We start from the raw sequence: 57,671 nt of genomic DNA, 5'->3' as shown, positions 1-57,671 counted from the left end.
GAATTGGGGGTGAGTTTCCCAAAAGTTTGCTGGTCTATCATTATCACTGGAGAAAGAGAGCAACAGCCCAGACATGCAACTTCCATAACGGTAAATTTACCATCTGCTGTAGTTTGTTCTCCTTCTTCCAATTTTAAATAATCCACTACAGCTTCTTTTATACTATCCGCATCTGCCACATGACAAGCAGTGCCTTTACAAATTTTTATTATATGTTCACCTTGGGGTTCCAGACGAAACATCGCATAGAAAGTTACCACTCCATAGATTTCAGCAATGGGAATATGCATCTTTTCTGAGATATAGCGTATATCCGATTTGGATAAATATCCTTTTTGACGCTGAACAGCCTGTAATATTGGAATTAAATTACCTTTTTTGCCCTCATATTCCTGCAATATTTCATCCACAGAAATGAAGTCTTGCTCCATTGCAACTCCTTTAACTATATTCCTGAGTCCTTTCAGATAACAATTCTGAACCCCATTTTTGAGACCAATCTCTGGATTTTAACTCTTTGTCAAATAAAAAGCATAGAACCAAGGTATAAAGCTATTCTCATCCTTTCAAGCTCTTCAAGCACTTTATAGGCAATTTAATATAATTTTTTCATCATAAGATTAGAATTAGATGATAAATAAGGAATTAAAAAATATATTTGTTGTATTCAATGATTTACAACTTTATAATAATTATATATAATTTTTATGGCGCTGGATAAATTTATAGTTTATGACAGCCACTTTGGAGCTGGATATTATAAGGTTATTTTTCATCCGTAGTACCGGAAGATATCTGCATCTTTTTGTCCAGCTTATGTCTAGCTTATGTCCAGCTCATGTCCAGCTCATGTCCGAAATTGGACATAAGCTCAAGAAAAGCAGGCAATCAAGTATTCATCAAAAGATAAAAAATATTCAGAAGGTAGATTTGACCTCATAAAGAACTTGCCAATATAGAGCTATGCTCTAAAAGGTAAAAAAAATAAGAATTATATATTAAGGAAATAGATTAAATGCCAGAGCTTCCAGAAGTGCAAACCATTTTAAATGAATTAGAAAATGAACTAAAGGATAAACAGATAGAGGGATTGGATTGTTATCATTCTCACACTTTATTGTGGGACAAAGAGTTAACCTCAACTCCCTTTCCTGCAAAGATTATAGGTCTTGAAAGACGCGGAAAATTTATCCTTATCCATCTAACAAATGAGAATACGATTATCATTCATCTCGGAATGACTGGAAAATTGGTGCGGGACAATACCATAGCTAATCATCCTGAACACGAACGAGCCTGTTTTCGCTTATCAGAAAAAGAAAAAATACACTTTATAGATATCCGCACCTTCGGAAAAATTGTCCTTTGTCCAACTAAAAATATCCCTGCCTACTTGCCTGAACTTGGTGTTGAACCACTATCTGAGGATTTTAATCTTTCTTATTTGCAAAAAGCTCTTAAGGGTCGGAAAGCACCTATAAAAAATATCTTAATGGACCAAAAAATCATTGCTGGACTGGGAAATATCTATGCTAATGAGATTCTTTATCGGGCTAAAATCAATCCTGAAACTCCTGCTTCTTCTCTTTCTTCCCAAAGGCTTTCCAAACTTATAAAAACAACTAAGACTGTCCTTAACGAAGCCATAGAGAAAAATGGAACCTCCATATCGGATTATCGGAGGATTGATGATAAAAAAGGTGAGTTCCAGAATTTTTTACAAATCTATCAAAAAACCTCTTGTCCCCAGGGACATCCTGTCCAGAAAATAAAACAAGGTGGACGAAGCACTTATTTTTGTCCTGTTTGCCAGAAATGAAGTTTATTTTTGCAAACCTGTGTTAAAAAGTATATACTATAATAGTAGGTATTTATATCGTATAAAAGATTCCAAAAAAGGAGATTCAAAATGAAAGCCTATAAATTGAAAGATAATATCTATTGGGTTGGAGCAATAGATTGGAATTTACGCAATTTTCACGGTTATATCACCCCCAGAGGTTCCACTTATAATGCTTATCTTTTAATAGATGAGAAGGTTACGCTGATAGATAATGTTAAGTACTACCTTTTTGATGAGATGCTCGCTCGGATAAGTGATATTATTGATCCGCATAAAATTGATATTATCGTCCAGAATCATATTGAAATGGACCATTCCAGTGGTCTTCCTCAACTTATGAAAATTATTCCTGAAGCAAAGATTTACACCAATGCCAGCGCTATCAAAGGTCTGAAATTGCATTATCATCAGGATTGGAATTTTCAGGAAATAAAAAGTGGTGATAGTATAAATATAGGGAAAAATGACCTTACTTTTCTAACTACACCTATGGTTCATTGGCCTGATAATCAGGTAACCTATTGTCCGCAAGAAAAACTACTTTTTTCTAATGATGCATTTGGACAGCATATAGCTTCTAATGAAAGAGTTGAAAGTGATTTTCCTCTGGATATAGTGCTGGAAGAAGCTAAAAAATATTATGCCAATATTGTCCTTCCTTATTCCAAACAAGTGCAAAAAGTGATGGAAGCTGTTTCCTCTCTTGAAATAAATATGATAGCTCCCAGTCACGGTTTAATCTGGACAGAACATCTTCCTGAAATATTAAATGCTTATAACCTCTGGTCAAATAACATCACAGATAACCAAAAAGCCCTGGTAATTTACGACACTATGTGGAAATCCACAGAAATCATTGCTTATGCTATAGCTCAAGCTTTTGAAAATAAAGGCATTAAAGCTAAGTTACAAAACCTACAATTAACTCATATCTCGGATATTATGACAGAGGTTATGGATGCCAAATATATCTGCGTCGGCTCTCCTACTATCAATAGCTCTATTCTTCCAACCGTCGCTGCTTTTATGAGCTATCTGCAATGTCTGGCTCCAAAAGATAGAATTGGTCTCGCTTTCGGTTCTTATGGTTGGAGTGGACAAAGCGTTCCTATGCTCCATAAAATGCTGGGAGATGATAGTGGATGTGGTTTTAAAATGTTAGAACCGGTAAAAGTTCAATTTATTCCAGATGAAGAAATTCTTAATCAAATCCGAGAGAATTTAGAGCGACAACTGGATAATATGTGAGGTAATCCACTATCTCTATATATATTATGAATACTTAAATCCAGGTTTATTATTAACTTGTACTGGGTGGTTAAAAAAATATTGACGCAAGGGCTAAGAATATTATTTTAGATTATAGGATAATTCAAGGGTAAGTGGATAATGAAGAAAGAAAGCAAGAAAAAAATAATCGGTCTTTTTGATGGGATTGATGACATTATTGTTAATGATATTAAACAGCAATTAAGGACCGTCAAATTTAAAAAAGGCGATAAGATACTGCGAGAAAAGGAAGAAGGCTCCTGTCTATATGTAATTCTCAAAGGTAAAATAGAAATTGAAAAGGAGGTTGAACATTCTGAACCTCCTATCGCTCCTTTAACCGTTATGGAAGAAGGAGAATTCTTTGGCGAAATGAGTCTTCTAAATGAAGAACCTCGCAGTGCAAATGCCATTGCTCTGGAAGACACTGAATTACTTGAAATTCCTGAAGAAGAATTCCAGAGGCTTTGCTTCTCCCATCCTAATATTATGTTAAATCTGGTACGAGCTCTTTCTGAAAGACTCAGATTAACGAATGAAAGATTTGCTGGTGCTCTTAGTGAAATGATACAGAAAAACCGTTTAACAGCTATAGGAAAAGCAACCAGCAAGATAATACACGATATCAAATCTCCTCTCACCATTATTAGTTTAAATGCTCAGTTAATAGAGACCCTTTTCCCTGAAGCAGAAGAATTGACTCAAGGCATAATTAAACAAGCTAAATTGATAGATGAGCTTTTACAGGAAACGCTGGATTATATTAAAGGCAATCCCAATCATCTTATAATTCAGAAAGTAGATATGGTTAAATTTTTAAAAGATATAGAAGATACCTATGGTCCTTCACTAAAAAGCAGAAATATTGAATTGGTCATAGAAAATAAGTGTAACGAGCCGGTTTATTTTGATGAGGAACGCATCCGACGCACTATTATCAACCTCATTCGTAATAGTTCAGAAGCCATCAGTACTAAGGGCACTATAAAAATAATGGCTAATTTATCCTCAAACTGGTTACAGATAAGTGTGATAGATGATGGACCGGGTGTCCCTCCTGCTATTGTAGATGACTTATTTAAACCCTTTATAAGCTATAATAAACCTACTGGCACAGGTCTGGGGCTTTCTATCTGTCAAAAACTTGTTCAAGAACATAAAGGTAGAATAGAATACACACCAGTGCAACCTCACGGTGCTCGTTTTGATATTCGCCTTCCACAACAACATAATTTATAGAGACAAAAACTTTTCGGAGAAACCTAATTTTTAACATACTATAAAGGTAATTCATAGAATTTAAATAAAATCTTGTCAAAAAAAGCATTAATAAAAAGATGGAAAAAAGAAATCAATTTGGATGGTGAAAGATGTCAAAAGTATGTGATATATGTGGAAAAAAGGCTCAGGTTGGTAATCTTCGCAGTCATGCCTTGAATGCAACTAAGCGCCGTTTTTATCCTAATTTACATCTTGTCCGGGCTGTCGTTGATGGCGAGGTCAAGAAAATAAGAGTTTGTTCTTCCTGTCTTAAGACAAATAAAGTCCATAAGGTTGTTTAATAAGATTAACCATACTGCACTACAGTTAAATAAACAATGCCAATTGTGCTACATCGGGAATAGGACTATCCTGTTCCCGATATTTATCTAAGAGAAAATCAGGAGAATAGATGGATATTCAAGAGTTAAACTTTAGAGTGGCAACGAGTTCAGCGCTACTTGATAATTTAAGAACTGAGATTGCCAAAGTAATCGTAGGACAGGATGCTATAATCAATCGTTTATTAATTGGACTTTTAGCTAATGGTCATATTCTATTAGAGGGAGTTCCCGGTCTGGCAAAGACACTAATAATAAGCACTTTAGCTCAGGCTTTTGATTGCGTTTTTAAACGAATTCAATTCACACCTGACCTGCTTCCTGCTGATATAACTGGCACTTTAATATACAATCAAAAAACGGGTGAATTCACTACTAAAAAAGGACCCATCTTTGCTAATTTCATTCTTGCAGATGAGATAAATCGTGCTCCTGCCAAAGTTCAATCTGCTTTACTGGAAGCTATGCAAGAACGACAGGTGACTATTGGAGATACCACCTACCCTCTACCTCGTCCTTTTTTCGTTATGGCAACACAAAATCCCATAGAACAGGAAGGGACTTATCCTTTGCCTGAAGCTCAGGTTGACCGCTTTTTAATGAAGCTCAAGATTAAATATCCCAATCTGGAAGAAGAAAAGGTAATCCTTGAAAGGATGGTAGTAGAACGAGAACTTAGAGTTCATCCGGTGCTTAAACCTTCAGATTTAGATTATATGCGAGAGATATTAGCTGATTTGTATATGGAAGAAAGGTTAAAGCATTATATCCTCAATCTGGTACAGGCAACACGTTATCCCCAACGCTATCCTCGTATATCATCATTAACTGGCTTGATACAATATGGAGCTTCCCCGAGAGCTACAATCTTTCTTGCTCGTGCTGCTAAAGCTAATGCTTATCTGGAACATCGAGCTTATGTTATCCCCGATGATATAAAAGCCATAGGCAAAGATGTCTTAAGACATCGTATTATCCTTTCCTATGAAGCTGAAGCAGAACAGGTTAGTACAGAAGATATAATCACCCGCATATTTGAAGAGATAGAGGTCCCTTAAAGGATTCAATCTATGTCTTCCCCCACACCTGCAGAGATTCTTGCTCGGATTGGGAAACTGGAAATCCGAACCAAGAATCTGGTTAATGAAATCTTTAGTGGAGAATATCGTTCCAGCTTTAAAGGGCAGGGTCTGGAATTTGCTGAAGTCCGTGAATATCAAGCTGGAGATAATTATCGGGATATTGATTGGAATGTTTCAGCTCGTTTAGGTGCACCCTATGTTAAAAAATATACCGAAACCAGGGAGCTAAATGTCTTCTTTATCGTTGATGTATCAGCTTCTATGCAATTTGGCACGGTGCAACCAAAAAAACAAGAACGGGTAGCAGAAATCATTGCTCTACTTTCCTTTTCCGCTCTTTCCAATAATGATAAAGTAGGGCTGATAATGTTTTCCGACCAGCTGGAAAAGTATCTGCCTGCTCGCAAAGGTAGCAATAAAGCCTTGGAGATTTTAAGAGATGTGCTCTATCTTGAACCAGAACATAAAAATACTTCCATACTGGAAGCCCTAACCTTTGCCAATCATATTCTCAAAAAACGGTCTGTGGTTTTTATCCTTTCAGATTTTATGGATAGTGGCTATAATAAACCTCTGGAAATCCTGGCACAAAAGCATGATGTAATCGCTATCCAGATTCTGGATGAGGCAGAATTAAAATTACCTGATGCGGGAGTCCTAAATCTTTACGACCCGGAAACAGGAGACACTCTTTATTGTAATACTTCTGTCACATCTATCCAAAAAGCATATGAGGCAAGAGTTTCTAAACAACAGGAAGACCTCACTAAAGACTTGGCTAAAATGAAGGTTGATTACATAATGCTAAGAAGTATGGATTCGCATATCAAGGCTCTTAGAACTTTCTTTGAACAAAGGAGAAGAAGATTAAGAGAAGGCAGATGAAAAAAATCCTACCTTTAGCTCTAATATTGCTTTTTATAAGCTATCTTTCTGCTGTTACTATCCAACAAAAATTGGTTAATGATGATAACCTGAATGTAGGAGACCGTTTTCAACTACAAATCTACGCTGATGTTCCTTTAAAAAGTGTAGTTGTTCCAGACACATTAACTTCCTTTAAAATCATTGAAGTAGAAAAAAAGAAGGAGCCTTCCGGAAAAACCTGGTTACAGCTCACTATTGTTCCTATACTAACTGGTTCACTGAGTTTCCCTAAATTGCAAGTAATCCCGGAAATTTCAGATGGGCAAACTTATTTCACAGATGCCTTCCGGGTTATAGTGATTCCCGTTAGAGCTGAAAATGATACCACCCTGGTTGATATCAAACCTTTAGCTAAATACCCACTGCAATTACCTATCTGGGTATACTATCTATTAATTGCATTCATCATTGTGGGAATTATCTACTTGATTCTAAATAGAAGAAACAGAGGCGGAAAAGATTCCACAGTAAAGGAAACCATTCCATCTTCTACTTCTCTGGACCCTCCCTGGAAAATAGCTTTAAAACAATTGGATGAACTTTTGTCCCAGAATTTAATCCAGAAAGGTGAATATATCCGTCATCATTATGAGCTTTCCTTAATTCTACGACAATTTTTAGAACGGAAATATCGTTTCCCAGCTGTGGAAATGACCACTTCAGAAATACAACAAGTTGCCGAACGCTTATATATTGCCAGCAGTCAGGAAGTCCTGAATTTCCTGAAATACTGTGATAAAGTTAAATTTGCCAAATATATTCCCTCCCAAGAAGAAATAGAGGAATATGAGAACTGGTTGAGGTCCTGGGTGCAATCTTTTGAATTAGTAGAAGCACAACAAAAGCTTGCTCATGGAGGAATTGAGCATGCTTAGTTTTGCTCGTCCCTGGTGGTTAATAGCTCTAATTATAGTACCTTTGTTCCTCTGGTATCAATTTAAAATCCAGAAACCACATAAACTGCGATTACCATTTACGCGTTTGCCTCTTCTTAAACAGATAAAAGGAGAAAACAAGTTCTGGAAATACCTTTTCCCCATTTTAAGAAGTTTAATCTTTGTATGTTTAATTCTGGCTATAGCTCAACCCCGCTGGGGTTATGGAACACGAGATATCAGTCAAAAAGGTGTAGATATTGTTCTTGCTATAGATATCAGTGGCTCTATGCTGGCTATGGATTTTGCTCCTCAAAATAGATTAGGTGCAGCAGTTAATGTAGCAAAAGACTTCATTAAAAAAAGACCTAATGACCGTTTTGGTTTAGTAGCATTTTCAGAATATGCTCTAACCCAGAGTCCTTTAACTTTTGACCATGAAGCTATTTTAGAACAACTTGACCGCCTTCAGGTCAATAAAGAAGCATCTTTTACCGCTATTGGAGTCGGTCTTGCCAAAGCAGTAGCCAGACTTAAAGACAGCACTGCAAAAAGTAAAGTTATCATTCTAATAACCGATGGCGTTAGTAACACAGGAGAAATAGACCCCCTAACGGCAGCTAAAATGGCAAAAGCTTATGGAATAAAGGTCTATCCTATAGGAGTAGGAACAAATGGCTTGGTAGATTACCCTATTGAAGACCCCTTACTTGGTACTTACTATAGAAAAATGCAAGTAGAACTGGATATGAATACTCTTAATGCAGTTGCTGAGATTACAGGAACGGGAAAAGCTGCCCAAGCAGGAAATAAAGCACAATTACAACAAATTATGGATAAGATAGATAAGCTGGAAAAGACCACTTACCAGATTCAAATTCATTATATATGGTCAGAAAAGTTTATGCCTCTACTTTGGATTGCCTTTATCTTGCTGACCATAGAACTACTTCTGCATTTGATAGTTATGCCTATTCTTCCGGAGTAAAAAATGAATCTATATTATCCTGGAAATATCTGGTTACTACTTATTATCATTCCTTTGATAGTATCTCTATTTTTCTGGAATAGGCGTGAAAAAAAGCGCTTCTCTCGCTTTGCTAATCCTTCTTTCTATCCTGAATATCTTTCTAGTCGCTCCCAGTTTTTGCACTTTTTCAAATATATATTAATTATCTTGGCTTTAGCCTTTATTATTTTTGCTTTGCTTCGTCCCCAATGGGATTATGAAGAGCGAGAATACAGTTTCAATGGACTTGATATTATGGTCTGTCTGGATGTTTCCAAAAGTATGGATGCACAGGATATTACTCCCAGTAGACTGCTTAGAGCCAAGATGCAAATAGATTCTTTGATAGATAAGCTTAAAGGAGATCGTATTGGCATTATTGCCTTTGCGGGAGTGCCTACTCTGGAATGTCCACTTACTGATGATTATTCGTGTGTTCGCCTGGTGCTAAATAGTATTAATACTGACAATGTAGTTTCCTATGGGACGGATATTGGTGCAGCATTAGCGCTGGCAAGCAGGTCCTTTCAATCAGCTGGTGGAAGTAATATTCTTCTTTTAATAACCGATGGAGAAGACCTCGCAGGAAGCGCTATTCTTCAAGCTAAAAGATTAAGCTCACAAGGAGTTAAAATCTATGTTTTGGGTGTGGGAAGCGAAGAAGGCACTTTTGTTAGAGATGAAAAGACTGGTCAGCAAGCATTTACCAAGCTTGATACTAAGACATTACAGGCAATTGCATCCATAGGTAAGGGGAAATATTTTTCCGTTAGACCGGGGCAAGGAGAATTAGACCCCATCCTTCAGAACATTTATGCCAGCGAATCTGGTAGGGAAAGAAGTAGAAACTTCTCCATTTTAAAAGACCAGTATGCCATACCTGCCATTATTGCTATAATTATTTTATTGGTGGAAAGTCTTCTTCTACCTCTTTCTCGTAAAAGGGAAAATGTATGAAAGATAAAAAACTGCTCTTCTACAAGCTTATCCTTATTCTGGTTATACTTATTCTGTTATTCTTAATATATACTTTATTATTTAATCAGAAATCACTTAAACACAGTAGAGCAAGTGAATTATATAAAAAAGGACAGTTTGAAAAGGCAGCTAAAATCTGGGAAAAGGAATTGGATAGCAAAGATAAGGATTACCTTCCGGAAAGCAGTTTGGGTAAAGCTTTATACCAGCAAGGTAAATATGAAGAAAGCATAAAAAAACTACAGGATGCTTTGAAAGAGAATGATAAAGTCCCTGGTTTACATTATGATTTGGGTAATGCTTATTTACGGAATAACCAAATTGATAATGCACTACAAGCTTATCTAAATGCTATGCTTCTTGACCCAGATGATGAAAATGCTAAAGCAAATTATGAACTGGCACTTAAAAAGAAAAATGCTATTACCCTACAAGCTGGTATAGGAGAAAACAATAAAGACCAAAATCAGCAAAATCCTCCTGACCAATCTCTGCGTGAAGAAATGGAAAATAGATTAAATGCACTTGACCAAAAAGAAGCCAGAGATAGAATGGCAAAGAATCCTCCACCTTATAAGGGGAAAGGAGAAAAGTGGTGGTAAAAAAGTTTGCCTGTGCTCTATTGATAGTGCTCTCTCTAATGGGCATACTAAAAGCTGAATCAGTAACGGTAAATGCTTATTTAAAAGAAGATGTTATTACCTTATCTGATCAGCTACAACTGATACTGGAAATAACCTGTGATAAACAAGTAAAAGTTATTGCTCCACCAGCTCCCCAAATACCAGGATTCTCTTTTCGTAATGTAGTAGGTTCAACTTACATTGATTACTCCCTCGTTAATAAAAATTTATTCACTAAATACATACAAACTTTTACCTATATTTATATCCCTCAAAAAACTGGTACCTTCACTATTCCTTCCTTTAAAGTTAAAGTTGAGAAGAAGGAATATTATACACCCTCTTTAACTGTTCAGGTTAAAGAATCTTCACCTCCACCTCAGAAACAGTATAATCTTTCACCTTTCTTAAATCCTTTTGGAGATGAACTATTCAATCCCAATCTCATAGAAGGTGAAGTATTTTTACTCTGTATCCCAGAAACTGATCTTGCTTATGTTGGCGAACCCGTGATAATTTCCTATTATCTTTACACGGAACAAGCGGTTGAAGCTTTCTATGCTGAATCCGAAAAAGATTTTGAGGGTTACGGTAAAGCAGTCTTCCTTCAGCCTTCCTCACTTCAATATGAATCTTCTGTCTATAATAGCAAATCCTATAAACGTGCTCTTATAAAGCAGGATGTTATTTTCCCTCATAAAGCTGGAAGACTACAGATGCCAATTCTCACAGGACAGGCACAATTTCTGGGATTTTTAAATAAAACTATCAGTTCCAAACCTTGCTGGATAAATGTAAAACCTTTACCCTCTGGAGCTCCTGCTGGTTTTACAGGCGCAGTAGGAAATTTCACCGTTTCCCAGAGTGTCTCTTCTACTAAATTAAACCTTGGCGATGCTTTAACCTTCACTATTAATATCTCAGGAAGAGGAAATTTTAGCCAGTTTACCGCAGCTCCTTTCCCTAATGTAGATAAATTTCAGGTTTCTGCACCCTATATTCAGGACAAGCTGGCTAATGTGATTGAAGGAACACGTTTTATCCATTATACTTTGCTTCCACGAGAAACAGGGGAATTGACTATACCTGGATACACCTTTAGTTGGTTTGATACAACTTCTGGAGTTTATAAAACTTTCCAAGGTGCACCCCAGGAAATAAAAGTTCATCAAGCTAATGTCCTATCATATTTCTCCGGACTATTGGAAAAAGATAAACCACAGGCACTCTATCCATTGCTCAATCTTGAGTATTATCCAGATTTTAAAAATTATAGCACAGAACCCTGGTTCTGGCTTATATTGGCACTCTGTGCAATATCTCTAATCATTTCAAGTCTTGTAGCAAGAGAAAATAGATTGAAAGAATTGGAACCTGTTGCTTATGCTCAAAAAACCGCTCATCGCATCCTGAATAAGTATTTAAAAAAGGCAACAGAAGCAGCGGAAAAACTTTCCCCTGATTTCTATCCCTTGGCAGAAATTGGATTGATGGATTATCTGGCAAGAAAATATGGTGTTTCTAAAAGTCTGCCCACACCAGAACTAATTGATGCTTTAAGAACAAAAGGTATGCCTCTTGAATTACTTGAACAGTTAGAGCAATTTTTGTTGCTATGCCAGAAAGCTCGTTTTATGCCCGGAGGAGCAGAAGCTGAAAAATTGGATGAGGCTCTGCACCAATTGCGTTCCCTGGTTCAAGCCTTAAGCCGTTTTAAACCTGAAAAAGAATCCTCTAAAAAGAACAGAGTTACACTGCCTCAAAAGGATATCAACTCTAAAAATGAGGAACAATAATGAAGCACTGGATATTTATCTTCGGCTTACTCATCTTAACTTTTTCCTTATCTGCTCAAGTCTTGAATCCTGATTCTTTAAATGCAGAACAAGCATTCTATCAACAAACTCTGCAAAAATTGGAAGCTAAAGCTGCACACGGAGTTAAAAATGCAGATTTATTCTATGATATGGGGGTTTGCCATTATCAATTGGGAAACACTGGTAAAGCTGTGCTATACTTCCTTCGGGCTCTGAATCTGAATTCTGCACATAAGCAAGCTAAACAAAATCTCTTGTATATTCATAATCTGCATCCAGAGCTTTCTCCTGAGCCTAACAGACCGTTTCTCGTGCAGTTATTTTTAAATATTTATGATTTCTTTTCTTTAAACCGATTGGCTATAACTCTCTTAATATTAGCTATACTTTTAACCTTGAGTTTACATTGGCTAATGCACACTCCTTCAGAAAAGGAACGCGGTTTACCTATTCTGGCTGTAGTAATAACAGCTATTCTCTTTATCGCTTTCGGTAGTATGCTGCTGGTCAAAAATCACCGCTATCGTAATGATTCTCGTGCAGTCGTAATCGCTAATGTAGCACCCATTTATCATACTCCAGAAAGCAACAATGTTCTCCAGACTATACCTGAAGGAAGTGTAGTTGTGGTTATCAAAACCCAGGGCAAGAAAGCTCAAATTATCCTACCTGATGGAACTCAAGGTTGGGTTGATAGTAATTCTATAGAAAGAGTTGTGCCAGTAAGTAACACTAAGGAATAAACTATGCAGAAACCAAAACTATTTATCACTCGCTATATCCCCGAACCAGCTATTAAAAGATTGGAAGAAGTATTTGAAGTGGAAATTTTCCCGGAAAACCGAGCTATCACTCACGAAGAACTGAAAGAAAAAGTGAGAGATATTGATGCTTTAATCTGTCTTTTAACTGATAATATAGACCACGAAATTATAGAAGCTGCTCCTAACCTTAAGTGTATATCCGTCTATGCAGTAGGTTATAACAATATAGATGTGGAAACCGCTACTAAACATAGCATTGTTATATGTAATACCCCTGGAGTGCTAACTGAAACTACTGCCGACTTAGCCTGGGCTTTGATTATGAGTTGCGCCAGAAGAATTGTGGAAGCAGATCGTTTCGTACGGGAAGGAAAATTTCAAGGTTGGGAACCTATGCTGATGATGGGTAATGATATCTTCGGCAAAACCTTAGGTATTATTGGTATGGGCAGAATCGGAAGAGCAGTAGCTCACCGTGCACTCGGTTTTGATATGAAAGTTATATATTATGACCCTCAGGTTAATCCTGAGTCTCTTTCTTCAGATTATGTTTCTGTGGATTTGACTACTCTCTGTCAAAATTCTGATTTTATCAGTATTCACACTCCTTTAACTCCCGAAACCAGACATCTAATTGGAGAAAAGGAGTTTAATTTAATGAAATCCACTGCTATTCTGATTAATACCGCAAGAGGACCTATAATTGATGAACAGGCTTTAATATCAGCGTTAAAGGAAAATAAAATCGCTGGTGCAGGATTGGATGTGTATGAAAATGAACCCGTTATCCCTGAAGAATTAATAAAGCTTTCTAATGTTATATTATTGCCCCATATTGGTTCTGCTAGTTATGAAACCAGGACAAAAATGGCATTGCTTGCTGCAGAAAATGCCATTGCCGTAATTGAAGGGAAGAATCCACCTGCTCGTGTTAATTGAACTCTGGACAAGATAGCTTTCAAATGCGCCTAAGGTTTCATTTACCGGCTTGTTAATGAGCTTTATATTGCCTATTTTTCTGCTCTATTAACCAGAATAAAGAACCAGTAGTGAGTGATTATAAATAATCCCTGAATGAAAGAAATTAACTGCTATATTTAATAACTTGTGGATAGACTAATTCTTTTGTTCCGTTTTTAATTATGGCTCTGCAAAACAATGCGAGAGTTCATCTATCTTATTATAACAAAAAGTTATTGACGGATATAATGATTTTAAAGAAAAAGATAAAACTATTAAAATATAAAGGTATGTCAAGATGCTCGTGGCAAAGATATTTGTCTGTCTAAAACCTAATGTGCTTGACCCTCAGGGAAAAGCAGTTTGTAATTCTCTTCAGCAATTGGGCTATACCAATGTGATAGAAGCGCGAGTTAGTAAATATATAGAATTGACCTTTGATTCTGATAATGAGGAATCTACCTGGAAAGAAACGGATAAAATCTGCCAGGAGCTACTGGCAAATCCCAATACAGAACATTATTGGTTTACTTTGGAAAATAAAGAGGAAAGTCAAAGTTGAGAGTAAGTGTTATTACCTTTCCTGGTTCTAATTGCGACCATGATGCTCAAGAAGCTTTTGCCTATTATGGACATAAGAGTCGTTTAATCTGGCATAAAGATAGAGACCTGCAAAATCCAGATTTAGTAGTTTTACCAGGTGGTTTTTCCTATGGAGATTACCTTCGCTGTGGTGCTTTAGCTCGTTTTTCACCTATAGTGGAAGAGGTTATGGCTTTTGCTAAAAAGGGAGGGTTAATCCTTGGTATCTGTAATGGCTTTCAAATCCTGACTGAGTGTGGACTTCTTCCTGGCACTCTTTTACGTAATATAGGACTTGATTTCATCTGTCAGCACCAATATATTCGGGTGGAAGATAATAACACTGCCTTCACTCATCAGATTCCAGAAGGAACAGTTATGGACATTCCCATTGCCCATAAAGAAGGCAATTACTTCTGTTCTGACGAAATTTTAAAAGAACTACAAGATAACCATCAAATTGTCTTTCGCTATTGCGATAAACAGGGCAATATAAATGCCGAATATAATCCGAATGGATCGCGGGAAAATATTGCAGGCATATGTAATAGAACTCGTAATATTCTTGGGATGATGCCTCATCCAGAAAGAGCTGCAACTCCTTATGTAACCAGTAATGATGGAGGAAAAATCTTTGCTGCATTGGAAGAATACTTTAATCTCAATTGATAAACTTTTCTTTCCACCTGTCTGTCTTGCTTGTAATCAGAGGATAGAAAGTGTTAAAGAGGTTTTATGCTCCGAATGCAAAGAATTACTTTCTCCTATTACGATTAATTACTGTGATAAATGTGGTGCGCCTATGATTGATTATAGCTGTGCTTATTGTTCAGAAAATGATTTTGTCTTTGATATTGCTCGTGCTGCTTTTATTTATCAGTCGCCTGTTCGGGAGTTAATTCATAATTTTAAATACAATGCTTTTCTTGCTCCTGCCAGTTTCTTCAGTCAAGCAATAATGGAACTTCCTGAGGCTGATAAATTTGCTAATAATTTTGATTTGATTACGGCAGTTCCTTTGCATAGAGTTCGCAAAAGAGAAAGAGGATATAATCAATCCGAACTTATTGCCAAAAAGTTAGCTATTAAATGGAATATACCCTATGCTGAACCTGTTAAAAGATATCTTCCTACTCCCTCTCAGACAACTTTAAATGCAGAAGAAAGAGTCAATAATTTAAAAAATGCCTTTCGCTTAAAGAAAAATGCTGATGTAAAAGGAAAGAAAATCATTCTGGTAGATGATGTTTTTACTACTGGAACCACAGTTAATGAAGTATCCCGAGTTTTAAAAGAAGCTGGAGCAAGCAAAGTTGCCGTCTTAACTGCTGCTCGTGCGATTTGATTATGAATAAAGAATATAAAGAAATTAAAACTACTATCACTGAAGAAGAAGCCAATGAAATGATTGAAAAAGTTGCTCACTTCTTCGTTGACAGAAGTTTAGGCTCTGCTGGTATTATGCTTTTTGAATCCCTTCATCCTTTGCATGGAATTGCAAGTCAGGCTCTCTATTTTATTCTTCCTTTTGCAGAAATGATTTTTGACTCTAATCAATATCAGCGTTTTGCTCTTATGATACAAAGTGATGATTACTTTAAACGCTTGATTAAAAGGATAGATGAACTGGACGAAGAAACCAATGAAGAAAGAAGAAATAAAGCAAGACTTAAAAGACAGCGTAGAAAGAATCAACGAAAAGCCTTTTTTAAAAAAATCTTTAATAAAACAAATAAGTCAACTGAATCAACGGAGGTATAATGCAATACGATGAGAAACGCCTTACCCGAATTGTTGCCACTGATTGTGGCAGCACCACTACTAAGGCAATTTTAATTGAATGGATTGATGGAGAATACCGCCAGACCGTTCGGGGAGAAGCACCCACAACTGTGGAAGCTCCTTTGAATGATGTTACCAAAGGTGTGATTAATGCTACCCAGGAACTGGAAGAACTTGCTCGCCTTAAATACCATAATCCTAATATCAAGTTTATGGAAAATGGGGAATTTGTCATCCCCAGGCGTGGTGATGTTGGAGTAGATGCTTATGTTTCTACTTCTTCTGCTGGTGGCGGTTTGCAAATGATGGTTACAGGTGTGGTCGCTTCAATGACAGGAGAAAGTGCAGAGCGAGCTGCTTTGGGTGCTGGTGCTATAGTTATGGACCTCATAGCCAGTAATGATAAGAGAATGAATCACGAAAAGATAGAAAGAATTAGAGAATTGAGACCAGATATGATATTGATGGCTGGAGGTGAAGATGGGGGCACAATTAAGCATGTAGTAGAAATGGCTGAATTAGTTAGTGCTGCTGACCCTAAACCTCGTCTGGGATCAGGATTTAAACTCCCTGTGATTTATGCTGGAAATAAAGATGCTCGTGATTATGTGCGGGAATGTTTACAAGATAAAGTGGATTTGATTATCACGGATAATATTCGTCCCAAACTGGAAATAGAAAACCTCAAACCCGCAAGAGATAAAATCCATGAACTGTTTTTAGACCATGTGATGAAACAAGCTCCAGGCTATGATAAATTGATGAAATGGTGTCAGGGACCAGACCATGAACCTGTTCCTATTATGCCTACCCCTGCAGCTGTGGGAAATATTATGCAAGCTATTGCCCGTGAAGAAAATATTGAAGTTGTAGGAGTAGATATTGGTGGAGCAACTACAGATATCTTTTCCGTTTTTACCGAAGAATTCATTTTCAATCGTACCGTTAGTGCCAATCTGGGAATGAGCTATAGCATCTCCAATGTTCTGGCTTCCAGTGGCTTAGAGAATATTATGCGCTGGGTACCCTTAGATATTGATGAAGGGTATCTACGTAATATGATTAAAAACAAAATGATTCGACCTACTACTATCCCTTATCTTTTAGAGGAACTGGTTTTGGAACAAGCTATAGCTATTGAAGCTTTACGTCTTGCTTTTGAACAACATAAAGAGTTTGCCAGCACTTTAAAAGGAACTCAACGGCAGCGCGATATATCTGAAGCCTTCAGTCAATCCACTTCTGGTGAGACGCTGGTCAATTTGATGACCTTAGATTTGTTAGTAGGAAGTGGTGGAGTACTTTCTCATGCACCTCGTCGTAGTCAGACTATGATGTTATTAATTAATGCTTTTCTTCCTGAAGGTATCACTCGTTTGGCTGTGGATAGTATATTTATGATGCCTCATCTGGGAGTGCTTTCTGAAATAAGCACTAAAGCAGCAACTGAAGTCTTCCATAAGGATTGTATGATTTATTTAGGAACTTGCGTAGCACCGGTAGGTAAAGGGAAAGTAGGGAAACCTGCTCTTACCGCAAAATTGGAATTGCCTGATGGAAGCACTTGGGAAGAACAGATTCCTTTTGGAGAAGTTCGCTTAATTCCTTGTGGTGTGGGAGAAGTAGCAAAAGCAAACTTGAAAACCCATGGTGGTCTAATTCTGGATGAAAATAAAAATAAAGAATTAGAAGTGGAACTGAAAGGTGGAGTGGTAGGTATTGTCCTTGATACCAGAGGTAGACAACCTTTTGTGCTTCCCACAGAAAAAGCTGAACGCATTGCCACTTTAAAAAAATGGATACAGGCATTTAATGCTTATCCCGAACAGATATTAAAATAGGAGGAAGAAAATGGCACAAGCATATTCTGCTGGTTTAATGGTAACTGAAAATATAGTCCTGAAAAAAGAAAGAGTTCTACCACTTAAAGGTCAGGTCCTGGTTAAAAAAGGTGACTTCGTCCAAGCTGAAACTGTTGTCGCTGAAACCCTCTTACCTGGTAAAGTGGTTCCTTTTAATTTAGCTAATAAACTTGGTGTAGCTCCAGCACAGCTTCCCAATTTTATAAAAGTAAAACCAGGTGATAAAATCACTACTAATACAGTTTTAGCGGAAACAAAAGGCTTATTTGGTCTGGGTATAATGAAAAATGAAGTGCGTTCTCCTATTAATGGTGAAGTGGAAAGTATCTCTACCATTACAGGTCAAATCCTATTACGTGAACCCAAGATACCCGTTCAAGTGAAAGCTTTTATTGATGGAATGGTTACAGAAATCATACCTGAAGAAGGTGTGATAATTCAAAATAAAAGTGCCTATGCACAGGGAATTTTTGGCGTAGGAGGCGAAACCGTAGGTGAACTTATGGTCATTGCAGAAAGTCCTGAATCTGAAATAACTCCAGCGCAAATTACTGATGCCTGCAAAGATAAAATAATCGTGACAGGACAATTCGTTTCTTATGATGTTATTGATGCTGCCAAAAAACATGGCGTTAAAGCTATTATAACTGGTGGCATTGATGACCAAGACCTAAAAAAACTTCTCGGATACGATCTGGGAGTGGCTATTACAGGACACGAAAACATTGGCATCACTATCGTATGCACTGAAGGTTTTGGTAAGATTGCAATGGCAAAAAAGACCTTTGGTTTATTGAAGAAATTTAATGGACATAAAACTTCTATTCATGGCAGAACTCAAATCAGAGCTGGAGTTATTCGTCCCGAAATAATCATTCCTCTTCAATTTTCTGAAGAAGAATTAGTTCCTCAAGAACCAAAACCTCCTGTGCTGGAAATTGGGACTATTATAAGAATCATTCGTCAACCTAATTTTGGCAAAATTGCTAAAGTGGTGGCATTACCTGAAGAACTTACTAAAGTAGAATCAGAAACTCTGGTCAGAGTCTTGGAAGCTGAGTTTGAAGATGGCACAAGAATGATTATCCCTCGTGCTAATGTTGAAGTCATAGAAGCATAATATTGACCCTCCTCTATCAAAGGAAAGTTTATTAGATTAGCCTAATAAAAAATTGGGTTCAAGATGTCTTCATAGCGCAAAGCGGATAGCCTTGTTTACTTTTTTCTATAAGAGTTAAAAGTAATAAGAAGCATCATAAACGAGTTCTTTCAATGCTTAAAATTAGCCAAAATAAGAAAGCTTCGTTGGAGCTTCATAGACGAGGACGGATAAAATTCACCTTTTAAAAAAACTCTATGAGAGATTGTAACAAGGAGGATCTTGTTCCACCCATAAAGAAACGATACTTTTATTTAAGAAATGTTTAAGAGCTTTTTTAAGTCTATATGTGTGACTAATATTTTATAGATAAAACAGTAAACAAATCACTTTATAATTTTAGCGATAAGAATTTATATTGTTATATGACTTTCTTATTGTTACTCAATCGGTTACAAATTATTTAGGACAATTTATATTCTCTCACTTTTTATGTCTGATTTTCTCTTTCTTCTATCCTACCTCTCCCTTAGCTCTTGAGCTTATAAAGTGTTAAGAGAGAGGCAATTAGGAGTTTAGGGACAGCTAATAGAGGTAAATCGCTATAAATAAAGAGAATACAGGGTTTATGCTACAAATTTATCGTTCAAAAAATAGTTATAAATAAATATAAATAATGATAAGGATTATGCTGAAATAGGAAATGAAACTGAGAGATTAATTAGATTTAATAATACGAGCATAGAGTTCTCCGCCGCTGGCAGAACCAAAATAACCCAGGGCATTATGAACACCACCATGTAGATAACCATCCATCATATAATGAAATCTATAGTAATTATCATCAATTACCCACACTCTTACGCGATACTTTCCATAGAAGATAAAAGCAGTAGAGTAATTTTTTAAAACCACATAATAACCTGGAAGACCTTCCAACGGAGCAGATTGGAAACGATTAGCCAGTTCTAAGCGCCTGATACCCAAACTTCCTTGATTATAAAGCTCTTCAATATTGGCGGAGGGATGCATTTCTTGTAAAAGCTGATTAGTATATTCCAGATTAGTACTAAATTCCTCCATACAATAGGTTTCAATCCATAGATTAAATATTCCCAGTGTATTTCCGGTGCTTATTACCAGAGGATAGTTGGTATCAATTTGATTAAAGGGAATGAAATTGGTGGTTTCAGGATCAAATGAATAACCTGTACCGGGAGGATTTGTTCCATAAGGATCAGGTTTTAATTCTACTCTTTGAGGGACAGTGGTTTCAGCCCAGATTAAAGAATCCATTCCCGGAATTTGCACTTCCAACCGATAATGATGTTCAGGTTGAATAATATGTTCTGCCAAATCTATATATTTTATCTTAAATTCGTGCAAAGAAGGGGTTAAAGAAAAAGTTTCTCCCGTATCCAAATCTTTTATAAGAACTTCTGCATCCCAGACAAAAAGTTCCAGTGGGTCAAATTCTTCAATGGAGCTACTTCTGGTTATATAGATAGGATAGGAAAGAGAGATTGGTTTATCTGCCATTAATACTCCTGCTACAGTGAAGACTTCCCCCTTAAATCTTGGTCCAGATGTATTATCACAGGAAACAATAAAAAGGCAACTCAGTAGTATAACTGAGAGCATCACTATCTTTATCACTTGTTTTACCATCTTACATTAACTCCAATAAAGGGCAAAAAGGGAAATTGGGTTCCATCTCTTGTGACCAACTTCAAAGTGCCATCTTCATTCATCTGTACATCATAGAAACGAAAACTTACATTTTTATGGTTGAATACATTGATGATTTCCAGATAAGGTTCAATAGAACCCCAGAAAGTGTTCCATTGTAAATGCACACTCAAATCTAACCTTAAATACTCGGGAAGCCGAACTCTATCCTGATAACTGTATATAAGCTGGAAATTTTCACCATCAAAAAAGATGCGTTCTGGAATTTCAGAAGGCTGTCCTGAATTGTAGGAAAAATTCATACCTACTATCATATCAGCGTTACCTATTTGCCAACCTGTGTTTTGACTGATATTATAGTTTTCTACTAAAGAAACGGTGTGAGTTCTATCATATCGAGGATAAAAATATTGTGGTTCACCTGTATAAGGGTCTATATTAACATTATCAATCTTACGTTTAGTCTCACTATAAGAATAACCTAAATAACCTTTTAAGCCTTTCCAGTCATTTCGCAGCATCAATTCTGCACCGTAAGAATAGCCCTTACCTGTATTAACCGCATCTGAAAGGGTGCCTGTTTCACTATTCCAATTGAAAAATGTATTGGTATTAAACTCCTTGAGATGATTATAGGTCTTATAATAGAGTTCCACATCCCACTGGAAATGTCTGCTTAACGCTCTATTATACCCTAAAATATAATGATGAGAAACTCCGGGTTTAACACTTCCATCTATCGGTAACCAAACATCATAAGGAGAATTGATATACAAACCGAGAAGCGATAAATATTGATGATACACGCCAAAATTAAGATATATACTTTCACCTACATCCAGATTGCGCTTAAGAGAAATTCTTGGTTCAAGATTAAAATAGGAAGCAGCAGGAACAGGAGCTGGTTCTTCTTTCAAGGTTTTATACCAGTTTACTCTCAAACCTGGCTGCAAGGTCCACAATTCATTTATTACCCAAGTATCTTGAGTAAAAGCAGAACTGGTTAATGAAGTTATAGCTGCTTGCGGTAATGCATTTTGGGCAATTTGATAAGTAGTCCCCATCTTTAAATCGGTATCATTAAATTTTAGCTCTATGCCGGTCTCAATATCGTGATGATTACTGGGTTTCCAGTTCAGAGTTCCTTTTGCCGTTAAATCACGAATATAATTTTTACTCTGGAAGATGTTCATTCCTTCCGCTGAGACTTCATCAATAGAATTATTATACTGACTTCCCGAAATGATAAATTGGGAGAAAAGCTGTGGTGAAAATAGATGCATCCATTGAGCTGATAAAATGCTATTCCCCCAGTCTAAGTCCATAATAGGAGTAATATCATAGGATAACATATCTTTGCCGTAGTAGCCACTAACACTTAGTTTATTGTTAGTATCAATATCCCAGTTAATTTTAATATGACCATCGTAAAAATAGTAATCAGGTAAGTCAGAGATAATCATTTTTAACATTTCCAGATAGGTACGACGAAATGATGCCATAAAAGAAACACTTTGCGAATCTATTATCCAGGGTCCTTCAGCGGTAGCTGAAGCAGAAATGAGACTAAGTCTCCCCACTCCTTCATAAAATTTTCTATTACCATCTCTTTCAGTCACATCCAGGACTGAGGACATCCTTCCCCCATACTTTGCTGGATAACCTCCTTTAATCAATTCAATGCTTTCAACTGCATCGGTGTTGAAAGTGCTAAATATTCCTCCAAAATGATTAGGATTATATACTTCAGTATTATCTAAAAGAATAAGATTCTGATCTGGAGAACCGCCACGAACATAAAGTCCAGCAAAAAAATCTGAGATAGGGACCACTCCAGGAACAGCCAGAACTGCTCTAAAGACATCTGCTTCCATAGGAGCTACAACCATCTGGATATCCTGTCGCGTTTGATGAAGAGTGCTGGGTTGAATAATGGGTCCATCACTTTCATCCTTTGTTCCCTTTACTATTACTGGACTCAATTCCACCGAACTCTTAACTAACTGCATATTTATTATGAGGTGATCATTTAGATTTTTTATAGTGATGGGCACAGTTTCTTTTTTATATGAAACTAAAGAGAAAGTAAGGATAAAATCTCCGGTCTGCTGTAAATTTAAGACATAATATCCTTTTTTATTGGTCTGACATCCTATCTTCGTATCGGCAATATACACATTAACATATTGAATGGGTTCACCACTATCGGCTCTGCTCACAAATCCACTAATTGTGGCACAATACAATATACCACAAAGAAAAATAATTAGCACCATTAAGAGGATTTTTTTCTGCATTTCTTCCCATTTATTCATTCATTAAATTTACTTATTTCTGGCTTGATAAAGATGTCAATAATCTTATTATGAAATGGGCAGTCTATAAAACAGAAAAGGAGTGACACACAAGTCACTCCTTTTCTTTCAGAGGTTAGATAATCTTAAGAGTATTATTTGGCAAGTAACATCTTACCAGTAAGTTTTTTACCATTATTTTCTAAACGATAGAGATAGATACCACTGGAAACAGTTCTACCTCCGTCATCAGTTCCATTCCAGACAACATTGTATTTACCAGCTTCACGAACATCGTTAACCAGGGTGCGCACTACTTCACCTTTCAGGTTATAGATTTTAAGAGTGGTATAACCTGAGGTTGGCACACTAAAACTGATAGTAGTTTCCGGATTGAAGGGGTTCGGATAATTGGTTGCAGACAGTGTGTATACAGGAATCACATTGTCATCATTAGGTGTATCATACCACACGATAGCTCTAATCATTAGTTCCCCTTCTGTGATTGGTTCCCAATTTGTAGTTGTCCCCATTTTCTTAAAACTATTACCAGAAGTGGATGTATCCAGTCCTATAGCTGAACCATTAGCAACATCCAGGATACCAATGTAGAATTGACCATCTGTTATCTCTATATTGGGCGGTAACTCAATATAATTCCAACCTTGGACTAATGAAGCTACAGGATATTGATATTGAGCAAGCTGTGATCCGGGCATACCATCAGGTCCGTCATTATCAAAAACACGGACAATTAGACCAGCATTGCCGACATTCTGGATATAAATCTTAGCATATTTGACCGTCAGGCTACGATTAAAGCTAAATTTTACTGCCATTTGTTTATTAGCACCAACATTGAAGCCCTGCTCTGCTGTGCCATCATCATGGGATAATTCTACCATAGATTCAGGCATAACAAACACGGTAACTACATTTGATGCTCCGGATTCGTAGGTGCCATACATAGAAGTTACATAATAGCTATGAATTCCGCCAGGAACATTGCTATCAGTGTAGGTAAGAACATCAGCACCTACCTGATCAATTTGGACATTATCACGATAAATTCTGTAGCCATCTACATTACGTTTTGCCTTAATACCTTTGGCTTTAAATTGAGCATTAGATACAGGTTGAACTTCCTGTTTAAGGGGGGCATAAGAAAGCTCATATTCCTCGCCTTTGGCATTGGCAACATAAATCCTAATGTTCCAGTTATAAGTAAGGCTGGAATTTACATTGGTTAAGGTAGTCCAGCTATTTTGCCAGTACATCATATTACCATATCCCTCCACTTGAGGACCTGCATCACAACCCGCAGGATATCCCGCTTGAGTATTGCAGCGGTATCCTACCATAATCACAGTTTGAGCAGGAATAGTGAAAGGAGTGGTCAATAAAACTTCATTCCAAGCATTAATAGTGGGTGTAGGAACAGCTTGTTCATAAACAAGAGTTCCCGTAGCACCAGTCCAAATTCTAATGGTATAGGTGCAGTTAGCTTCATATGGGAAGAAACGTACTTTAGTGATATTCATTCCCACATAGTCATAGATACTATGCTCACCAATGGGATCCCATTTTGCTGCTACGGCGAAATCTGCTGCGGAACCTGTTCCAATAGCATCAGCATTCTCTCCGTCATAATGTAGCCAGCCTTCTTGTCCTCCACCACCACCAGTGCCAGGAGCTGCCCAGCTAAGCATCACATCGCGACCGCTCACTACAGCTTCCAGGTTTTCCGGAGGAGCAATAAACACATCGTTATAAATGGTTACATCATCAATCATAATACCTGTTCCAATAGGTGTATCAGCATCAGATTTAAAATACCATCTTAATCTGATGGTATGACCCGCATAGTCACTAATATAACCATCAACACCAGCATAGGATGCAACCATTGATGCCCAAGTAGGTGGAGCATCAGAATAAACATAATTGCTTAAATTAGGATCTCCATAAGGGTTACTCATATAATACCAAGTTAAACCGTTATTAGGAGAGATTTCCCAGCCCCAATAGTCACAGTTAGGAAATGCATCAGGATCACTAAAGTTACCTTGAATCATAAAATCTACTCTAATATCACCTTCATTAGGTAGCTGGATTGGAGGGCTCACTAAATAATTCATCATATTAGGGTTATAAGTTCCATTCTCATTCTGACATCTCATTACATTAGGTGGAGATGGTGCAGTAGGATCGGTTGCTAAAGACCAGAGGTCTCCGGCAACAGGAACTAAACTTGCCCAGGTCATCTGACCATCATCAACACCATTATTGGTATATCCGCCAAAGGAAATATCATCTACCATAACCCCAAATAAAGTGGGATCATCAGAAGTGCAATAAGCAGGATCAGAAGCAAAGGCAAAACGAATCTTTACACTCTGTCCCACATAGCTGGAAAGGTTAAAAGTTGCATTAGTCCACGCAGGATGAATTCCACCCCAACCAGGAATGTTTGGACCTTCACCATGCTCAAAACCGAAAGCATAAGATGAAGTGAAATCATAAGGTGGACTAGTAGGAGTAAGAACTGTCCAGGTTGCTCCATTATCCGTGGATATACGAACATTGAAGGAATCCCATCCATTGTATTCTCCTGTACCACCTACTTCTTCAAGAGCAACTGCCATTTTGAATGTAAGCACTGAATTAGCTGCTGTTATAGTACGAGCAGGTGTATCCAGAACCAGATACTGATGGTTATAATATCCACCAATATTTGTTCCCTGTGCAAGAGCGGGATCTCCCATCCACCATACGGTTCCCTGGGTTCCACCATAATTATAAATGTGCCAGTTATTAGGGGGAAGATTCCCATCATAATGGGTCCACCCTTCGGCACCGTTCTCAAATGTTTCTTGCCAGGCAATTATCTCATAACGATTTGAACCGTTTGCGAACATTGCCGTGACAAGCATCAAGGCTAAGATAATCAGCCATCCTTTTTTCATTGATCCTCCTCTTTTTTTGAAGAATATTAGTATAATCTCTTAATTAGGCTCTTTTAGGTTTTTGTCAATGATTATTTTTCTTTATTATTGCTTATTATAGGTATATCTTTCTTTTTCAAGCCTTTTCTATCTTACATCTCTTTATCACCTTCGGGTATTTTACACACTATGAACAATATAACTGGAACACAATTTTCAAAAAACAGCTTTATTTTCTCACTCTTTATTCCTGTCTTTATCAATAACATAATTGATAGACCTTACTTGTCAAATCCCTTTTTTATTATTTTTATTGACGGGTAGGAAAACTTAAAAGAAAAGAAATATTATTAAATTATATAATAAATAAGGAGATAGAGATGTTTCTAACTGATCACCAATTGAAAAGTGAAATCCTGCGTTGCGAATACTGTGCTGAAAAACCCTGTAAAACAGCCTGTCCTTGTGATTGTTCTCCAGCTGATTTTATGATGGCAGCTGCTGAAGGTAAACCTTCGGATTATAAAAGAGCAGCTGGAATTATTTTATCCAGCAATCCCTTAGGTGGAATCTGCGGAAAAGTATGTCCTGATGATTTCTGTGTGCAAGCTTGTTCTCACTATAAATTTGATTTCCCCATAAGAATTCAGGAGGTTCAAACTACTATTATAAATAAAGCTCATCTGTTAGGTCAATTACCAGAATTTCAGCAAGTCCCTAAAAATGGGAAAAAGATTGCCATAGTAGGAGGAGGTCCTTCTGGACTTGGTGCTGCAGTGACCTTAACTCAATTAGGTTATGAAGTTGATATATTTGACGCTGAACCCTTAGGAGGTCAAATTAGACTCATCCCTCCAGAAAGACTTGATACTGAAGTTATAAATAATGATTTAAACTATCTTAATCGCGCATTCAATTTCACTCATATCCAGGAAAAAGTAGATAATGTTCAGGAGCTTTTCTCAAAAGGATATAATGCGGTTCTGCTTGCTTGCGGTTTGAATGAACCTATAAAACTCAATATTCCTGGTTCTGAAACTGAAGTTTTGGGTCTGGAACTTTTGCGTAATCCAGAAGCTTACGAACTTAAAGGTAAAAGGATTGCTCTGGTTGGAGGTGCTATTGCTGCTGATGCGGCACTAATATCATTAAGAAAAGGTGCTAACTATGCGGAAATGATAACTTTAGAAGCCTATAATGAGATGCCTATAACTGAAGATGAAAAGCAAAAACTGATTGAAGCTGGAGTTGCTTTTAGTCCGAGAACTCGTATCACTGCTATAATAAATGAAAATGGGAAAACTGTGGGAATCAAGACCAAAAGAGTGACACTTCCTTCTGGGCTTACCTTTCATCCTTCCAACATCGTAGATGAAGAGGGCTCCACCGAAATGTATAGACCTTTTGATATGGTCGTAATAGCTATCGGTAATCGTTGTTCTTTAAATGAACAAGGTCCTCATATTTATCAATGTGGAGATATGGTCAATGGTCCTTCCACTGTTGTAGAAGCGGTCGCCTCAGGAAAGAATATTGCCGTAAAAATTGATGCTGACTTAAGAAATCAAGATTATACCGAGCCAGAAAAGCGGACTAAAAGTATTATTTCTATTCCTCACTGGAAGCAATCTCCTGTTTCTCTGGAGACAGATTTCTTTGGTAGAAGGATAAAATCTCCTTTTCTACTTTCTGCTGCTCCACCTACAGATGGTTATGACCAAATGAAAGCAGCCTATCTTGCAGGCTGGCAAGGTGGTGTGATGAAAACTGCTTTTGAGAAACAATATATCCATATTCCTGGTGAATATATGTGGGTATTTAATGGAAAGACTTTCGGTAATTGTGATAATGTTTCAGAGCATCCTTTAGACCGTGTGTGTGAAGAAATTCAGCGCTTGATTAAAGAATTTCCTGATCGTTTAACTATGGCTTCAACAGGAGGTCCAGTAACCGGAAATGATGAATCCGATAAAGCTGGCTGGCAATCCAATACCCTTAAATTAGAAAATGCAGGTGCCATGGGCATAGAATATAGTCTCTCCTGTCCTCAAGGTGGAGATGGAACTCACGGTGATATTGTGGCTCAAAATGCTGAATTGACTGCCAAGATTATAGATTGGGTAATGGAAATAAGCAATCCAGAGATTCCTAAACTTTTTAAATTAACCAGTGCTGTAACAGCTATCGTTCCCATCATTAAAGCGGTTAAATCTGTTTTTAATAAATATCCCGAGAAAAAAGCAGGGATAACTCTGGCAAATACCTTCCCTGCTATGGGTTTTAGAGAAAAAGAAGATGCACTCTGGGATGAAGGAGTGATAATAGGACTAAGTGGAAAAGGTATCCTTCCTATAACCTTCTTAAGTTTAGCAAGAGCTTGCAATCTTGGTGTGATAGTTTCCGGTAACGGTGGAGCTATGAGTTATCTGGATGCTGCTAATTTTCTTGCTTTAGGCACTTCAACCGTTCAATTCTGCAGTATAGTGGAAAAATATGGCTATGGAATTATAGATGAGCTTCATTCTGGCTTAAGTTATCTTTTGGAAGCAAAGAAACTTAAGTCTGTTCAAGAACTCATAGGTATTGCTCAACCTAATCCTATCACCGATTTTCTACAATTGCCTCCAAAATCTAAGAGTAGCACTTTAAATCAAAATCTATGCCTTCAATGTGGAAATTGCACTCGTTGTCCCTATCAAGCTATAACTTTAAATGAAGATAAATATCCGGAGATTGATAAAGATAAATGCATTGGATGTTCACTTTGCACTAAGTTGTGTTTTACTGGTGCATTATATATGAGTAAGGATAGCTAAGCTAAAGCTCAGCTATCCTTAGCTTTCTAAAAAAGTTTCTAATAAATACTTCAAGTTGCCTGAGAATCAGGGAAGTTTATTTGGATATTTTTTATTTCAGCATATTTCTTTAAATGCTCTCTAATCTCTTCAGCAATATTGTCTCTCCATTGGTCAAAATTCATTAAATTAAGGTCAATTATCACTTCCCCATCATTAAATCCAACATACTTAACCATCTTCAAGGTTACAATATCTTCTCCCACTTTAGGATAGATAATCTTTCTTAACTCTTCAATTATCGTATCTTTGCCAAAATTAGGAACTTCTTTAAGTCCATGAGCAATTTCATAATTGGAAATAGCGCTTTGTAGAGTATCTACTGCCAGGACAGCACAATGAACTTTGACAGGAGGTAAGCCTCCGAGTTCTTCCATAGCTTGTTGCCAGGTGATTTTTTTTGCCTCATCCAGTGTTTTCCCTTTTGCCAGATCTGTTATAATTGAAGCTGTAGCGATATTAGAAGCACAGCCATAGGAAAGGAACTTTATATCTTCTATAACCTTAGTTTCTGGATTGACTTTAAGAAACATCGTTACCTGATCACCACATGCTGGACTTCCTTCAGTTGCTTCAGCATCAGGATTTTCCAGCTTACCTACATTATGAGGATGCATAAAATGGTCTAAGACTATCTGTGAATACTGCATTTATCTCTCCTTGTTATGTATTGCTTGATAAAGAGGACTGCGTTCTCTGAGTGTTGCTGTAATTTCCGCTAACTTTTCAACGGTATAATCTATCTCCTCTTTAGTATTGTATCTGGATAAGGTAAATTTCATAGAACCATGAGATTGAACATGATTTTTACCCATAGCCATCAGCACATAGTTTGGCTTCAATCCTTGCGAAGCACATGCTGAACCAGTTGCAACGGTTATACCATTTAAATCAAGCATCATAGTTATTGATTCACCTTCAATATAGGAAATAGAGACATTGATGTTATGACACACTCTTTTGTCTCCTCTTGGTCCATTCAATTCTATATCTGGAATGGTTGATTCCAATTTCCCCAACAAATAATCAGACAGCTCTCTAAGATAGGAAATATTAGCATCCAGGTCATTGAAAGTCATTTCCACCGCTTTAGCAAAACCGGCAATTAGAGCAATACTTAAGCCACCAGTCTGTAACTGGTCAACTCTGGTGACACCATGTATTAATTGACTTAGCTTAGTTCCTTTTTTTACAAAGAGAGCTCCAATTCCTTGAGGACCATGAATCTTATGAGCAGAAACACTTAATGTGTCAACCCCTAAATCTTGCACATCCAGATGCATTTTCCCAAAAGCTTGTCCAGCATCAGCATGCCAGAAGATTTTATGGTCTGCTGCCTCTATTACCTTTTTATAATCTTCCATAGGTTGAATTGTACCCACCACATGATTTACTATGGTGCTCATAAATAGTATGGTATCCGGTCTGATTGCTTCTTTTAACTTATCTGCACTAACCCAACCTTCAGAATCAGGTTCCAGATAGCTAACTTCAAAACCCTGTTTTTCAAAATAAGCTGCATTGGTGAGTAAATCAGGGTAATCCACCAGAGAGACAATAATATGTCTTCCTTTATTTGCATTTGCTCCCATTAACCCTTTTAGAGCAATGTTATTGGCTAAAGTACCACCTGAAGTGAAGTGAATCTCTTCTGGTAAAGAATGCAAAGCCTTTGCAATGATTTCTTTGAATTCTGCCAGAGCTGCATTAGTTTCTTCTCCTGTACTGATAAAAGTTCCAGGAAACCAGAACTTTTCCAGAAAATAGGGCTTCATCGCTTCCAGAACTTCTGGAGCTAATGGAGTGGTGACACAATTATCCATATATATTCTATGATTATTCATTAATCTTCCTCCCGCATCTTTTCTGCTATCAAAGCAAGTGAATAGCTTTTAAAAAGTTCCCGCTGTTTTTCTCCTATTTCAATAAAAATGGGTCTGAGCGGACAATCTTCTCCCTGACAAAATTTCCGTCCCATATTACAATCCAATTCTAATCTATGGTCATCCACTGCTTTCATTACATCATAAAGTGTTATTGCATCTGGAGATTGTGCCAGAACATAACCACCTTTCAAACCAGCACTGCTGATAATCAATCCAGCATTCTTCAATGAGCTGAGCAAGTGCTCAATATATTTTTTAGGCAATTGCTGCTGATTACAGATAGTTTGAGCTGATATGGTGCCTTCCGGATGTTCTGCAATCTCCACTAATGCTCTTAGAGCATATTCTGTTTTAGTACTAACTGGCATTTTTTCTCTCTTTTTTCTCTTTTTAAATATATAGTAATATACTATGAGATTAAAACAAGAAAAATCTATTGCTTTTTTATTAAGCTCCAGTTGACAGAAATCGCTCCTTTTCAAAACTTTGATTGAGATAAACAGATGATTGAGATAGAAAAACTTTGTTGTGCTTATGAAGATGAGCTGGTGCTCAAAGATGTGGATTTAATCCTTCCAGAAAATGAATTTACTGTTCTGGCTGGACCTAATGGAGCAGGAAAATCCACCCTAATTTATGCTCTACTTGGTTTCTTAAAACCAAGAAAAGGTAAGGTGCGCATATTTGGAAGACCCCTTTATTCCTATAAAAGAATAGAACTTGCTCGTCTGATAGCTTTTGTTCCTCAAGAAAGTATATTTCAATTTGATTATCCGGTGCGGGACATAGTTTTGATGGGAAGGTACCCTTATTTAGGTTTAACGCAAAACTGGATGGCAGAAGATTATGAAGCAGTAGATAAGGTCTTACAACAGCTTTCCTTACAGGATTTAGCTCATCGTTTTTATTCTCAACTGAGTGGAGGCGAAAAACAAAGAGTTCTCATCGCTCGTGCTTTAGCACAGGACACACATTATATTTTTCTGGACGAGACTCTTTCTCAACTGGATATCAATCATCAAATTGATATAATGATTCTTCTCAGGAAGATTCTGGCTGAAAATAAAAAAGGAATCCTGCTCATTTCTCATAATCTCAATTTGAGCGCTAATTTCGCAGATAGAATGGTATTCCTTTCCAGGGGAAGGATTCTGGGCTCTGGTACTCCTGAAGATATGATGAAACCTGAACTTTTAAAAGAACTTTTTGGTATTGAACTTCTCACTATGCTAAATCCTTTAAGCGGAAAACCTAATATCCTTTATCCAGGAATGAAATGAAATCCTGGGTAGTTACTCTTTGTTTAGCTATAATTACAGTTGCCTTGACTGCCGAATCTTATCTTATTCAAGCAGTTATAGTAGATCCCAAAGAGCACCCTGTTTCGGAAGTAGTAATTTCTGATGGAAGTAAAACTGTTTTCAGTAATGAAAAAGGTTATTTCTTGATTAATACCTCTGCGGACACATTAACCTTCCATAGATTGGGGTTTCAAGAGAAAAAGCTTTCAGTAAAGAATATAGGCAAAAAAGTAATACTAACCCCTGAACCAGTTGTTCTTCCTCGTATAACTGTTTCTGATGTAGCCTGGAACATTGTTTCACCTCCACCAGATAGAATTTCATTACCTATAGACCCAGACCGACATTATTATTCAGCAGGTGAAGTGCTGACCACTAATCCTGCTATTCATAGTAATGATGTGCCACTTCCTGGGGAATCACAAAATATTTCTATCCTGGGAAATCTTTCCCGTCATAGTCTTATTATTTTAGATGGGGTACCCTTAAATCCAGATGGAAGCAGTTTTGACCTTTCTTTACTTGACCCTAATAATATTGAATCAGTAGATATTATAAAAAATAATGTCTCGGTTTATGGGGGAAGCTCTGCTATTGGTGGCATTGTTATGATAAGCACGAAAAAAGGATTGCAGCAAACAGGGAAACAATTTTCCATTAGCACTGAACTGGGTTCTTTTGGCTATGCTCAAAATTCTTTGAGTTTTACTTTTAATCAACCTTCTACCATATTCCGAATTAATCTTAGCAATTTAAGCACTGATAATGATTTTCGCTACAAAGTTCCTGAATGGTGGTCTCCCGATAGTACTGCCATTCGTTCTAATAATGCTAAACATCAAAATTCCCTTGCCGCATCTTATACTCATTTAAATAAAAAGTCCCATTTCAGCTTTCAAACAGAATATCTTTCTTTTATGCGTCAACTACCGGGAACGGTTAATTTCACTGAGATATATAAAAATGCTTCTTTATCCGGTTGGGCAAACCGTAATAGATTCAATCTGAACGCTCCACTTTTTAGTGGAGAATTGGGAACTTTAATCTGGTTGAATTTAGACCAGACCACTTATGACAACACTAAGGCACCTTTACCGGTATATCTTTCGCACTATAAACAAAGTTTACTCAATGCTGGAATTCACGGAAGTTATGGACAAAATTCTTCTCTTACTCCGGAATTATCTTTAAATACAAGTCTTTCTGCTGAAGCTGGATACAACAGCTATCAAAATAATAATCTCCTGAATAGTGCAAATAATATTGATTTTTCTTCCAGATTTGCCAATTCTATCCTAAAAACGGAACTCAAAATGGATAAAGGTGAGTTCATCTGGTCTAATTCTGGAGCTATTAGATATGATTTAACTGAGCAAGAAAATGAATTTACCTGGCGTCTGGAAAGTAGTTTGCAAAGTTTGGGTTATATAGAAACAACTATTGGTGGAACTTTGGGAACTTCTTTTGCACTTCCTTCACCTTATGATTTATATTGGAAAGGTGATTCGCAAGCTCTGGGTAATCCAGATTTAAAAAGTGAACATTCGCAGGGCTGGCAGCTTTGGATGTCCAATCAATGGAATAAATTATATCTGAAAAGTGCCTTCCATAAAAATGACATTGAAAATCTCATTCAATGGCGTCAAATTCAAATGTGGGGCAATGTGTGGAAGCCTTTGAATATAGGTAAAGCACGGATAAAAAATGTAGAAATTGAAGCAGGATGGCAACCCTGGGAATGGTTAAATCTTTCTACCAGCGCACTTTTTACCAATGCTAAAGATATTAGCGAACATAATGAAGAAGCTGCTCCCTATTTAGTGTATATTCCAGGCAGAAATTATTCTTTAAAAATGGAACTTAACTGGAAAAAGTTGAAACTCTGGAGTGATTATCATTACTCTGGAAAACAATATACCACCCCCGATAATCTCACTGAACCTTTTCCTGGTTATTCATTACTTGATTTAGGGTTGAATTATAGTATGTTCATTCAGGGATGGAATGTCTCACCTTTCTTTACCATTAGGAATGCCCTTAATAAACAGTATGAAATTTATGCTTATGTTCCTCAACCAGGAATAGCTTTTTATGGAGGAGTTAGCTTGCAGGTATCCAATCCCTGATAAGTTCCTCAATCAACTGATAATTACAGCTTTTATTCAAGGCTTTCATAAAAAACTTTTTCCAGTGCCGCAATATGTTTTTTTACTATCTTATCTTTCATTCTGGCAGAAGGATAGATAATGCTTTTACTTTTTTTATCTATCCCTCCGACTTCAATGAGAATAGCTCTGGTATTATGAATGTGGAAGAAATAGTTTCTTGCATTTCCCACGCGAGAAGAAGTTGCCATACTAACTTCATATTTTCCAGGAAGATAATCCTTTTTTAAATTCTCTGCAAACTTTTGTGCAAACTCTAAGGTCTCTTCATAAATTCTTTTCTGATTCTCGTTTTCTTCATCTAAATAAGGTAAAAATATCTTTTCACTGTAGGCTCCAGTAGATGAACTATGATAAAAGATTGCAAAGTCAAAGTGATGCTTCTGAGCCAGAGAAATTATTGCTTGAACTTCAGGTTCTGAAGCAGGTGTGTCACCTTTATAATATCTATGCGTTGGTGGTAGAGTTGAATCTTCATCCCAAAAAACTGGATAATTACGATTCAAGTCCACTCCATCCCATTGTAATTCCAGTTTATTATTCTGATTAGTATCACGATTATTTTTACGTTTATATCTATATAAACCCTCAGTAAAAACTCTATAACCTTCAGGATTAATAGTAGGAACTATCCAGAATTTATATTGGTGTAAAAGAGCCTTAATTTTTTTATCAGACTCTGCTTCTTTAACCAATTTTTCTGCCCAAGAAACTACAATTTCAACTCCCAGAACCTCGTCACTATGATGCTGTCCTATCATTAAAACTTTTTTTCCCGCAGAAGAATATCCTATTTCCAAGCCATAAATGGGAAGTTCTTCAGTACCACTAAAACCGAGAATATGCAACTTGACTATCTCAGGATTTATCTCCTGTATCTTCAGCATCTTAGAATATAAGTCTCTCTCCAATATGTATCCTTTATCTAAGGGATAGATATTTTTCTGGGCTCCTGCCACAGAAATAAATAGTATCCCTATAACTATTAAACAAAAGCATTTGGTGAAATTTAATGACATAAAACCATCTTAGATTTTTCCTTTCTTTCGTCAATCCAATAACTTATCACTTAATTTAAATTTCCAATATACTGCCCTATCTAATTATATAGCAGACAGTTAGCCTTGATTCTCTTAAACTCATTTTCAATCTTATCTTTTATAAATTATTTATTTCCCCCTACCTGCATCCCTCCAGCTTATGTCCAGCTCATGTCCAGCTTATGTCCAGCTCATGTCCCAAATCGGACATAAGTTAGCTATGAATCCAGCATAACTTTCTCATATAAAGGATAGTAAGATGGATAATTTAACTAAATATTCTGGCTGCAGAATATTCTAATTGATTATATTTTATCAATGTATCTGGAGATTCTTTACTGTTCTGCTTTTGTCTAATAGCTTAGACTCTTATCTCAGAAAAAAATCTTTACATTGTGTTTGCACATAGCTAAAATTAGACTAAACTATATTGTAAAGAACAATATAAGTTGACTGTAAGTTAGAAAAATTGATAGTGTCATTAGAGAATAATTTGAAGTGAAGAAGAAATAAAAAATTAAATATTTCAGACTTTAAATTAATAAAGAGAATTCAAAAATAATTAATAATATAGATATATAAGGAGTAACAGAAATGAAGGGTGTAAGACAAATAGCAGTTGACCAGTTGGTCAATTATTTGGCAACCGACCCTATACAGAAAATGCCTAAAATTATGTCTTTAGCCAAGAAGCTGGATAGTAAGCATCAGTATGAATATTATATAGATGGAATTTATAACGCACTGATGGATGAGAATAGCAATTGGCACAAATTTACAGAAAATTTATTTAAAGAGGTAAACACAAAATCTATCCGTAAACTGGCTGAATGTTTTATGGTCAATTCCACATTGGTAGGAGGACCTCGTCGGGATAAAATTAAAGCCAAATATAATTGCAATGTTCCCTGGGCTTTATTAATAGATCCTACCAGTGCTTGCAACCTATCCTGTACAGGTTGTTGGGCTGCAGAATATGGAAAGAAATATAACTTATCCTATGATATCTTAGATTCCGTGGTAAAGCAAGGTAAGAAACTTGGAATCTTTTGGTATTTATTTTCTGGAGGCGAACCCCTTATTCGCAAAGATGATATAATCAAGCTATGTGCAAAGCATCAGGATTGCTTCTTTTTTGCTTTCACCAATGGCACTCTGGTTGATGAGAAACTTTGTGAAGATATGAGAAAAGTGGGTAATTTTGTTTTAGCTTTCTCTATTGAAGGTGATGAAGAAGCTACTGATATGAGAAGGGGTAAAGGTTGTTATCAAAAAGTAATATCAGCTATGGAACTTATGAAGAAACATCATTTGTTATTTGGTTATTCTACTTGTTATCACCATTATAATACAGAAAGTGTTGCTTCTGATGAATTCATAGATGATATGATTGCTCGCGGATGTCGTTTTGCTTGGAACTTTACTTATATCCCCATTGGAAAAGATGCAAAATTAGATTTTATTGCCACTCCAGAACAGCGTGCTTATATGTATAAAAGAATACAGGAAATTAGAGCCACCAAACCTATTTTTGCACTTGATTTCTGGAATGATGGTGAAGCCGCTCATGGTTGCATTGCAGGAGGTAGAAGTTATCTTCATATTAATGCTAATGGAGATGTTGAACCTTGTGCATTCATTCATTATGCTAATGTGAATATTAAGAATGCAACCTTACTGGAAGCGCTTCAATCGCCTCTCTTTATGGAATACAAAAAACATCAACCGTTTAGCGAAAATATGCTTAGACCCTGTCCGCTTCTGGATAACCCTGAAATCCTGATGGAAATGGTTCATAATTCCAATGCCTATTCCACTCAGTTGGAAGGACCAGAAACGGTGGATGAACTTTGTGCCAAAACTATTGCTGCTGCTGAAAAATGGGCACCAGTTGCTGATAAACTGTGGGAAGAACGACAAAAAGAGTTGGCTTCAAGAAATCCTTCTCCTTAAAACAATAAATTGACAATCCCTAAAAAAGGGGATGAACCTTGTTCATCCCCTTTATTTTTGCCTATAATAATCAAGTGTATTGTAGTCGATAGAGGTCATAATATAAACCTTTTTTCTCCAGCAATTCAAAATGGCTTCCCTCTTCAACAATCACTCCTTTGTGCAACACTATAATGCGGTCTGAATTTTGAATAGTTGAAAGCCTGTGTGCAATTACGATAGAGGTGCGATTGTGCATAATCTTTTGCAAAGCATCCTGAATTAACAATTCTGTCTCTGTATCAATATTGGAAGTGGCTTCATCCAGGATAAAGATAGCAGGATCATAAGCCAACACCCGTGCAAAAGCGATAAGCTGTCTTTGACCGGTAGAAAGTGTTGCTCCTCGTTCCATTACTGGCTCATCATAACCCAAAGGAAGCTTACTGATAAACTTATCGGCATTCACATATTTTGCCACTTGAATAATCTGTTCCTTACTCAATTGCTTATTGTTCAGGGCAATGTTATCCCTGATATTACCACTAAAGATGAATACATCCTGCTGCACAATACCTACATTTTTTCTGATATCTTCCACAGCATAACTTTCCAGCGGTTTCCCATCCAGTAAAATATTTCCTTTCTGATAAGGATACATTCCCAGAATCAAATTTACTATGGATGTTTTCCCACTTCCGGTATGTCCTACCAGAGCAATTTTTTCTCCAGGCTCAATCTTGAAGCTAACATCTTTCAAAACCCATTCATCAGGATTATACGCCAGCCACACATTCTTAAATTCAATTGCTCCTTGCAGTCTAATTCCCGTCTTTAGATGTTCACGATAGTCCTCTGGGTCTAATTCCATCAAGTCAAATATTCTTTCTGCTCCTGCCAGAGCTCCCTGCAATACATTAAACTTTTCGGAAAAGTCATCTATAGGCTGGAAAAGTTTGGAAATATATTGAGTAAACGCCATCAATAATCCGATAGTAATAGCATTACGAAGGATTTGACCTCCACCATACCAAATGAGAAGTGCCACTGCAATTTGAGAACTGACATGGATAATAGGTCGGAAAAATGCAAATAGCTTCATCTGCTTCATAGAAGCATTGTAGTATTCTTGATTTATCCGGGCAAATTCTTCTCTTTTTCTTTTGTACTGATTAAACAATTTGATTATCTTTTGACCACTGATATGCTCGTTCAGGGTGGCATTTACTGCGGCAAGATGTTTTCGGACTTCTCTATATACTGGACGGGTCCTTTTCCGAAAAATTACAATGACCCACACTACACCAGGTAAGATAGCAAAACTAACCAGAGCTAATTTCCAGTTCAAGAGCAGCATCAAGACTACTATGGCAATAATCATTATTATATCTTGGATAATAGTGATAACACCTGATGATAGCATTTCATCAATAGCCCGGATATCGTTCGTAACCCGGGTGACCAATCTTCCTACTGGATTTACATCAAAGAACTTAACCGGCATTTTTTGTAGGTGTGCAAAGGCATCATGACGGAGGTCATTCATAGCTTTTTGAGAAAAAATAGTGGTAATAATCACTTGAAAATATCCTGCGATAAACCTTATGATGCTGATAATCAAAAAAGCTAATGCCAGCCAGATAAGTTTGTTAGCAGCCTCATTTCTAAGCTGAAAACGCTCGCTTTTAGGAACTTTATTTAATTGTTCGCGGGAGATAGCAATTTGTCCATCTCCAACCCTAAACCATCCTTTAAAACCTTCTTTACCTCCCTTTGGATGCTGATCTTCTGGAAGATATTTATTTAGAATCTGAATATTCTCTGGTTTGTCTACGATAAGAAATACTTTTTCCTCACCTATGATTCCTTTATTTTTAAATTCCAGTATATCTTGCTGATTAATTTTATTCAAATCGGCAGAATTCAATATTACAAAGTATCTACCCTCATAGGTTAATCTTTTAAGGTTCAGATAGGAATACTTATTTAGAAAAGAATTAGCTGTGGTTTCATCTTGGAATACAGCAATATTTTTATCGGATACTATATAATCATCTATAGCTCTTCGTTGAATTAAGGGTTGCACCAATTCTGCCAAGGAAACAACCATAACTATGAGAAAAGAACCGATTACCCCCGCTATATAAGGCTTTAAATAATGCAATAAACGACCATATAAACGCCTATCAAAGATTCTGTTTTTTATTTCATCTTGTTCAATTACAGGTCTTACAATGCCATTATCGCCACCACCCTTCATAGCTCTTCACCTTCCAGTCTGGCTCTAATGCGTTGCTTCTCATAAAGGTCGCTATATAGACCACTTTTGGCAATCAGTTCTTGATGAGTTCCATGCTCTATAATTTGAGCATCACTTAACACAATTATATTGTCTGCATGCTGAATAGAGGAAATACGGTGTGCTATTATAATATTTGTTTTCCCCTTCCTATCTTCAACCAGATTTTCCAGGATATAGCGTTCGGTCTTGGTATCCACAGCAGAAAGTGCGTCATCCAGAATCAATACTTCCGGATTGGTTAATAGAGCTCTGGCAATAGCCACTCTTTGTTTTTGTCCTCCTGAAAGGGTTACACCTCTTTCCCCTATGACAGTTTCAAATTTATCCTCAAATTCCATAATTTCATCATAAATTTCAGCTTTCTTTGCTGCCTCATATACTGCTTCAATTGGTGCATCTGGATTACCCAAACGAATGTTATTGGCTATAGTATCTGAAAAAAGAAAGATATCCTGAGGAACTAATACGATATCCCTTCTCAAGACTTGTAGTGGTATTCTGTGAACCAAATGACCATCAATTAAAATGCTCCCTCTGGGAGGTTCATAAATTCTCACTATAAGTTCAATGAGAGTAGTTTTACCACAACCCGTAGGTCCTACAACAGCTAAGGTTTTCCCTTGTTCTACTGAAGTGCTAATATGGTCAAAAATTAAAGGAAGGTTTTTAGCATAACGAAAAGTGAGATCCCTTATTTCAATATTACCCTGTAAAGCTTTAATGGAAAAATCCGCTTCTTTATCATCAATCTCGGATTCCGTTTCAAATATTTCATTTAGTCTTTTAAGAGAAGCAGTTCCTCTTTGATACATATCTACTATCCAGCCAATAGCTACCATAGGCCAAACGAGCATTCCTAAATACTGGAAGAAAGCTATGAATTGGCCAATAGTTATGTCTCCTCGGATAGTGGCTCTGCCTCCAAAATAAAGAGTTATAATCATAGAAAGACTGATAATAAAACCCTGAAAAGGGTGGAAAAAACCAACTATTTTTGCCATATTGATGTTTTCTTTAACAAAATCCCAGGATACCTTATCCACTTTTTCCAGTTCTGATTTTTCTTGTACAAATGCTTTTACAATGCGAATTCCAGATATACTTTCCTGTATTGTTCCAGTCAATGTGGCAAAACTGGTTTGAACCCGATAGAAACTCTTGTGCATTTTTTTGCCAAAGATACTAATGGTTATAGTTAAGATAGGCATAGGAATAACAGCCAGAGCGGTTAAACGGAGGTCTATGGAACCCATAAAACTGAAAGAAGCAATAGTCATCAAAACTATGTCCATAGCAGCTATCAGACCCATACCAAACATCATTCTCACAGAATTGAGGTCGTTGGTGGCATATGCCATAAGGTCTCCAACTTTCCGTTTATTAAAGAAGTTTTGAGACAGTTGCATTAGATGGTCATAAAAATCCTGCCGAAGATTCTTTTCTATCATAAAAGAATTGCCAATAATTAGCACTCTCCAGAAATATCGTAAAACCATTACTGCTATGGCTAAGCCAATAATGACAAATGCCAGTAATAATAGTCCTCTGGAATCTATGGTCCGCTCCTGAATCCTGTCTATAGCTTGCTGCATAACCCATGGTGTTATCAGCTGCACTATATCCACCAAGATCAGCATCACTAAACCGCCAGCAATTCTTCCATAACTCTTCTTCAAGTATGGAATAACGGCATCAAAAGTCCGCATTCATTCTCCATTTTTTATGTTCTATCCGAAGAAATAACATATATATTAAAGGGAAAATAATATTTTATAGTTTTGTAAACTATGCAGGGAAGATTGATAATACCTTTATCATTTGTGATTATACAACCTTCAATATAGTTCAATTTAATGGTATTAAGAAATTTGTCAAATTAAATATGGAACTCCATATCACAACAATGAGTTATAAGATTCAACTCTTATCCAACTCTAAAAGCTCTCTACTTATTCCAGTCTATAACTTTTAGTCTATCTATAATCCTTCCGAACAATCAAGATTTATCTATTTTAATAGCATCATCCGCTGAGTGAATACCTTGTTTTTTGTCTCCAGACGATAAAAATAGACTCCAGACGAAACATTCTGATTCCTGCTATCCTTACCATTCCACACTATACTGTAATTTCCTGGTGAAAAATTATCCTCAACCAGAACTTTGACTAATTGACCTTTTATATTATAAATAGACAACTTAACCTTACCTGCTTCTGCCAGATCAAAAGATATAGTGGTAGTTGGATTAAATGGATTGGGATAATTTGTTTTTAGTTTAGTGATTAAACCAGGTGTGGAGGGTTCGTTTACATTTTGATAAGGAAATATAAACTCAATAGTATCAGAAGGACATCCTTCCATATTGTAATATAAAGCTCGGATATAATATTTATATAATCCATTAAGCGAAAGATAATCCGTATATGAAGTGATATTAGTGGTTTGGACTAATTCAAAAGGACCTGTGTTAAATCTCTTATATACTTTATATCCACCAATAGGCAAGACGGGATCATAAGGAGGTTCCCAACTGATTAATAATTCACCGGTCTCATTATTAACCACAAAATCTGAATTTACAGGCTTAGGCAAATCTATGAGAGTGAAATCAGTTTGCCTGAGAGGAGATTCAGGTGTTATTTGAATATTAAATGCGCTGGAAGATTGATGGTAAAGTAAGGTGGCAGTTACATTATAAGTTCCGAAAGGTAAATATAATCTATAAGAATAATTATCATCTGGATGGGTGGCAAAATGATTATTAGCCATAACCAATGCTTTACTTGCAGGAGTGGTGGAAGTAGGTGTTACCAGACCATAGATATATCCAGTCTTTTGATTAACCCCACTAAGCTCAAAATTATCTATAAACCATCCTATTCCTGTGGTTGCACTATCAGATGTCATACGAAAGCGAAAACGCACAGTTTGACCCGCATACTGACTCAAATTGAACTGCACCGTTTGCCAGGAGTTTATAGAACCTGTAAAGCCTGGCTGACTATTTAAACTGACAATACTATTATGAGGATAGCCACCAAGAGGTGTAATAACTGTCCAATTATTTCCATTATCAACAGAAATACATACATTCCCACCATCATAATAGTTTTCCATCCCGTAGATATGATGAAAAGTTAGTATACAGCTACTTTCCAAAGTATATTCAGGAGTGATCAAAACATAATCAATGAGATTAGGATAGTTACCACTCAAATTAGTTGCCCAGACTTTTACTCCAGAATAGGGTCCAACTTGAGCTGGAATTCCCCATTCCCATCCTGTTTCAGAGATAAAATTACCATCATTAGATTCAAAATCATTGAATACATTAGCAATATTGTAAGGTATTAGAAGATTGTTAGATATGGGCAATCCATTAGATATAGATAGATTAAACTGCATAGAAATATATTGGGAGAGTGAACTTACACCCGTAAATTGAACCTCAAATACAAATTGCATTATGGTATTTGGTTCTATCATTGGTAAACTAATTATGGGATTGACAATCATCACATCTGAACTGGAGGTTGATAGAGTTGCCATAACCTCACGAGCTTGCACATCTGAATTATTGTGGACATTTACAATCACTTTAACCGTTTCCAGTGGATCAATAATCCCATTGAAATTGGCATCTGCATCGTTAATCAGATAAGATACGAACATCATCACAGAGGCTTCTACTCTAATGCTGAAATTGCGTTGCCAGCTAAAGTCACCAGAATTAATCTGGAGTCGGAAGTTAATCACCGTGCCATTAGGACATTCTGGTGCGATGGTAAACACAAAAGGCTGTTGATTCACTCCATAGCTATCTGTGGTTAGGGGATAATAAGTTCCTGTGGCAGTGATTATGTTGATATAGGGATTGTTGGTAATTAGAGTAGCAGTCACATCCTCTGCTGTTTGATTTCCTATATTCTGAAGTTTAATACCTAAATTTATGGTTTCTCCTGGTTCACAGACACCATTGCCATTGCTATCATCTATATAAGTCTCACAGAGTATAATATGCGGGTCATAATAATAAAGAGGAACATTCGTTATATAAAGTGCCCTTTGATTTCCCAGAGGTGAAGCAGCTGTGGGATAAACATTATTGAAAGTATATTCTAAACCCACTGTTCCTGAATGGTCTTCAATACCAATAGTAGCATAGCAACCATGACGATTACCAGTACTCATATCCACATTATTGAAGGTTTGATATTGAAACTTAATAGGACCATCTCCCAGGGAAGTAGGATACATACTCTGGTCATAAAGTATAACTTGGAAGGTTTCCATTGAAGAACCGTTAGATCCATTTTTAAGATTATACCATTCTATCACAAAGCAATGATTATTACGGTCATACCAGGTGTAGATTCCACCACCTGAATGGGTGGCTAAATCATCCCAGAAAGGTGCAATCATCGGACTTGGTCCCATAGGTCCAGGGAGACGATAATTGCGAAACTCAGCATTTTCGGTCACTCCCATAGCAATAAAACCGTTTGAACAAACTGTTATCTGAGTATAGATACGACCATAAAACTGGAAGGGAAAAGGTAAATCTACCACTTCCAGAGCATCAGAACCCACCTGATCTCCTTCATTGCTACTTGTATAGGAATCACTAATAGCCAGAGCTGTCCCCAATCCACCTTCAGCTGGAGCAATACCTATCCAGTTAAACACAGGACATTCTTCATAGCCTGTATCCTGATCATCATAAATAACATATCCATAACCATCAGGTCCGAGAGGATTGTTTACTGTTATCTCACCTATAGTAAGAGAAAAATCCAACCATTGTTCAAAACCGAGGCTATTATAAAGCTTTAATCGCATTGGAATAATCATTCCTGGAAGCAACAACGGTCTACCATAGAGCTGAAAGATATCGGTGGTTGGAGTTACTTCAATATTTGGAAATAGGTCACCATAAAAGGCTGTATGGTCTGTGATACTTATCAGGTCATTTAAAGTATATAGACGTCCATAGATATCAGTTACAGGAATAGTAGTTTGGTTAGTCACGGTAACAGTAAATCCAGCATTTTCACTTGGGTCAAGGACTCCATTTCCACCATCTATCACCTGATAACTATTAAAAATCATTTCCGCATTATTCACTTTAACAAATTCTGAAACATTATAGCTAACATTATTACTATCAGTAAGTATAAGATGAAAGCGCAGCATCATATCATTGGGTGTATTATAAGCAATATGGATTACCACAGGATTATTATTAAAACCAAGAGAAGAAGGAGTAATTTCCCCAAAAGTAAGCAAAGAATCAGTTATTGTGACATAAGGACTGTTGCAAGTTAAGTATCCAGATATACCAGAGATGGAGCTGGCAGAAGTATTCCTGAGTCCAAAGAGAAATTCAATTGTTTCTCCCCCATCAACTAATCCATCTCCATTACCTTGAGAGAAGTCTGTATTATCATCATCTACTATGATAGCTCCAGGAACAAGAGTGCCAGAATTGTCTACAGCTATAGATTGCTGTAATGGCTTGAAGTTATGTTTAGACACAGTCAGAGTGCAAGGATTAACCGTCATATTTGAGGGCAAAATAAGGATAATATTACCATCCTCATCAGTATAGCCACGACTGATAATAACATTGTTCTGCGTTAAAGTTACACAAGCATCTTTAACTGGCTCACCAGTCCCATCTGTAACAAATACATCCATTAAACTCAGACCGAGAGGAATAGTGGTTATACTATTGATATTAAAATGATTAGGGATACCACAAAATATTTCCATAGTGGGATCACCCATCAGATTTAACCAATGTGCAAAATTACTGGCATTAGTAGGAGAAGAAACTCCAAATATCTCATTGATAAACAACTTACCATTTAGCATAGCTTCACCAGGTGTTCGCATATTATATTGTAAGATCCCACCCCAGACTCCACCATGAAGAGCATTATTGAATGTGGTATGGGTACTGGAAGTAGCCATACCCATAGCGGTAACAGCACCCTTAGGTTGTGCAGAAGTCCCTAAACGTATATAAGATTCAGTGGTAGCGGTAGAGTTAAAGTTTCCGGTACTGCAGGTAATTATTATCGCATGAGGAAGTTTATAGCCATTGTTTAAAGATTCAGAAGGAGACCATCCACTCATATTTATATATCCACGATAACTGTGGAATCCTATTCCTGTATTAATAGCACCGTTGGCTAAACTTGGAGAAGGGTCGTCACCATATAATTCCGTAAAAGTATAATCAGGATTAATATTTAGGGCACATTCTTTAATATATTTACTGGTATAAACAACACTAACTCCGGAAGGTGAATAATCACCTACTAAAAGCATTCTATTTAGCCATTGAGCATTATTAAGATTAATATCTCTTTCGTAGAGATAGATTTTAGCAAAGATGGTCTGAAGTTGAGAAAGATTTTCTGCACTGATTCTACCAATGTATACATCACCCAATAAATCATTACCCGCTAAATGAGTATAAGGATAATCTGTCGCCCCACTGGAATAGGTAAAACAAGGAATGGTATAGGAGCCTCCGGTATCACCTATAAGAATCACATAATCTGGTCTGGTAGCAGGATTATTATAGGCATTTTGTATATAGGACTTTATAGAAGTAGTACTACTTCCTGCTTCAGTACTGGCTGTACTTGCAAGTGAAACATCTGCTCCCTTCTGTCTTTTCCAGAGGGCAAAGGAATTTATAGAAGAAATATAATTGGTATCAGAGTTATAACCATAAATAATTAAATAACGAGGGGGAATATGAGTATCTATCAGGTCCCGATAATCATCAAAATTGAATATAATGGACTCATAGATATTAGCAAAAGCAGGAGATAAGGATTGTAATTCTCCTTCCAGTTCATTGATTCCTGGCTCATTTAAATAATTAACCCGAAAAGATATAGATTGATTTATGGTAAGAGTATGACTCTGTGGATTATAACTAAAAGGATTGACCTGAATTCCGATAATACGGAAATCCCTCAATATCATTGGATCACTTACTTGAATAAGATTAGCAGGATAGGAAGCACCATTTTCATAATAAGCACTATCAATAACAAAAGACTTGGGAGATTCAAGTTCCTGTCCTTGCTGTACTGGATAAGGTAGAAATTGAGGTAGCACCTGAGTTTGAGTGTTCAAAGTTTCAATCTGAACCTTGCCTTGACGAGGAATAGCCAGCATTATGTTTATAGTTGGAAGCTCAGGTAATCCACTATCCATGGTTACCCCTGCTTCTGGTATCATTATTCTCTGGTAGATATTGCCCCCAGCTTCTTCTTCTATGATTTCATAGGAAGGAAGGTTGAATTGAATATCCATATGGTCTATAGCTTTCGTGGTAATCTGGAAAGCTTTATTAGTTTGAGAAATAACATTATCGTTTAAAGCTAAGATAGCACTGAGACTTAATCCCAGCATAATAATAAGGAATACTTTTTTAATCATTAAGTCACCTTTAATTGTGGGAATGTTTATACTTGAAAGAAGCAATAATTATTCCGCTTTTTATAAATTATAATAAAGGATATATTCATAGGGATGGATACGATTATTAACTTCGTCATTTTCTTTTAGTTTAAGTTTAATATAGGATTCAATCAATTCCTCGTTAAATACATCACCCTCAAGTAGATAGTGATAGTCTTCTTTCAGACTTTGCATAGCTTCTTTCAGATTAGCTGGAATAGAGAGAAGTTTTGATTTTTTCTCTTCACTCCATTCAAAAACATTGTCGTCATAAGGACCTAAGTTATATTTTGCGGGGTCAATTTGATTTTTAATTCCATCCAGTCCAGCCATTAACATAGCACTCATAGCAAGATAAGGATTGCAAGTGGCATCACCAGTACGGAATTCAAAGCGTTTTGTTTCAGGTGAATTAGCATATCTGGGAATACGGATAGCAGCACTGCGATTGGCAAGTCCATAAAATAGTTTTACTGGTGCTTCAAAACCTGGCAGTAAACGCTTAAAACTATTAGTGCTTGGATTGGTAAAAGCTACAAGAGATCTTCCATGGTATAAAATTCCACCAATAAACCAGATAGCGAGGTCGGAAAGGTCAGCATAACCACCTTTTTGATAAAATATATTTGTGCCATCTTTATGCAGCATTATATGAAAATGCATTCCACTTCCTGCTTGATTATAAATGGGTTTAGGCATAAAAGTTGCGGTTAATCCATAGCTCAGGGCAGTGCGACGAATGATATCTTTCATCACCATCACATCATCACAAATCTTGGGAAATTCCAGAAGTTCTGTTTCAATTTCTTGTTGAGAAGCTAAACCTACTTCATGGTGATGATATCGGACTTTGATACCATAATCTTCCATACGGTCTACCATTTCCTGACGGATTTCATAGAACTGATCAAAGGGTGTGTCCATATGATAACCTTTATGGTCCTGTTGTGACAATCCATCATTATCTTCATTATCTTCTGGTAAGGCTTCTTTGTGTTCAGAAGATTCTACCAAAAAACCACAATTATATTCACTGCTCTGATATTTCACTGAATCAAAAAGATAGAATTCCAGTTCAGGAATCCAGGTGCTTTTATCTGCAATACCTGTAGAAAGAAGATATTCTTGTGCTCTTAAAGCTACACTGCGAGAATCTTTTTTAACGCCCTGACGGGTTTCTGCATCACAAATAGAGCAAATCAGACGCATTGTGTAATTATCATAGAATGGGTCTATTTGAGCTGTTTCCAGGTCGGGCATCAAAATCATATCGCCAGATTCCACTCCTTTCATTCCTGGAATAGAAGAGCCATCAAAAGGTACACCAGAGTCCAGAACTTCTTTTAAACCACGAGCAGGAATGGTGATATGATACCATTTTCCATCCATACCGCAGTATTTTAAGTCTACTGCTTGAATTTCTTTTTCTCTTATAAAATCTTTAATTTTTTCTTTCGTCATTTTATCCTCTCCTTTTAAAAAATACCGCCAACACCTAATAATTGCATAGTGAAATTGATAGGAGGTATAATCAGTCTACCAATAATATTAAAACCTAAAAGTCCAGAAACAAGAAGTATGAAAATTATGGTTATCATACCAATATGTTCTTGTGCCATAAACTTATAAAATGCAGCATCAGGAAGTAGCATACCAAGAACCTTAGAACCATCAAGAGGCGGAATCGGAATAAGATTGAAAAAAGCAAGTAATAAATTGAAAAAAACCACCATTTGACAGATATAAGGTATAATCTGTTGCCCTTGAGTCAAATGAAAGATTAAAGCAAATACTATGGCTATCAAGATATTAGTTACAGGACCAGCTAAGGCAGATAGACCTGTTCCCACTTTTATATTTTTATAATTATAAGGATTTAAGGGAACTGGCTTGGCATAACCAAGGATAATTCCCATAGTAAAGTAAGTCAAAAGCGGAAGAATAATAGTGCCAAAAATATCTATATGTTTGAAAGGGTTAAGACTTAATCTTCCCATCATTTTAGCTGTGTCATCACCTTGCCAGTAAGAAACCAGAGCATGGCTAATTTCATGCAAGATAATGGAATAGAATATAATGAGAATAATTATAAGGGTTAGAGTATTCTTAATAAAACTCATTGATATAGCAGCATAATTCATTGTTTCCTCAATCTTAAAAACTTTCTTTTCCCTACACGTAAAACCATTCCCTCTTTAATTTCAATTTCTGCATCAGTGGAAGTTATTTTTTCACCATCAATGCTAACACCACCAGCTTGAATCAATCTTTTAGCTTCACTTCCTGATTCACACAATCCACTTTCAGTTAATAGTTTAGTAATACGCATAACGGAATTATTAACTTTGTATTCAGGCATTTCATCAGGTAATTCCCTTTGTGAAAAGACCTTTTCAAAAGCTCTTTGAGCTTCATCGGCTGCTTTATTACCATGATAAAATGCCACTATTCTGTGTGCCAGCTGTTTCTTAAGTATCATTGGATTAGTGCCACTTTCCAATTCTTTTTGCACCTTTTCCAATTCTTCTTCATCAGCCCAAGCAGCATATTTATAATAATTTAATATTAAGTCATCAGGTATGGACATAATCTTTCCAAATTTTTCCTCTGGTGGGTCAAAAACAGCAATATAATTATTCAAGGATTTACCCATTTTATTAACACCATCCAGACCTATCAAAAGAGGAGTCAGAATTGCAACTTGTTCTTCTTGTCCAAAAAAGCGTTGCATATCTCTTCCACAAAGGATATTAAATTTCTGTTCAGTTGCACCGAGTTCAACATCACTTTGCACTGCAACCGAATCGTAAGCTTGCAAGAGAGGATACATTAATTCATGAAGACCAAGCGGAAGTCCCTGTTCATAACGGGTTCGGAAGGTATCATGTGCCATAAATTGAGCCAGAGTAAAATTTCCCATCAACTTAATTACCTCCTCAACGGTCATTTTACCGAACCATTCGCTTTGCCATCTAACTTCTGTTTGTTCCTGTTTTAAAACCGTATAGAGCTGTTCCATAAACCTTTCTGCATTGGAAAGAACTTGCTGATGAGAGAGTGGAGGACGGGTTTCATCACGACCTGTGGGGTCACCAATTTGGGCAGTAAAATCGCCGATAATAATTACCCCAATATGACCTAAGTCCTGAAAATCCCGCATTTTGCGAATAGGCACTAAATGACCTAAATGAACATCGGTGCCAGTTGGGTCTATACCAAATTTTATTCTTAAGGGTTTACCGGTCTCTTTGCTGCGGATAAGTTTCCTTACTAAATCTTCTTCTGGAATGATTTCATCCACTGCTTTTCTTATAATTTTCAATTCTTTTTCTAAGTTCATATTGTCCTTAAAACTATGTGCTTTATCTATTTTATTTCACAAAATCGGACACTGCTTATTTGTCAAGCCCTACTGGTCTAAATTAGATTAATACTTTATATAGTATGGTCTAAGAATTCCCAGCCCTCTATAGGGGTTAATAAACCATCCTCAATCGCTGCTTTAACCGACCTACAGGGAAGATTCTTACTGATTATTTCCTCTTTAGTAATAGTTTTCAAATCTACCTGTTCTGGATATTTCGCTTGCATATTCCACATAAGCTTTACAAATAGAGGATACCAGGAAGGAATCCTTAGGTTTTCATCTTTCTGTCTCAACAAAGTTGTGTAAATTTGAAAATCACTTTTATACGCAGGTGAAGGATTTAGAGCCTTTAAATTGAGACTAATCTGTTTGTATAAATCATTCTGTGGTTGATGTGGCATTTGGGGTTTACGACGAATAATCGTGCAATGCAGATTCGGATGATAGTATTGTATATACTTTTCTGAATCTATAACTGGCGGTGTTTTACCTCTTTTAATATTAGCTTTCATAGTTTATATCTCCTTACCTGAAACCTCATCTTCAATTACTCAGTTTCTGTCAATCAGTTCTTAATCAAGCGTTAATCAAGTCTTTATACATTAACGCTTGATTAACACTTGATAAACACCTGATAGAAGGAAGTAGATAAGAAGAAGATTATGGTTTTGAGGTGGATAGATTGGTTCATATTATGGGATAAATTTGTTTTTTTGGAGCAAATGGATAGGGGGTTTAGTTAATAACATCATTTTAAAGCTTATCCATCAGATTTATTAATGTATTAGAGGATAGAATGTTCAGGATAAGTTATAAGCCAATATTTTGCCAGAGCAAAAGGATAAGAAGAAAGAAATGAAAGAGATATTATAGAAAGAACTATCTCTATTTAATTAATTGGAAATATGGTAGATATTAGTATCACTTTCCTATTATCTAATCTCTTTTTAATCATACTTAACCATTTATTTTCTGTAAAACAGGATAATTTTTTTAAAATTTATTTTAAAAGATTGGTAATAGAGAAGATAGATAGATTAATAGTTTTGAAAATATAGTTATTTATACAAGCGAGCTGCAATCTCTGATAGACAATGATGTCTGCCACCTTATTATTATATGGAAAGATGAGGATATTTTTCCTCCTCTGGTAGGTCAATATCCTCATTGACCCCAAGCAACTAAAGCTACAAGCTTATCTCATAGCAAGTGAAAGCTTAATAAGCTGAAAACTCATTTTTAATATGAAAGCCCTAACGGGCTTGGAAGGATGAGGACATCCTTCCACCTATAAAAATAGCCGGTTATAGAAAAACCGGCTATATATTATATGTTTTAAGGTTAAATACTTTAGTTTAATCTTCTTTTTCCTGACACAATTCTATGAGGACACCGAGAGTTGATTTAGGATGCAGAAAAGCAATTTCAGAATTATGAGCACCGGGTCTTGGTTGAGTATCTATGAGTCGGAACCCATTTTCATGTGCTTTGTTCAGTTCTTCCGTTACATTATCTACTGCCAGAGCAATATGTTGTATTCCTTCCCCTCTATTTTCAATAAATTTAGCGATAGGACTTTCAGGAGAAGTTGGCATTAATAATTCCAGTCGGGTTTCTCCACAAGGGAAGAAGGCTACTTTAACCATTTGAGAAGGGACTTCTTCAATACCTTCCAGCTGGAGTCCGAGTTTTTCATAGATGGCAATAGCTTCATCCAGATTTTTCACTGCAATACCGATATGGGAGATATGTTTAATCATAAAATCCTCTATTTCTCATAATTTTTGGCTAAGTCAATTCCCAATTTCATAGCTCGCAGATTGAGGTCTATAAAGGCAGGTTTTACACTTTCTTCAATTGCCTGTTGCAAGGAAGCAAGTTTCACGATACCAGTAACTTGCACAAGAAAAGCCAGAGCCATAATATTTGTTGGAATAGGGCTACCAAGTTTTTCAATAGCAATCTCAGTGAAGGGTACCTCATAAGTATTTTCAACTACTAGAGCGATATTTTTCACAAAGGTAGTATCTACAATAAGAATTCCATTTTCTCGTAAGTCAAAGAGGTATTTATCGCAAGATTCCTGATTGAGAGCAAGGAGGCAATCAAAGGACACTGCTTCGGGAAAATATATATCTTCATTGCTGATAATGACATCGGCGTAAGAATAGCCTCCACGAGATTCAGGTCCATAGCTCTGAGTTTGCGTAACATGATGGTTTTCCAGAACTGCGGCTCGGGCGAGAATTATCCCTGCCAGAATCAATCCCTGACCACCACTTCCAGAAAGACGTATTTCATAGGGATATTTCATTTTGAACCTCCCTGTGCTTGAGCCTTTTTCATCAATTCAGCATATTGAGCACAGTATTCAGGTCTAATATCTTTATGCAAGACGCCTCGTATAATCTTTCCCTGCACTTTTTCAGGAGGAAGTTTATCCACTGCAGCAAGCGGTATAGAGTTATCTCTCATTTCCTTCATCATTTCTGGAGCCCCACCTTTTTTATTCAATCTACCATAAATCACAGGACAAGCGCAGATAACTTCAATTAGCGCAAAGCCCGGATGTTCTATCGCTTCTTTGACCATATTTTGAGTTTCCTGCGTATGAAAAGCCGTGGTTCTCGCCACATATGTAGCTCCTGCACCCATTGCTAGTTTGCAAACATCAAAATCAGGTTCTATATTACCATAAGGAGCGGTGGTAGCATAAGCCTCATGAGGAGTAGTTGGTGAAACCTGACCTCCGGTCATTCCATAGATATTATTATTGAGCATAATCACTGTCAGGTCTATATTTCTTCTCGCAGCATGGATGAGATGATTTCCACCAATGGCAGCACAATCTCCATCCCCAGTAACCACGATGACTTTAAGATGCGGTTTATGGAGTTTAACCCCGGTAGCAAAAGCAATAGCTCTTCCATGCAAAGTATGAAGAGTGTTGAAATCCACATAAACTGGCATTCTGGAAGAACAACCAATTCCAGAGACCATAACGATATCATTCCGGTCCAGATTCATTCCTGCAATGGCACGAATAATAGAACCAAGCACTATCCCATTGGAACAACCAGCACACCACACATGAGGGAATTTCTTATCGTGTCTCAGATATTCATGAATAATTTTTTGAGGTATAGCAGGCATATTATATTACCTCCTTAATTTTTTGCAGGATATCCTGGGGCGGAATAAGTTTGCTATCCACTCGTTGAATCTTTATCAGTTTGCTATCACTACGGTCTTTAACTAAGCGCTCAATTTCCCGAATTAACTGTCCCTGATTCAATTCAGGCACGATAACAATATCCACATCCCTTAACATTTTACGCACTGCATCATCCGGGAAGGGCCAGATTGTTAAAGGACGAAGCAAACCTGCGGGAATACCTTCCTTTCTTGCCATAACTACTGCTGCTTTAGCAGAACGAGCAGTAATACCAGCAGCAAAAACAGCAATTTTTGCATCATCCATTTGAAAACTTTCAATCTGGACGAGGTCACGGATATTATAAGTTATCTTTTTCTTAAGTCTTGCCATCATTTCTGCAGCTTCATTGGGCTTATTAGTAGGGAACCCGAGAGAATCATGAGTGAGCCCAGTTACATGAAAGCGATATCCTTCTCCGAAACTGGCTAAGGGGATGGGATATTTTTCATTATTCTCATAGTGCTTATACCAGTGAGGTGGTACAGTAGGTTTTACTCTTGAGATAACGCGCACATTTGACAAATCAGGAAGTCTGACTGCTTCCCTCATATGACCGAGCACCTCATCCAGTAAGAGTATTACGCAAGTGCGGTATTTTTCGGAAAGATTAATAGCACGAATGGTGAGTTCATAGCTTTCTTTAACGCTATCAGGATAAAGCACAATGGCTGGACTATCACCATGAGTACCCCAGCGTGATTGTTGAATGTCACCTTGAGCACAGCTGGTTGGCATTCCAGTGGAAGGACCAACGCGTTGAACATCTACTACCACGCAAGGAGTTTCCGCGCTTCTGGCAAAGCCTATACCTTCCTGCATCAAGGAAAAACCAGGACCAGAGGTAGCAGTTAAAGCTTTCGCTCCTGCCAGTGATGCTCCAATCACAGCACAGATACTTCCCAATTCATCTTCCATCTGGATGAAGACTCCGCCTCGTTTGGGAAGCTCTGCTGCCAGGATTTCTGCTATTTCTGTGGAAGGGGTTATTGGATAACCGGCAAAGAAATTGCAACCTGCATCCAGAGCACCATAGGCAACAGCTTCATTACCCTGCATTAGTACAGTCTTTCTTCCCTTGAGGTTCTGCAATTCTTCCACTTTAGTGGTAGAACTAGTTTTACTCTCATTATTCATAGTTGTATTTGGATTTATTGTTTCAGAATTAGACATTTGGACTCCTTAATGTTCTTTAGCACCAGTGATAGCAAAATCAGGGCAAAGAAGGTCACATGTCTCACAATGAGTGCATTTTTCTGGTGCTAAAACATAGGGTGAACCATCGGCTTTTCTTCCTAAACAGCCTGTAGGACAAAAAGCAACACAGATTCCACACTTCTTACACCAGTTGTAATAAATAATTACAGGGGAGGATTTATCACCAGATTCTTTAATTTCTGGGAGTTCAACTTCCATCTTTTCTGGAGCATCTTCCTCTCGGATAATCATGCCTATACGGTCTTTTTCGACTTTTTTAGGCATTATACCTCCCAATTTGTGATTTAGCTTGTTTATTTTGCATTTTCAAGATTTTTCCGCAATAACCTTTTTGAAGAAGGTGCCTAAACGACGACAACCTTCACGGTTATTCTCTTCCGATTCATAGGAGAAGTTCAGACGCATTGTATTCTGTCCCTTACCGTTACAGAAGAAAGATGTCCCTGCCACATAAGCTACATTTTGTTCTTTGATACAATCAAGAAGCAGAGCATCAGTATCAATCCATTCAGGACCAGTAGCCATTAAGAAAAGTCCACCCTGAGGTTTTGTCCAAGTAAATTCTTCCGGCATAAACTCTTCTAATGATTCCAGCATAACCTTCTGTTTGGATTTGTACATATTGCAGATTTCAGCAATCTTAGGATCTAAATAACCTCTTTCCATATAACGAGCTGCAATGCGCTGAGTGAAAGGAGGAGTGCAAAGGTCAGTAGCTTGTTTACCAATCACCACTTTATCCAGGACCTCAGGATGTCCCATAACCCATCCGATACGGAAGCCAGGACAGAAAATTTTGGAGAAAGTGCCTAAAAGGACTACCTGTTGAGTTCCATCCAGCTCATAAAGAGTGCGTTGATTTTCACCTTCGTATCGTAATTCACGATAAGGGCTATCCTCAACGATAAGAATATCGTAGCGATGAGCAATATCAATGATTTCTTTACGACGCTTTTCACTCATAGTCATCCCGGCAGGATTCTGGAAATCAGGAATGACATAGATGAATTTAGGTTTTTTGCCTCGAGCTATGGCTTTTTTAATTTCATCTTCCATAACTTCTGGAATTTCACCTTCATCATCCATAGGAATTCCAATCATATCGGCACCGTAGGAATTAAAAGCACTAAGAGCACCCAGATAGGAAGGTAGACCCACTATAACAGTATCTCCGCGGTCAATAAAGCTTTTGGCTATCAGGTCTAAAGCTTGTTGAGAAGCAGTGGTAATAATGATATTATCCATATTCACATCAATGCCAAATTTCTTATAGCGATCAGCTAACTGTTTCCGTAAAAGATTATCTCCTTCGGTAGTGCCATACTGAAGAGCGTAATAAGGTTCATTTTCCATCACTTCAGCAATAATACCCTTCAGCTCTTCCACAGGAAAAGATTGAGGGGCAGGAAAGCCTCCAGAAAAGGAGATCAAGCCAGGCTGATTTAGATACTTTAATAATTCGCGGATGGCGGAACGCTTCATTCCGCGAATATTTACTGACAGGATGTCTTGCAGATCGTTAATCATTTCGATCCTCCATCTATTTTATTTTGTTTATAAACTAAAACTTTTTTATTTTTTTTCCGCCATTCTTTATAAGCATTTTTGATTTCCAGCTCCCAGACCAGACGTTTATCGTTATCTTCAAAAGTGATAATATCTATATAATACATACGATGATTCTTGCCTACAAAGCTCTTTTTGGGAAATTCTACTACTATTTCACCTTCAATATTGAGTATGGTAATTTCATTTAGGAAAACACCATCCGCAATTTCCAGAACAGCACGAGCTTCCACACTGCCAGTCTGAACATCACGAAAATGTATATTCATTCCTGCTCCTTAATTTGATAAATAAACTATTAAAAAAAGATAGATTTATGGTCAAGGACTTTTTTAAACCCTTTTTCAAAGTGCATTCAGATTAGACCCGCAAGAATGTCTTCTACTGTTATCTCACCAAAAAATTCATTCAAGGGAAGCGATTCCAGAGCCTTGCGAAGCTCTTCGGTGCGATGCGGAAGTCCTATCAAAGCTGATTCCAATTCAGAAGGATCCCGTTCTCCAAAGAAATCTCCATAAATCCGTAAACCTGTAATTTTACCTTTATGCACATCAATATGAAATTCTATTGTCCCTGCAGAACATCTAATACTCTGTTTATGATTATAAGCTGGAGAATGTCCAAAATTCCATTCCCAGGTCTCATATTTACTCTTCATTAAAGTGTTAATCCCTTTTTTATCATCCTCAGTTAAGTGATATTCTCGTGCATCTGGATAGAATTTAAGCACTTCTTTCTGAATAAGCTGGATAAATTCCTCCAGGCTTATGGGTTTTGTTAGATGTTCTGAAATATTAGTAACCCTTGCTGCCACAGAATGTACGGCTTTATCTTTGAACTTTAAAGGATTGGCTTTTAAGGCAGCACTGAGATCTGTAATCTTTGAAAAAAAGAGGATAGTGCCATGCTGATGAATCTTATTTGGATATACCGCTCTGGCATTGCCGGAAAATTTCATACCTTTAATAGTCAGGTCATTTCTTCCTTCCAACTTTGCTTCAATTCCCAAATCTTTCAAGGCTGCAAGAATAGGTTCAGTATATTTAGTAAAACCACGATCTTCATCTCCGGTGCGATTCATCAAAAAACAATAATTTAGATTTCCGAGATCATGAAAAACCGTTCCTCCTCCAGTTAAACGTCGTACAACTGGAATATTATGTTCCTTCACATAATCCAGATTTATTTCTGCTAAAGTATTTTGATGTCTACCTACAATGATTGAGGCATCATTACGATAAAGAAGAAATACATCCTCAGGAAAATTATTCAAGATATACTCTTCACAGGCAATATTGAAAGGAGCATAATGACTTGGGCTATTAATAAATAACATAAGATA

The 57,671-nt window shown here is 36.9% G+C and carries 46 protein-coding genes (1 of these 46 running past the window's edge); 23 read left to right on the top strand and 23 right to left on the bottom strand.

From position 1 onward, the window contains the following. Positions 1–431 carry the 5' portion of an NADH-quinone oxidoreductase subunit NuoE gene (gene nuoE, locus E0946_RS02635; protein WP_133200922.1) on the bottom strand. 34 nt of this gene lie to the left of the window's left edge, so the window shows 431 of its 465 coding nt (coding positions 1–431); it begins with the start codon at positions 429–431; its stop codon lies beyond the left edge, outside the window. Between the two features lie 584 nt (positions 432–1,015). Here nuoE and mutM point away from each other — a divergent pair. The 19 genes from mutM (at position 1,016) to E0946_RS02540 (ending at position 19,094) form a co-directional block, all read left to right on the top strand. Continuing rightward, entirely contained in the window at positions 1,016–1,819 is an 804-nt protein-coding gene (gene mutM / locus E0946_RS02630) for a bifunctional DNA-formamidopyrimidine glycosylase/DNA-(apurinic or apyrimidinic site) lyase (RefSeq protein WP_133200921.1), read from the top strand. Between the two features lie 90 nt (positions 1,820–1,909). Beyond that, entirely contained in the window at positions 1,910–3,091 is a 1,182-nt protein-coding gene (locus E0946_RS02625; RefSeq protein WP_133200920.1) for an FprA family A-type flavoprotein, read from the top strand. A gap of 141 nt (positions 3,092–3,232) precedes the next feature. Next, positions 3,233–4,351 (top strand): cyclic nucleotide-binding domain-containing protein, encoded by a 1,119-nt coding sequence (locus E0946_RS02620; RefSeq protein WP_133200919.1) that lies wholly within the window; start codon positions 3,233–3,235, stop codon positions 4,349–4,351. A 131-nt stretch (positions 4,352–4,482) separates the two neighbouring features. Next, positions 4,483–4,674: a 50S ribosomal protein L28 gene (gene rpmB, locus E0946_RS02615; RefSeq protein ID WP_133200918.1), complete on the top strand. Its 192-nt coding sequence runs from the start codon at positions 4,483–4,485 to the stop codon at positions 4,672–4,674. 110 nt (positions 4,675–4,784) lie between these two features. Next, entirely contained in the window at positions 4,785–5,771 is a 987-nt protein-coding gene (locus E0946_RS02610) for an AAA family ATPase (RefSeq protein WP_133200917.1), read from the top strand. A gap of 12 nt (positions 5,772–5,783) precedes the next feature. Next, entirely contained in the window at positions 5,784–6,680 is an 897-nt protein-coding gene (locus tag E0946_RS02605) for a DUF58 domain-containing protein (RefSeq protein ID WP_133200916.1), read from the top strand. After that, positions 6,677–7,597, top strand: coding sequence for a hypothetical protein (locus E0946_RS02600; protein WP_133200915.1), 921 nt, complete (start codon positions 6,677–6,679; stop codon positions 7,595–7,597). The genes E0946_RS02605 and E0946_RS02600 overlap by 4 nt, the downstream gene beginning before the upstream one ends. Beyond that, positions 7,590–8,585 (top strand): vWA domain-containing protein, encoded by a 996-nt coding sequence (locus E0946_RS02595; RefSeq protein ID WP_133200914.1) that lies wholly within the window; start codon positions 7,590–7,592, stop codon positions 8,583–8,585. The genes E0946_RS02600 and E0946_RS02595 overlap by 8 nt, the downstream gene beginning before the upstream one ends. 3 nt (positions 8,586–8,588) lie before the next feature. Continuing rightward, a complete protein-coding gene (locus E0946_RS02590) occupies positions 8,589–9,563 on the top strand; it encodes a VWA domain-containing protein (RefSeq protein WP_133200913.1) in 975 nt (324 codons plus the stop codon). Beyond that, entirely contained in the window at positions 9,560–10,186 is a 627-nt protein-coding gene (locus E0946_RS02585) for a tetratricopeptide repeat protein (protein ID WP_133200912.1), read from the top strand. The genes E0946_RS02590 and E0946_RS02585 overlap by 4 nt, the downstream gene beginning before the upstream one ends. Further along, positions 10,180–12,003 (top strand): BatD family protein, encoded by a 1,824-nt coding sequence (locus tag E0946_RS02580; protein WP_133200911.1) that lies wholly within the window; start codon positions 10,180–10,182, stop codon positions 12,001–12,003. The genes E0946_RS02585 and E0946_RS02580 overlap by 7 nt, the downstream gene beginning before the upstream one ends. Beyond that, positions 12,003–12,767 carry a tetratricopeptide repeat protein gene (locus tag E0946_RS02575; RefSeq protein WP_133200910.1) on the top strand — a complete coding sequence of 255 codons (765 nt, stop codon included), beginning with the start codon at positions 12,003–12,005 and terminating at the stop codon, positions 12,765–12,767. Before E0946_RS02580 ends, E0946_RS02575 begins: the two co-directional genes overlap by 1 nt. 3 nt (positions 12,768–12,770) lie before the next feature. Continuing rightward, positions 12,771–13,727, top strand: a complete 957-nt coding sequence (locus E0946_RS02570) for a 2-hydroxyacid dehydrogenase (RefSeq protein ID WP_133200909.1) — start codon at positions 12,771–12,773, stop codon at positions 13,725–13,727. Between the two features lie 319 nt (positions 13,728–14,046). Then, the gene (gene purS, locus E0946_RS02565) at positions 14,047–14,310 is read left to right on the top strand and encodes a phosphoribosylformylglycinamidine synthase subunit PurS (protein WP_133200908.1); all 264 of its coding nucleotides are present in this window, start codon (positions 14,047–14,049) and stop codon (positions 14,308–14,310) included. Next, positions 14,307–14,999: a phosphoribosylformylglycinamidine synthase I gene (purQ, locus tag E0946_RS02560; protein ID WP_133200907.1), complete on the top strand. Its 693-nt coding sequence runs from the start codon at positions 14,307–14,309 to the stop codon at positions 14,997–14,999. The genes purS and purQ overlap by 4 nt, the downstream gene beginning before the upstream one ends. Next, complete coding sequence (locus E0946_RS02555) at positions 14,947–15,675, top strand: ComF family protein (protein WP_133200906.1); 729 nt, start codon at positions 14,947–14,949, stop codon at positions 15,673–15,675. Before purQ ends, E0946_RS02555 begins: the two co-directional genes overlap by 53 nt. Before the next feature lie 2 nt (positions 15,676–15,677). Beyond that, a complete protein-coding gene (locus tag E0946_RS02550) occupies positions 15,678–16,091 on the top strand; it encodes a hypothetical protein (RefSeq protein ID WP_133200905.1) in 414 nt (137 codons plus the stop codon). Beyond that, positions 16,091–17,953, top strand: a complete 1,863-nt coding sequence (locus E0946_RS02545) for a glutamate mutase L (protein ID WP_133200904.1) — start codon at positions 16,091–16,093, stop codon at positions 17,951–17,953. The genes E0946_RS02550 and E0946_RS02545 overlap by 1 nt, the downstream gene beginning before the upstream one ends. Before the next feature lie 10 nt (positions 17,954–17,963). Next, entirely contained in the window at positions 17,964–19,094 is a 1,131-nt protein-coding gene (locus E0946_RS02540; protein ID WP_133200903.1) for a hypothetical protein, read from the top strand. Positions 19,095–19,790: 696 nt separating this feature from the next. Here E0946_RS02540 and E0946_RS02535 read toward each other — a convergent pair. The 3 genes from E0946_RS02535 to E0946_RS02525 all read right to left on the bottom strand — a co-directional run bounded on the left by E0946_RS02535 (position 19,791) and on the right by E0946_RS02525 (position 26,022). Continuing rightward, entirely contained in the window at positions 19,791–20,741 is a 951-nt protein-coding gene (locus tag E0946_RS02535) for a DUF4249 family protein (RefSeq protein WP_133200902.1), read from the bottom strand. Beyond that, positions 20,735–23,077 carry a TonB-dependent receptor gene (locus E0946_RS02530; RefSeq protein ID WP_133200901.1) on the bottom strand — a complete coding sequence of 781 codons (2,343 nt, stop codon included), beginning with the start codon at positions 23,075–23,077 and terminating at the stop codon, positions 20,735–20,737. Before E0946_RS02530 ends, E0946_RS02535 begins: the two co-directional genes overlap by 7 nt. Before the next feature lie 134 nt (positions 23,078–23,211). Beyond that, positions 23,212–26,022 (bottom strand): FlgD immunoglobulin-like domain containing protein, encoded by a 2,811-nt coding sequence (locus E0946_RS02525; RefSeq protein WP_133200900.1) that lies wholly within the window; start codon positions 26,020–26,022, stop codon positions 23,212–23,214. A 359-nt stretch (positions 26,023–26,381) separates the two neighbouring features. On the opposite strand from E0946_RS02525, the gene E0946_RS02520 reads away from it, so the two are divergent. Beyond that, entirely contained in the window at positions 26,382–28,817 is a 2,436-nt protein-coding gene (locus E0946_RS02520; protein ID WP_133200899.1) for an FAD-dependent oxidoreductase, read from the top strand. Between the two features lie 50 nt (positions 28,818–28,867). On the opposite strand, the gene E0946_RS02515 is transcribed toward E0946_RS02520, so the two are convergent. The 3 genes from E0946_RS02515 to E0946_RS02505 are packed head-to-tail and all read right to left on the bottom strand — an operon-like array spanning position 28,868 to position 31,110. Further along, positions 28,868–29,506 (bottom strand): iron-sulfur cluster assembly scaffold protein, encoded by a 639-nt coding sequence (locus E0946_RS02515; RefSeq protein WP_133200898.1) that lies wholly within the window; start codon positions 29,504–29,506, stop codon positions 28,868–28,870. Further along, positions 29,507–30,700, bottom strand: coding sequence for a cysteine desulfurase family protein (locus tag E0946_RS02510; protein ID WP_133200897.1), 1,194 nt, complete (start codon positions 30,698–30,700; stop codon positions 29,507–29,509). Next, a complete protein-coding gene (locus E0946_RS02505; protein WP_133200896.1) occupies positions 30,700–31,110 on the bottom strand; it encodes an RrF2 family transcriptional regulator in 411 nt (136 codons plus the stop codon). The genes E0946_RS02510 and E0946_RS02505 overlap by 1 nt, the downstream gene beginning before the upstream one ends. A 135-nt stretch (positions 31,111–31,245) precedes the next feature. Between E0946_RS02505 and E0946_RS02500 the strand changes: the two genes are divergently transcribed. Both E0946_RS02500 and E0946_RS02495 read left to right on the top strand, forming a co-directional pair. Next, the gene (locus E0946_RS02500) at positions 31,246–32,022 is read left to right on the top strand and encodes an ABC transporter ATP-binding protein (RefSeq protein WP_133200895.1); all 777 of its coding nucleotides are present in this window, start codon (positions 31,246–31,248) and stop codon (positions 32,020–32,022) included. Beyond that, entirely contained in the window at positions 32,019–34,169 is a 2,151-nt protein-coding gene (locus E0946_RS02495; protein WP_133200894.1) for a TonB-dependent receptor, read from the top strand. The genes E0946_RS02500 and E0946_RS02495 overlap by 4 nt, the downstream gene beginning before the upstream one ends. Positions 34,170–34,201: 32 nt before the next feature. Here E0946_RS02495 and E0946_RS02490 read toward each other — a convergent pair whose 3' ends face one another. Continuing rightward, positions 34,202–35,095 carry a M14 family metallopeptidase gene (locus tag E0946_RS02490; RefSeq protein ID WP_165942061.1) on the bottom strand — a complete coding sequence of 298 codons (894 nt, stop codon included), beginning with the start codon at positions 35,093–35,095 and terminating at the stop codon, positions 34,202–34,204. Between the two features lie 747 nt (positions 35,096–35,842). Here E0946_RS02490 and E0946_RS02485 point away from each other — a divergent pair. Then, on the top strand, positions 35,843–37,201 hold the full coding sequence (locus tag E0946_RS02485) for a radical SAM/SPASM domain-containing protein (RefSeq protein ID WP_133200892.1): 1,359 nt from the start codon (positions 35,843–35,845) through the stop codon (positions 37,199–37,201). A 70-nt stretch (positions 37,202–37,271) separates the two neighbouring features. On the opposite strand, the gene E0946_RS02480 is transcribed toward E0946_RS02485, so the two are convergent. From E0946_RS02480 to E0946_RS02410, 15 genes are all read right to left on the bottom strand, one after another. Then, positions 37,272–39,440, bottom strand: coding sequence for an ABC transporter ATP-binding protein (locus E0946_RS02480; protein WP_133200891.1), 2,169 nt, complete (start codon positions 39,438–39,440; stop codon positions 37,272–37,274). Then, complete coding sequence (locus E0946_RS02475) at positions 39,437–41,188, bottom strand: ABC transporter ATP-binding protein (RefSeq protein WP_133200890.1); 1,752 nt, start codon at positions 41,186–41,188, stop codon at positions 39,437–39,439. Before E0946_RS02475 ends, E0946_RS02480 begins: the two co-directional genes overlap by 4 nt. 301 nt (positions 41,189–41,489) lie before the next feature. Continuing rightward, positions 41,490–46,943, bottom strand: coding sequence for a C25 family cysteine peptidase (locus tag E0946_RS02470; protein ID WP_133200889.1), 5,454 nt, complete (start codon positions 46,941–46,943; stop codon positions 41,490–41,492). Positions 46,944–47,003: 60 nt separating this feature from the next. Continuing rightward, positions 47,004–48,425 carry a type I glutamate--ammonia ligase gene (gene glnA / locus E0946_RS02465; protein WP_133200888.1) on the bottom strand — a complete coding sequence of 474 codons (1,422 nt, stop codon included), beginning with the start codon at positions 48,423–48,425 and terminating at the stop codon, positions 47,004–47,006. A 14-nt stretch (positions 48,426–48,439) separates the two neighbouring features. Then, the gene (locus E0946_RS02460) at positions 48,440–49,105 is read right to left on the bottom strand and encodes a site-2 protease family protein (RefSeq protein ID WP_243713714.1); all 666 of its coding nucleotides are present in this window, start codon (positions 49,103–49,105) and stop codon (positions 48,440–48,442) included. Then, positions 49,102–50,304, bottom strand: a complete 1,203-nt coding sequence (gene tyrS / locus E0946_RS02455) for a tyrosine--tRNA ligase (RefSeq protein WP_133200887.1) — start codon at positions 50,302–50,304, stop codon at positions 49,102–49,104. The genes E0946_RS02460 and tyrS overlap by 4 nt, the downstream gene beginning before the upstream one ends. Before the next feature lie 95 nt (positions 50,305–50,399). Then, the gene (locus tag E0946_RS02450) at positions 50,400–50,843 is read right to left on the bottom strand and encodes a hypothetical protein (RefSeq protein ID WP_133200886.1); all 444 of its coding nucleotides are present in this window, start codon (positions 50,841–50,843) and stop codon (positions 50,400–50,402) included. 843 nt (positions 50,844–51,686) lie between these two features. Then, positions 51,687–52,091, bottom strand: a complete 405-nt coding sequence (gene mce / locus E0946_RS02445) for a methylmalonyl-CoA epimerase (RefSeq protein ID WP_133200885.1) — start codon at positions 52,089–52,091, stop codon at positions 51,687–51,689. A gap of 8 nt (positions 52,092–52,099) precedes the next feature. Continuing rightward, on the bottom strand, positions 52,100–52,645 hold the full coding sequence (locus E0946_RS02440; protein WP_133200884.1) for a 2-oxoacid:acceptor oxidoreductase family protein: 546 nt from the start codon (positions 52,643–52,645) through the stop codon (positions 52,100–52,102). Beyond that, positions 52,642–53,484, bottom strand: coding sequence for a 2-oxoacid:ferredoxin oxidoreductase subunit beta (locus tag E0946_RS02435; RefSeq protein ID WP_133200883.1), 843 nt, complete (start codon positions 53,482–53,484; stop codon positions 52,642–52,644). The genes E0946_RS02440 and E0946_RS02435 overlap by 4 nt, the downstream gene beginning before the upstream one ends. A gap of 1 nt (position 53,485) precedes the next feature. Further along, positions 53,486–54,604, bottom strand: a complete 1,119-nt coding sequence (locus tag E0946_RS02430; RefSeq protein ID WP_243713719.1) for a 2-oxoacid:acceptor oxidoreductase subunit alpha — start codon at positions 54,602–54,604, stop codon at positions 53,486–53,488. A 123-nt stretch (positions 54,605–54,727) separates the two neighbouring features. Beyond that, positions 54,728–55,027 (bottom strand): 4Fe-4S dicluster domain-containing protein, encoded by a 300-nt coding sequence (locus E0946_RS02425; RefSeq protein ID WP_133200881.1) that lies wholly within the window; start codon positions 55,025–55,027, stop codon positions 54,728–54,730. A gap of 42 nt (positions 55,028–55,069) precedes the next feature. Further along, positions 55,070–56,290, bottom strand: a complete 1,221-nt coding sequence (locus tag E0946_RS02420; RefSeq protein WP_133200880.1) for an aminotransferase-like domain-containing protein — start codon at positions 56,288–56,290, stop codon at positions 55,070–55,072. After that, on the bottom strand, positions 56,287–56,598 hold the full coding sequence (locus tag E0946_RS02415; protein ID WP_133200879.1) for a hypothetical protein: 312 nt from the start codon (positions 56,596–56,598) through the stop codon (positions 56,287–56,289). Before E0946_RS02415 ends, E0946_RS02420 begins: the two co-directional genes overlap by 4 nt. A gap of 86 nt (positions 56,599–56,684) precedes the next feature. Then, on the bottom strand, positions 56,685–57,671 hold a 987-nt coding region (locus E0946_RS02410), incomplete at its 5' end, for a lipoate--protein ligase (protein WP_320410562.1).

The sequence above is a fragment of the Candidatus Syntrophosphaera thermopropionivorans genome (assembly GCF_004353895.1).
In the GTDB taxonomy this organism is placed as follows: domain Bacteria; phylum Cloacimonadota; class Cloacimonadia; order Cloacimonadales; family Cloacimonadaceae; genus Syntrophosphaera; species Syntrophosphaera thermopropionivorans.
The sequence above is the reverse complement of the archived record's forward strand: the minus strand, read 5'-3'. Positions and strand labels throughout refer to the sequence as shown.

Excerpts from the sequence above, each read along its gene's own strand:
- E0946_RS02485 (WP_133200892.1), top strand. The coding sequence starts at position 35,843 with ATGAAGGGTGTAAGACAAATAGCAGTTGACCAGTTGGTCAATTATTTG.
- E0946_RS02490 (WP_165942061.1), bottom strand. The coding sequence starts at position 35,095 with ATGCTGAAGATACAGGAGATAAATCCTGAGATAGTCAAGTTGCATATT.
- E0946_RS02555 (WP_133200906.1), top strand. The coding sequence starts at position 14,947 with ATGATGGAGGAAAAATCTTTGCTGCATTGGAAGAATACTTTAATCTCA.
- E0946_RS02585 (WP_133200912.1), top strand. The coding sequence starts at position 9,560 with ATGAAAGATAAAAAACTGCTCTTCTACAAGCTTATCCTTATTCTGGTT.
- E0946_RS02420 (WP_133200880.1), bottom strand. The coding sequence starts at position 56,290 with ATGATTAACGATCTGCAAGACATCCTGTCAGTAAATATTCGCGGAATG.
- E0946_RS02460 (WP_243713714.1), bottom strand. The coding sequence starts at position 49,105 with ATGAATTATGCTGCTATATCAATGAGTTTTATTAAGAATACTCTAACC.
- E0946_RS02625 (WP_133200920.1), top strand. The coding sequence starts at position 1,910 with ATGAAAGCCTATAAATTGAAAGATAATATCTATTGGGTTGGAGCAATA.
- E0946_RS02435 (WP_133200883.1), bottom strand. The coding sequence starts at position 53,484 with ATGCCTGCTATACCTCAAAAAATTATTCATGAATATCTGAGACACGAT.
- E0946_RS02620 (WP_133200919.1), top strand. The coding sequence starts at position 3,233 with ATGAAGAAAGAAAGCAAGAAAAAAATAATCGGTCTTTTTGATGGGATT.
- E0946_RS02575 (WP_133200910.1), top strand. The coding sequence starts at position 12,003 with ATGAAGCACTGGATATTTATCTTCGGCTTACTCATCTTAACTTTTTCC.
- E0946_RS02550 (WP_133200905.1), top strand. The coding sequence starts at position 15,678 with ATGAATAAAGAATATAAAGAAATTAAAACTACTATCACTGAAGAAGAA.
- E0946_RS02530 (WP_133200901.1), bottom strand. The coding sequence starts at position 23,077 with ATGAATAAATGGGAAGAAATGCAGAAAAAAATCCTCTTAATGGTGCTA.
- E0946_RS02500 (WP_133200895.1), top strand. The coding sequence starts at position 31,246 with ATGATTGAGATAGAAAAACTTTGTTGTGCTTATGAAGATGAGCTGGTG.
- E0946_RS02545 (WP_133200904.1), top strand. The coding sequence starts at position 16,091 with ATGCAATACGATGAGAAACGCCTTACCCGAATTGTTGCCACTGATTGT.
- E0946_RS02495 (WP_133200894.1), top strand. The coding sequence starts at position 32,019 with ATGAAATCCTGGGTAGTTACTCTTTGTTTAGCTATAATTACAGTTGCC.
- E0946_RS02470 (WP_133200889.1), bottom strand. The coding sequence starts at position 46,943 with ATGATTAAAAAAGTATTCCTTATTATTATGCTGGGATTAAGTCTCAGT.
- E0946_RS02605 (WP_133200916.1), top strand. The coding sequence starts at position 5,784 with ATGTCTTCCCCCACACCTGCAGAGATTCTTGCTCGGATTGGGAAACTG.
- E0946_RS02610 (WP_133200917.1), top strand. The coding sequence starts at position 4,785 with ATGGATATTCAAGAGTTAAACTTTAGAGTGGCAACGAGTTCAGCGCTA.
- E0946_RS02570 (WP_133200909.1), top strand. The coding sequence starts at position 12,771 with ATGCAGAAACCAAAACTATTTATCACTCGCTATATCCCCGAACCAGCT.
- E0946_RS02415 (WP_133200879.1), bottom strand. The coding sequence starts at position 56,598 with ATGAATATACATTTTCGTGATGTTCAGACTGGCAGTGTGGAAGCTCGT.
- E0946_RS02510 (WP_133200897.1), bottom strand. The coding sequence starts at position 30,700 with ATGAATAATCATAGAATATATATGGATAATTGTGTCACCACTCCATTA.
- E0946_RS02480 (WP_133200891.1), bottom strand. The coding sequence starts at position 39,440 with ATGAAGGGTGGTGGCGATAATGGCATTGTAAGACCTGTAATTGAACAA.
- E0946_RS02540 (WP_133200903.1), top strand. The coding sequence starts at position 17,964 with ATGGCACAAGCATATTCTGCTGGTTTAATGGTAACTGAAAATATAGTC.
- E0946_RS02430 (WP_243713719.1), bottom strand. The coding sequence starts at position 54,604 with ATGCAGGGTAATGAAGCTGTTGCCTATGGTGCTCTGGATGCAGGTTGC.
- mutM (WP_133200921.1), top strand. The coding sequence starts at position 1,016 with ATGCCAGAGCTTCCAGAAGTGCAAACCATTTTAAATGAATTAGAAAAT.
- E0946_RS02515 (WP_133200898.1), bottom strand. The coding sequence starts at position 29,506 with ATGCAGTATTCACAGATAGTCTTAGACCATTTTATGCATCCTCATAAT.
- purS (WP_133200908.1), top strand. The coding sequence starts at position 14,047 with ATGCTCGTGGCAAAGATATTTGTCTGTCTAAAACCTAATGTGCTTGAC.
- mce (WP_133200885.1), bottom strand. The coding sequence starts at position 52,091 with ATGATTAAACATATCTCCCATATCGGTATTGCAGTGAAAAATCTGGAT.
- tyrS (WP_133200887.1), bottom strand. The coding sequence starts at position 50,304 with ATGAACTTAGAAAAAGAATTGAAAATTATAAGAAAAGCAGTGGATGAA.
- E0946_RS02475 (WP_133200890.1), bottom strand. The coding sequence starts at position 41,188 with ATGCGGACTTTTGATGCCGTTATTCCATACTTGAAGAAGAGTTATGGA.
- E0946_RS02600 (WP_133200915.1), top strand. The coding sequence starts at position 6,677 with ATGAAAAAAATCCTACCTTTAGCTCTAATATTGCTTTTTATAAGCTAT.
- E0946_RS02425 (WP_133200881.1), bottom strand. The coding sequence starts at position 55,027 with ATGCCTAAAAAAGTCGAAAAAGACCGTATAGGCATGATTATCCGAGAG.
- E0946_RS02595 (WP_133200914.1), top strand. The coding sequence starts at position 7,590 with ATGCTTAGTTTTGCTCGTCCCTGGTGGTTAATAGCTCTAATTATAGTA.
- glnA (WP_133200888.1), bottom strand. The coding sequence starts at position 48,425 with ATGACGAAAGAAAAAATTAAAGATTTTATAAGAGAAAAAGAAATTCAA.
- E0946_RS02520 (WP_133200899.1), top strand. The coding sequence starts at position 26,382 with ATGTTTCTAACTGATCACCAATTGAAAAGTGAAATCCTGCGTTGCGAA.
- E0946_RS02525 (WP_133200900.1), bottom strand. The coding sequence starts at position 26,022 with ATGAAAAAAGGATGGCTGATTATCTTAGCCTTGATGCTTGTCACGGCA.
- E0946_RS02535 (WP_133200902.1), bottom strand. The coding sequence starts at position 20,741 with ATGGTAAAACAAGTGATAAAGATAGTGATGCTCTCAGTTATACTACTG.
- rpmB (WP_133200918.1), top strand. The coding sequence starts at position 4,483 with ATGTCAAAAGTATGTGATATATGTGGAAAAAAGGCTCAGGTTGGTAAT.
- E0946_RS02590 (WP_133200913.1), top strand. The coding sequence starts at position 8,589 with ATGAATCTATATTATCCTGGAAATATCTGGTTACTACTTATTATCATT.
- E0946_RS02440 (WP_133200884.1), bottom strand. The coding sequence starts at position 52,645 with ATGAAATATCCCTATGAAATACGTCTTTCTGGAAGTGGTGGTCAGGGA.
- E0946_RS02450 (WP_133200886.1), bottom strand. The coding sequence starts at position 50,843 with ATGAAAGCTAATATTAAAAGAGGTAAAACACCGCCAGTTATAGATTCA.
- E0946_RS02505 (WP_133200896.1), bottom strand. The coding sequence starts at position 31,110 with ATGCCAGTTAGTACTAAAACAGAATATGCTCTAAGAGCATTAGTGGAG.